This is a genomic window from Calidithermus timidus DSM 17022, assembly GCF_000373205.1.
In the GTDB taxonomy this organism is placed as follows: domain Bacteria; phylum Deinococcota; class Deinococci; order Deinococcales; family Thermaceae; genus Calidithermus; species Calidithermus timidus.
The window spans coordinates 1-55918 of record NZ_KB890687.1 but is presented as its reverse complement, the minus strand read 5'-3'; the positions used below and the strand labels follow the sequence as shown (position 1 = coordinate 55918).

Here is a 55918-nt window from a genome sequence, read left to right as displayed (position 1 = left end):
GAACTCGCCGGGCGGGGTTTTTTGCGGCGGATTCCACCTACGGTAGCGAATTTTCCTGCACAGTACGCCTACCGGGGCGGGCAGTACTACGAAGTGCGCTTGCTGTATAACATCATCGCGGTCAACACCCAAAAGGTCTCCGAGCTCCCCCTGGCCTGGCGCGACCTTCCAAAGCCAGCGTATCGGGGTTTACTGGCCATGCCGGATCCCAACTTTTCGGGGGCTGCCCTGGCTACGCTGGGTACGCTATCTGGGCGCCTAGGGTTTGGCTACTTCGAGGGCTTGAAAGCCAACAGCCTGGCTGTGGAACAGTCCAATCCGGTGCTGCAGCAAAAGCTCTCCCGTGGCGAATACGGCCTGGCTATCACCACCGACTTTGGAGTGCGTCAGGAGATCGCCAAGGGAGCCCCGCTAAAGGTGGTCTATCCCAAAGATGGAGCCATACTGGTTCCCACCCCTATAGGCGTCACCTCCTGGAGCAAGAATCCGACCCTGGCTGCGCGCTTCTTAAACTTCCTGCTGTCGGCCAAGGCCCAAGCGCTCTTTGCTGCTCGAGGCTATTACCCGGTGGTATCCGGGGCTCCAAAGCCTACGGGGGCTCCCGATAAGGTCATCAACCTCAGGGCCCAACCCGCCGATGAAACCACGCTGGCCCGCTTCAACGCCCTTTTTGGTCTTAGGAAATGAGGAAGGTCGCAATGGGTCGTCTTGTATTTCACTGCGTCGTTGCCCTGAGCCTGGCCTGGGGGCTTGCCCTGGCGCAAAAAGACCAGCTCACCCTCTACGTAGCCGGTGCCCAGTTGCCCGACGTCGAGGCCCTGGTGCAGGGCTTCAACCGAAAGTACCCCGGCATTGTCGTGCAGGTGTTTCGCTCCGGCGCGGGCGAGGTGGTGGCCAAGCTGCGGGCCGAGCTCGAGGCCGGCAATCCCCAGCCTGACCTGGTGTGGCTGGTTGGAGAAGGCTTCTTCCGCGAGCTGAGCCAGAAAAACCTCCTGCGGCGCATACCCCCTACTTTCCCTGGCTTGCCTGCGCAGTATGTTTACGAAGGGGGCCGCTATTATGAGGTACGCCTTCTGCACACCATCATCGCGGTCAATACCCGCCGGGTGGGGGTGCTCCCGGCTTCGTGGGGGGATCTGCTGCGAGAGCCGTACAAGGGCCAGGTGGTGATGGCTGACCCCAATTTCTCCGGGCCAGCCCTGGTGGCGTTAGGGTTTCTCTCCGAGCGCTTAGGCTTTGGCTACTTCGAAAAGCTAAAGGCGAGTGGTCTGGCGATAGAACAATCCAACCCGGTGCTGCAGCAAAAGCTTTCCCGCGGCGAATACGGCCTGGCCATTACCAATGACTACGGGGTGCGCCAGGAGATCGCAAAAGGGGCGCCCCTTGCCATCGTGTACCCCCGGGACGGGGCCATCCTGGCCCCAACCCCTATCGGCATTCCCACCTGGAGCAAGCGGCCTGACCTGGCAGAAAAATTCCTTCGCTTCCTGCTGTCGGAAGAAGGCCAACGCATCTTCGTCGAACGCGGCTACTATCCGGTTTTGTCCGGGGCCGCTGCGCCAGCCGGAGCCCCTGCACAGCTGCCTAGCCTCCGCGGTCGGGAGGCTTCTGCTCAGACGCTAGATCGCTTCAACAGCCTGTTTGGTCTGCGGCGATGAGGATTGCTTGGCGCTTTGGCATAGCTACTGGAAGCTTGCTTGTGCTGGCCCCCCTTTGGGTGCTAGCCGTGCGGGGGATAGGACACTTCCTGGAAGGCTTCAAGGACTGGGATGTGGCTCTGAACAGCCTGCTGCTTGCGGGGGGCGGAACCCTGTTATGCCTATCGGTGGGGCTGGGCTTGGCGTACTTGGCGATGGTGGGGGGTGCGGGGCGGTGGCTAGAGGGCCTGCTCTTGCTCTCGTATCTGGTGCCTCCCTTTGTAACCGGGATTGGGCTTTTGTTCACCCTACAGGGACTCGGCCTCAGGGCCTATGGCGTTTGGGGGATTCTCCTGGCCTGGCTGCTCCACTACACCCCTCTAGCGTACTTGCTGCTCAAACCGCAGTTGCGCTCGGCGTGGCTATTGCTGCGGGCAGCCAGCGTGCATGGGGTTACGGGCTGGAGGCGGTTTAGGGTGTTTCTCCCGCCGCTGGCCCCAGCGCTGTTGGTGGCTGGGGGCACGGTGTACATCGCCTTGCTGGGCAATTTCGGGGTTCCAGCAGTGCTGGGGATTCCCGAGCGGGTCTATGTCCTTCCCACCTTGGCCTATGCCCGTCTGAGCAGTTCCCTCGCTTCAGACCCCCTGGGCCAGTCCGCGGCTTTGGCCCTGTGGCTGGGTGGGCTGGCCCTACCGGCTTTGCTGCTGAGCAGGCCCCCGGTGGTAGAAGCGGGGCTCGAGGAAGCCTGGCAGCCGCGTTTATGGGCCAAAGTGGGTTTGCTGGTGTACGGACTGGCCGCTTTAGGGCTCAGCACCTTGGGTTTGCTGCGGGAAGCCTTGCAAAACCCTTATTCTGGGGCCTGGGAACCGGCTTTCCGTGCTGCCTGGGCGCTGCCGCTAATCCGCCAAGGGTTGGTGAACTCTTTTTTCCTGGCCAGCTTGGCTACAGTGCTGCTGGTAGGCTCAGCCTTGTTGCTCAGGCCCTTTCCTGCTTTTATGCGCCGCCTTAGGGGGCTTTTGGATATCTACTACCTGCTCCCGGGCACCCTGTTGGGGATAGGGCTCATCTTGCTGCTGGCCCCCACCCCCCTGTACGGCACCCCGGGGATATTGCTGCTGGCCTACTTGCTGCACCTGGCACCGCTGGCCTTGAGGGCTTTGGAAAGCGGGATTAGGGTGGAAGGGTTAGTGTTTGCGGCACGTGCCCACGGGCTGAGCCCGGTACGGGGTTGGCTGCGTGTGGGCTACCCTCCCCTGTGGGGAGCAGCTTTCGCGGCAGGGTTTTTGATTTTCCCGCTGGCTTTTTCTGAACTTACCCTCTCGGCGCTGCTGTATGCCCCGGGGTCGGAAACCCTGGGGGTTGCGGTGCTGTCGGCGCTGAACGGCGGGCTCTATCGGGAGGCTGCGGCGATTGGGCTGGCTCTGCTGGGATTTTCCGCTATAGCCCTTGTGGGGAGGCGCTGATGCTGCGGCTGGTGGCGCTGAGCAAGCGCTTTAGCGGAGGGCAGGGGGTCTTGGGAGTGAACCTGGAGGTGTCCCAAGGGGAGGTGCTGGTGCTGTTGGGAGCTTCCGGGAGCGGTAAGAGCACCCTGCTCAACTTGGTGGCGGGCCTCTTGCCACCGGAAGAAGGTCAGGTGTGGATTGAAGGTCGGGAGGTCACCCGGCTTCCCCCCGAGCGGCGCGGGGTGGCTTACGTATTTCAAGACCTGCGCCTGTGGCCCCACCTAAGCGCCCTGGAGCACCTGCTCTTGGTCATGCCCCGGCCGGACCGGAAGCGGGCCCTGGGCCTTTTGGAGCGAACGGGCCTGCTCGAGCACGCCGCAAAACGTCCCGGTGAGCTCTCCGGCGGTCAGCGCCAGCGGGTGGCCCTGGCCCGGGCTTTGGCCCGCGACCCCCAGGTGATATTGCTGGATGAGCCGTATAGCGCTTTGGATCCGGTGCTGCGGGAGCGGCTGCGGCTCGAGGTGCGCACCCTGCTCAAGGATACCGGTGTAACCGCCTTGCATGTCACCCATGACCCCGAAGAAGCCATGCTCCTGGCCGACCGGGTGGGGGTGATGAGCAAAGGGCGCCTGGTGCAGGTGGGGAGCCCCGAGGAGGTCTACTGGAAGCCGAGCAGCCTGGAGAGCTTCCTGGCTTTTGGCCGGGCCAATATTCTGCAGCATAACGGAGAGGTTTTAGCCTTCCGGCAGGAATGGGTGCACGAAGGGGGAGAACTCGAGGGGGTAGTGCTCGAGCGGCGTAGCTTGCGGGGTGAGGTGATCTGCCAGGTTCAGCTTCCTTGGGGAGACGCTTGGGTGCGCATAGACTGCAACCCTGGAGACAGAGTCCGTTTGCAAATGCAGCCATTGTTGCGCTATCCCGCAGGGCGGTAGGTCCTTTAAACAAGCCAAGGCTCGAGTGCTTCGTCAAGATTCCGTCACCACCACCAGCGCCGCCACTCCTGCGCCAAACCGCTGGAAGCGGCCTGGGCTGAGGATGACAAAGCGTTCGGCCTTCGGTTTGATACCAGATTCGGTCAGTTCCCGAATGGGGACGCCGCCCTGCCAAGGCGGGGTGTGCTCTAGGATTCAAAAAGATAGCCTCTGGGTTTTGGTTTTGAAGAGTGTCTTTTTGAATCCGGTATCAATCGTCACAGCAGCAGGACGATAAGCAGGGCAGCTGCCAGAGTTCTGCATCGCTCCGACCCTGGGAAAAGGCCGGAGAAGGAGCCAAAGAAGCCTGGAGGGGAAGCCATCACCCCTGTGGTCTTCGATCTAGCTGATGCCCAACGCGCCCCACCTCCTGGCGCCCGAGGAAAAGCCCAATTCCCACCAACATAAGGAGGGCCGAAAAGAGGTAGGGATACTGCGGGTGAAGGCTGTATAACCCCGTTCCAACCAGCGGGCCCATCATCCGCCCCAGGGCCTGCACCGAGCTGGCCAGCCCGGCCACCACCCCCTGCTCATCGTCGGAGACGGCCAGCGATTGCGCCGCTGTTATCCCCGGCCCGGCAAAGGCCCCACCCGCACCCAGCAGCACCAGCGATCCTGTGAGCAGCCAGAATGTTTTGGCCACCACTAAGCCCAGGTACCCCAAGAGCGCCAGGGGCAGCCCTATCGCCAACAACGTGCGTGGTGGCCACTTCACCGCCCGTACCACGAATCCCTGAATAAAAACTGCGATCAGACCAAATGCCACCAGAGCAATGCCGACAGCCTGTGCGGTGCGCTCAGGGCTCAGTCCCAGGCGATCTTGGTAATAAAAAGACACCGTTTGCTCCATGGCCACCGAGGACAGGTTAACAATGAGCCCCAGCAGCAAGATGGGCCAAATGCGTGGGTCGGTAAAGCTCAACCGGGGTGGGGTGGCCGGGCGCTCTTCCCGCCTGCGGGACTCCGGCAGAGCGATGTGCACAAAGAGGGCGTTAAGCAGGGCCAGGGTAGCCGAGAAAATCACTGGAATCAGCAATCCCAGGCCGGCCAGGGCCGCCCCGATGGCCGGACCAAAGATGATCCCCAGGCCGAATGCCGCCCCCAGCAAGGCGAAGTTCTGGGTGCGCTGCTCTCTCGAGGTGATGTCGGCCAAGTAGGCCTGGGCTGTGGGCAGGGTCGCCGAGGAAAAAGCCCCGCCCAACAGGCGGCTGAGCAGCATCAAAGCAAAGAGTGGGATTCCGCTCAATACCCCTTCGAACCCCAGCCAACCGAACAGGGCAAAGAGAAAAAACCCCGCTGCAAACCCCAAAATGCCCCGTAGCAGGATCGGCTTGCGGCCCAGCACCTCGCTGCGGCGGCCCCAGTAGGGGGACAGTAGGAACTGCATCAGGGCGTAGCCGGTGGAAAACAGGCCGGTCTGAACTTCGCTGAAGTGTAATTCCCGGGCCAGTGGCCCAATGATGGGAAACAGGATCGAGAGGCCGAGAATGCTGTTGAACAGGGTCAGGAAGAGCAAGGGCAGGGGGTTCATCAAACTCCTTTCTCGAGTTCTTGCAACACACCCAACAGGTAGCGGTGCTCGGCTTCCATCCGGGCCAGAACCAGCCCCAAAGCATATCCCCCGCGTTCGTGGCCGTGGGTGGGGGCCGCCTGACGCAGGAGGGTGAGTTTTCCCTCCAGCTCCTCCAGTTGTTGCCGCAAGCAGCGGGCTGCCTGGGAGGGCTCGAGGGCCTCCAAAAACATCAATCCCGCCGCCCCAGGGCTATACCCAGCCTGGTAGCTGGAGAGCTGAAGTTGCAATAGGCGCAAGAACTCCTGCTCGCCCGCTGGTGTGACCGAGTACACCCGGCGTTCTGGCCGCTCCCCTTGACGCTCGCGCTGCTCCTGCACCAATCCCTCGCGCAGCAGTTGGCGCAGGAGGTGGTAGGCCGTGGGCCGTTTGAAATCAGCCAGGTAGCTTAGATCACGGTCTACGATCTCCCCCAGTTGGTAGCCGTGCATCCGTCGGAGGCGTAACAACCCCAGCAAGAGCAGCCGCCGTTGATCCATAGGCATTACAGTGCAGCTAAATCTCTAAATAGTCAAGTTTTTAGTATTAATGTTTTAGAGAAAAGAGGGGTGTGGGTGGATAGGGGGGAAGTCCCGATTAAAGATCCCAAAAAAGCAACGAAGCCATTACAGTGGCAAAAAGAAGCAGCACACCCTAAAGGGGCTCATCTCATACCGGATTCAAAAAGATAATCACCCAAAGCAAAGACCTTCAGAGGCTATCTTTTTGAATCCTAGAGCACNCCCCTCGCTGACGGTCGGCCGCCCCGCCAAGGCGGGGTGGCGTCCCCATTCGGGAACTGACCGAATCTGGTATCAGTTGTGCAGTTCCCGGAACACCGCGTACACCCGCCCCCCCTTAGGGTAGGCCTCGAGGCCATAGGGGGTGGGGTGCCCCGGCAGGGTGGCCTTGCCGCGGTAGGGCAGACCGGTCTCGAGCGCCACCGCCAGCGGGTGGTCGCGGTGGACGGCCGTCCCCCGGCTCACCCGGTCGAAGACGCGCTCGTGCTTGGCGCTGAAGAACACCCGCAGGGGCTTAGCCCCCGCCATCAGCACCAGCGAGGGGGTGGGGCCGCGCTCGGCCAGGGCGATGATCACCACCTCCTCCGAGACCTGGTGCCCCTCGGCGAGCTCGGGGATCAGGCGCGGACTCTGGCCCTTGCGGGCGATGGCGGCCTCCACCACCTCCCCGGGCAGCAGCATCTCGGCGGCGCCCAGGTTGCACAGCGCCTCGAGCTGCGCCTCGAGCTGCCCTCCCTCGAACTCCTCGTGCAGGTCGGAGAGGATGTCGGCGTCGCGGCGGATGAGGTGGTGCATGACCTCGTGGGCCAGGGTGAAGCGCTGGCGCTTGGGGGGGGAGTCCTCGTCGATGACGATGCGCTGCTGCTCCTCGATAAAGGCCCCGAACTTGCCCTCGGGTAGCTTGGCGTACGAGAGCGAGACCTCGATGCCCTGCACCAGCCGCTCGGCAGTCAGCGGAGCGTGGGCCTGGCGGTACTCCCGGGCCATGCGGATGATCCTCGAGCGCAGGTCCATAGGCAGCCCATTATCCCCTACGGGAGCCCGTACATCTCCTGCACCACGTTCCAGAAGCGCGTAGTAGCCCGCACCTTGAGCCTGGACTCGATGAAGGCGTTGGGCAAGACGTTGCGCACGTTCTTGTCCAGCCGCGAGAAAACCTCTCCTGGCCACGCCAGGACCACCTCGAGCTCCCTGTGCGGGGGCAGCGCCGCCGGCGCGGGCTCGCGCAGGAAGGTGATGAAGCGGCGGTGCGTGCCGCCGTCGGCCCCGAAGGGGTCGAGGCCGACGAGCTCGCGCAGGTGTTCCTCGGTCCGTACCATCACCGCCACGTCGCGGCAGCCTAAGGCGGGCATGAGCGCCTCGACCCGCCGGGCGACGGCCTCAGGGTCGGCCTCACCGCTCTGGAGCCAGACGTTACCGGTCTGAAGGTAGGTCCGGACGGCCTCGAACCCCTCCGCCCTCAGCAGTGCCCGCAGGTCCTCCATGCGGAAGCTGTTGAATTTGCCCGCGTTGACCGCACGCAAAAAGGTCGCGTAGCGCATGGCTCAGCGCACTCCCACGAAGATCGAGACCCGCTCGAGGTCCTCGTGAACCTCGTAGTCGTAGGCGTAAGCCCGCGCCGGGGCCCCCGGGCGGGCGAAGTACTCCCGGACCTCGGCCCAGGCCCGGGGAACGGCCTGCGCGGGCGAGCCCTCGGCGGTGAACATCAGGTAGCGCCCGCCCCGCACGTGCAGCCCGCTCAGGCCCGGGGGCGCGTCGTCGAGGCTGGGCACCTGGTAGCCCACCAGCACGGAGTACTCGCCCGCGGGGTCGGTGGCGTAGTCGAAGTAGACCGCGAAGGGCTTGCCCTTGGCCCGCAGCTTGGGGATCCGGTCCTCCAGCCCCTCCGTGTGGAAGCGCCGCCACAGGCCGGGGATGCGGGCGGTGGCGGGGTCGGCCTCGAGGGCGTCGGAGGTGCGGGCGCTGTAGCCCAGCACGTAGAAGTCCGACTCGGTGGTGGGGTATGGACGCTGCATGGCCCTATTCTCACTCGCCCCGGGGCGTTTGCGCCCTCCTGCGGCGCAGACCCCAAAATGCCAAACCCGAAGTTCGCCCTTGATAACGCCGGGTTGTGCTAGCCCTCGAGCACACGCTTGAGGTGCAGGAAGATCTCGTACCAGTCGCGCTTGGACTCCGGGCGCTTGCCGCGCAGCTCGATGCGCGCGAGGGTCTGCTGCCACTCGGGGGTGATCTCCTTGCCCAATGCGGGGTCGGCCAGCAGCTCGGCCAGACCTTTGGGTAAGGAGGCCTCGGTACGCTCGCCGTAGAAGTCCACGGGGGCCAGCAGGTCGTTGACGCTCACGCCATAGGAGCTCGCCAGGGTTTGCAGGGTATCGAGGCTGGGGTTGGTACGACCGCGCTCGAGGTCCGAGAGGTAAGGCACCGACAGGCCGCTCTTTTCCGATAAGTCCTTCAGGCGCCAGCCCTGCTGGTTACGTAGTTCACGCAGGCGTTCGGCTAGTGTCATATCAAGGTCACGGTAGCACAACTCCTCTTTACGGTCAAGCCGTAATGGGCGGCTTCAGGATATTGCACTAGCATACCTAGTTATGTTATATTCATAACCGGAGGCCACAGCTATGACTGCAAATGAAACCGTCTGGCGCTCGCTGGGGCAAGGCAAGGCCCACCCAAGCGATGTGCTCAACACCCTCATCGAGATCGACAATCGGCGTGGTCTGGTGGGACTGTGGGCCCTAGAAAGCGATCTACGCAAAGCGCTGCCCCGGCTGCGCCCCCAAGCCCAGGCCCTCGCCCAGGCCTGGCTCGAGGCCCTCTGCCTCTACCGGGCTAGCTACTACCCCGAGGGCCGGCTTTCCAAGCTCTTCAACCGCTTCCTCCAGAAGGAATCCCAGGCCGCACTGGCTCGAGCCAGCTAGGCAGCGCCTCCTGCCGCTCGAAACTGCCCCGCCGTGGACGAAGCTCGAGCGGCTTTTCAACGCGCCCTTATTCTGTTAACGACATAAGAGAGGCCCACTATGACGCAGACCACCGTCCAGGACAACCCCTCCCCCAGACCCTCCCCGCGCTTCTCGGCCTACGTCTTCGTCTCCTGCTACCAGCCCAGGCGGGTGCGCGAAGCCCTGCGGCAGCTCCCCGGCGTGACCAAGGCCGACGTACTGATGGGCAGCGGCGAGGTGGCCCTGGTCATCGAGGAGCACAGCTTCGCCTCGCTCCAGGTGCGCCTCAGCGAGGTGCAGGCCACACCCGGGGTCAAGCGGCTATCGGTCAAGCTCGCGGCGTGAGGAGGCGCATGTACGCCTGGGCCAAGGACAACGGCCTCGAGGCCGACGAATTCAAGCTCGACATCGGCTACACCGCCGACGCATCCGGGTCAAGCCCTGACGGCCCGCTCGAGAACCCCGATTCGCCCCCAACGCGGGGCCCCATTCCCCAAAACGCAGGAGGAGCGCTATGTGGAACAACCCAATCAGCATAGAGCTGGCATGGCTTCACTTCAAAGAGCGCACGCACAAGCTGCGCGAGGAGGCCAGGATCGAGAGAGCACTGCGCCAACGACACTCCGGCGGATCACGGCGGACCAGGGTGCTGGCTTACGTGTTCATCCGGGCCAAGCGTCCTTGCGAGGTGATCGAGCGGGTGCGGCGGATCAAGGGCGTGCTCAGGGCCGATACCCTGCAGGGCTCGGACGAGGCCATCGCGGTGGTGGAAGGGCGCGACCTGGAGGGGCTCGAGGCCCTGGTGGGCCGCATCAGGAATCTTCCCGGCGTCGTCGTGGCCAGGAGCAAACGGACGGCCTGAAGCGTAGAATAGAGCCACACCCCCCTCGCGCAGCACGCGTCGCTTTGGAGGAGGTCGCTCATGAGGTGGACCCTCGCACTCCTGGCCCTGGCCCCCCTGGCTTGCAACCAGCCCACTCCTGGAAGTCAGCACACCCCACCGGGGGCGATCGATCCCAGCAAACAGGGCTGTAACCGGGGGGCCTTGTGGGTGGAGTTCCGCCTCGAGCAGGGCACCTACCGCGTCACCCAGAGCGCACCCGGCCTCGAGCCCATCCTCTACGAGACCATGCCCGACGTGGTGGGCTACGGCACCCGCGTCGAGACCCCCCAGGCCGAATTCCGCTTCGAGCGCCTCGAGGACGGCCAGACCTGGAGCGCATCGGTGCCCTCTAACCCCTGCCTTTGAGGGTCGGGGTTGGGCTGAAAACCCGATAACCAACTTACGTTGGGGTGTTCATTCCCCCGCTGACAAAGTCACCCTGGAGACGCCTAATCAAAGCGCGCCAGGAAAGCCTGCATGAACGCGGGTAGGTCGTCGGCGTGCTGGGCGGTGACCAGGTGGCCCTCCACCACTACCCGCTCGTCGAGGTAGATGGCTCCGGCGTTCTCGAGGTCCTCGCGAATCGAGCTGAAGCCCGTGAGCCTGCGCCCCTCGACCACCCCCGCGCTGATGAGCGCCCAGCCCGCATGACAAATGACCCCCAGCGGCTTTTTCTGGGCATCAACCTCGGCGATGAGCCGGGTCATGGCCTTGTGGCGGCGCATGCGGTCGGGGGCGAAACCACCGGGCACGATCAGCCCCGCCAAGTCGCCGGCCCTGACCGCTTCAGCCGCGACCTTGGCCTCGAAGGTGAAGGGGGTCTTGCCGTGGAAGCTCCCCGGCCTGGGGCCGATCACCAGCGGGCTGAACCCGGCCTCCTGCACCCGGTAGTAGGGATAGATCACTTCGCGCTCGTCGAAGTAATCCTCCAGCAAAATCCCAATCGTGTTCACAGCCGCACCTCCTTGATGCGCTCCAAAAAGTCGTGGACGATGTTGCCGGTCACGCCCCAGATGTCGTAGCCCCGCCAGGGGTAGTGCCAGACCAGGCGCTTAAAGCCGCCCCCCGGCTGCACCCGCCCCACGTCCTCGGGGTCTAGGGGCGGCTGGTTGAGGCGGGTCACCACCCGCTCCTCGGCATAGGCGGGGGCTTCGATGAGTTCCTGGATGGGTACCCACAGCAGCTCGCTCACCTCCTCGGGGTTGGGGGTGAGGCGGGGTTCGCGGCTGACGTAGCCCAGCAGGGGAAATACCCGGTAGCCAAAGGGCGAGAGCGTGGGGTTGAGCTGGCCCAGGATCTCGACCGTCTCGGGCTCGAGGCCCACCTCTTCCCAGGCCTCGCGCAAAGCGGCCTGTTCGGCGGTCTCTCCGTCATCGAAGCGGCCACCGGGAAAGCTGACCTGGGCGGCGTGGTGCGGCAGGTGGGCGCTGCGCACGGTGAAAAGCAGCTGCCCCTCCCACACCGGCAGCAGCACCGCGGCATCCACGAAGCCCTTGGGCAGGAGCAGGGGTTGGGGCGGCTTACTGACTAGGGCTTTGAGCAATTCTGATCGCATTTCTCCCGAAGCAGGATTTCCGGATTCACCTTCTCCCGGCGACACAGGGCCACCATCCGCCATAGTGCCTCGGCGAGGTCGCCTTCTTCGAGGGCCGAGATCACATCGCGGGGGCTAGCCGGGGGGACCCCCAGCTTCTTCTGGATCTCGGCGGCCCGCGCCAGTGCTCCCAGGCTGCGCGGCACCTCGTCGCACACCGAGGCCCTGCCCTTGCCCTCCGCCGCCTTAATCATCCGCCAGTTGGCGCTGACTTCCTCGGGGGTATCGGCTTTTACGCTGCCGAAGACGTGGGGGTGGCGGCGGATGAGCTTGTCCACGATGTGCCCCTCAACCTGAGGGTAGCTGAAGGTGCCCTCTTGCTCGGCGATCACGCTGTGGAAAGCTACCTGCAAGAGCACATCACCCAGCTCCTCGGCCAGCTCCTGGGGGTCGCCCTTGCTCATGGCGTCTACCGCCTCGGCGGCCTCCTCGAGCATGTAGGGGCGCAGGCTCAGGTGGGTCTGTTCCTTGTCCCAGGGGCAGCCGTCGGGAGCCCGCAGGCGGCGCATCACCTCCAACAACCTCTCCATACCCTCCAAGCTACCCCAAGGCGCTCAGGAGGATTGGGGGCTGGCGACCGAGGCCCGCCACATCAGCCCCAGTGCGCCCAGCGTGGCCCCCACCATCAGCAGGCCCAGCAGGTCCAAGCCGGCCCGCTCCCCCCACTGCCAGCCCAGGGGCCCGGGGGTAGGCAGGCCCGTCAGGCGCGTGAGCAAGAAGGCCAGCAACAGCGGCAGGGCCAGGTAAACCCCCACCCGCGCCAGCGTCCGCTGAGAAGCGGGGGTGGGCTCGAGCAACCTCGACAACAACAGCACCCCACCGTAGGCCAGTTGCTCGGCCAGCAACAGCATGAACAAAAGCGCGTACCAGAACCCCGCAGGCTGCTGATCCAGCGGTAAATCCCGTCCCTCGACCAGCGACCCGCACAACCCCCCACCCAGGAAAGTCTGGCCAAAACCCAGCAGTTGCAGGAAAAAGGGCAGCATCAGCAATGCCGCCGCCCAGGTAAGCCGCTTCGTCACACTGCCAGTTTAGGGCAAAAGCGGGCTGTCCTCTGTAGCCTTGCGATTGGGTGGCCGGGAGCCAAGGGCCTCCGGCGTGACATTCATCCTCATGAATGCGCCTTATCTTGGTGAGTGCTATGACCCGACGCATCGCCGGACTCGCGCTGTTTATCGGCCTACCCATCCTGCTGGCCGTGCTCACTTATACCCGGCTCAACCGCTACCAGCCCTACGGCACCCCCCTGCTCACCCCGCGCCCCGCCGCCGAATTCACGCTCGCCAGCGCTGGCAACCCCAGCTACAAGCTCTCCGACCTGCGGGGTAAGGCGGTGTTCATCTTCTTCGGCTTCCTCAACTGTCCCGACGTATGCCCCACCACCCTGCAAGACCTCAAGCGGGTCTACGCCAGACTCACCCCTGAAGAGCAAGCCAGGGTGCAGGTGCTGTTCATCAGCGTGGACCCCGAGCGCGACACGCCCGAAGCCCTAGGCAGATACGTGCAGTTCTTCGATCCCCACTTCGTCGGCTTAAGCGGCACCCCCGAAGCCACCGCCCAAGTCGCCAAGGACTACGGCGTCTTCTACCAGAAGTCGCAGATCAAGTCGGCTCAGGTGTACAGCGTCGATCACACCGCCAGCGTTTTCCTGATCGACCCCCAGGGTCAGCTGCGCTTGATCTACGGTCAGGGCAAGCTGCAACAGGATCCCGACAGGGTGGTACAAGACGTGCGCTGGCTGCTCAAGGGGAGCTAAGCCTCCAGCTCCACCCGCCGGCGACCCAACAGATCGCCCGCTGCGAAAAGGCTAGTCCTCGAGGTAGGTGTACCCCACCAGCTCGCGGGCGTACTGCTCCATGAAGGCGCCCTTTTCCGCCGGGGTGAGCCGGGAAGAGCGCACCAATTTCTCCACCGCCTCGGCCAGCTCGCCCTCCTCGTAGCCCATCTTCTCGATCACCCGCCGGGCCTTCTCGCCCACCACGAAGCGCTCGATCTCGTAGCCGTCGGCATCCACCCGCACGTGGGCCTCGCCGATGCGACCAAAGAGGTTGTGGTTCATGCCTAGCACGTCCTGATAGGCCCCGGTGAGGAATACCCCCAGGTAGTAGGGCTCACCCGGACGGATCTCGTGGACGGGTAGGGTGTTGCGCACGTCGTGCAGGTCGATGAAGCGGTCGAACTTGCCGTCGGAGTCGCAGGTGATGTCCACCAGCGTGGCCTCTCGGGTGGGGCGCTCGTCGAGGCGTGAGAGAGGGACGATGGGGAAAAGCTGCTTGATGGCCCAGGAATCCGGCAGGCTCTGGAAGAGCGAGAAGTTGCACACCAGCTTGTCGGCCAGCATTTTTTGCAAGTCCTCGAGCTCGTCGGCGGGGTAGTCGAGCTCGAGGGCGAACTTGAGGGTCTTGCGGGCGATCTGGTAGAAGAGGCTTTCGGCCAGGGCGCGGTCGCGCAAGGAGATCAGACCCAGGTCGTAGAGGTTCTGCAGGGTGTCCTTGTTGGAGAAGGCGTCGTGGTAGACCTCGCGGTAGTTCTTGGCCGAGATACTCCTCGCCAGGTCGAACATGTCCTTGACGACGGGGTGGACGTCCTCGGGCTCTTCGACCTTATCCTCGCCGGGAGGCTTGATGGTGTCGACGACCTCGAGCACCAGCACGCTGTGGTAGGCGGTGATGGCCCGCCCGCTCTCGGTGACCAGGGTGGGGTGGGGTTCGCCGTGGCCGTCGCAGATTTCCTTGGTGACGTAGACCAGGTCCTCGGCGTACTCGGAGAGGGAGTAGTTGGCCGAGGCGTAGAAGGCGGTCTTGGAGCCGTCGTAGTCCACCGCCAGCCCGCCACCGAGGTTGAGGTAGCGCACCGGGGCGCCCAGCTTGCGCAGTTGCACGTAGGTCTGGGCGATCTCGCGCACGGCCTGCTTGATGCGACGGATGTCGGTGACCTGCGAGCCGATGTGCGAGTGCAGCATGCTGATGGTACCCAGCATCCCGGCCTCGGCCAGCAGGTCCACGGTTTTCATGATCTCGGGGGTGGTCAGGCCAAACTTGGCCGCCTCGCCGCCCGATTCCTCCCACTGCCCGCTGCCCTTGGTCTTGAGCTTGTAGCGGATGCCGATGGCAGGCTCGACGCCCAGCTCCCTGGCGATGCGCATCACCCGGCCCAGCTCGGCGAACTTCTCCAGGGTGATGACGACGTTCTTGCCCAGCTTCTTGCCCATCAGGGCCAGCCGGATGAAGTCGTCGTCTTTGAAGCCGTTGCAGGCGATGAGCGCGTCCTTGTGCAAATCCTGGGCCAGGATCAGCGCGAGCTCGGCCTTGGAGCCGGCCTCGAGGCCGTGGAGGTAGGGCTTCCCGGCTTGGGCGATGGTCTCGACCACCATGCGCCGCTGATTGACCTTGACCGGGAAGAGGCCCTGGTAGTTGCCGCGGTAGCCGTACTTATGGATGGCCCGGCGGAAGGCCTCGTTGAGTTCGACCACGCGGGCCTCGAGGATCTGGGGAAAGCGCAACATCACCGGCAGAGGGCGGCCTTCGTCGCGCAGATCGGTGACGATCTCGTACAGCGACGCACTCGGTCCGCCGTTGCCCTCCGGGGTAACCTCGAGGTGCCCGTCCTCGCCCACACGAAAAAACCCGGCGGCCCAATGGGGCACCAGGTAGGTTTCTTCAGCATCTTTGGCGGTGTAGCGCTTGAGTTTCTCCAACGGTGCTCTTAGCCTCCTGCGCTGGCTCGTGGGCACGGCTTGGCACCGCTCCGCGTCCTAGCACAAAAAGAAGTGTAAAGCCAAGCCCCCTCAGATGCTAGGGCGCCCGCACCAGCCACATCTGGGTGGCGGTGTTCTCGGCACTGTCGCTGAGCCTGAGGCGGCCCGGAGCATGGGCCCGCGGTGTGGCTCGAGCGCTTCACCCAGGCCGGGATTCCGGTGACGCCGGTAAACAACCTGGCCCAGGCCCGGGGGATGATTCAGCAGGTCGAACCCCCCACCCTGGGCTCCATTCCCCTAATCGGCTCGCCGCTGGCCCAGACCCCGGCCCATCCGCCGCTGCTGGGCGAACGCACCGGGGCCGTGCTGAGCGAGGTGCTGGGCTATACGCCGGAGCAAATTCGGGAGTCGGTGGCGACGGGGGTGGGGTTTGAGCAGAGCCAGGGGGCCTCGGATACTGGGGGCTTGAGCACAGCCCGCGAGCGCCTTACGGAACGATATCGAACTCCACACTGGTGCTGGCTTGCACCCCCATCTCCGAAGTGGGCAGCACCGGCCCGCTAAAGCTAGCCTTGCCGTCGTTGACGGCGTACAAATAGAGGAAGGCTTTTCCGGTGGTGGGAACCACCACCTGATCGGCTGGGATGGTGTGGCTGCGGTCGGCGCCAGGGATATTGGTCACGACATAGTTCAGCGGTCCATTACCCAGGAGTTGCAGATAAAAGCGGTCGGGGTCGGAACCGGTGTAGTTCCAGGTGACGGTGAGGGGCTGGCCGGCGGGGATGGAGGCACTAGCGGTTGGGAAGGTGAGGGTGGGCGCTTCGGGAATGGCCGCCGCCCCGGTGATGGTGCCCTCCGGCACGGTGATGCTCAGGTTGAGCACGGTGCCTGCGGTAGCGCCGGGGATGCTGGGCGCACGGTAGGAACCCGGTGGATTTTGATAGGCGAGGGTTGTACCGTTTATGCTCACGGTGGCTGCGCTGAAATTCACACCCGTATCGGTAGAGAGGTACAGGTTGGGGTTGCTGGCCCCCAACCAGTAGCCCCGTACCCGGTACTTGGTGGAAGCTCCCGCAGGGGTTTCCACCTCGGCCGAGGTGGCCCACTCGCCCTGGAGGGTGGCGTTCACCGCCCGGATGCGGTAGGTGTAGCGGGTGCTGGGCAGGAGGCCGGTGTCGGTGTACCTCTGCCCAGGAGGGCCGCCCACCTCGTGGGGAACGCTGACCAGGGGGGCGAAGCTGCCGCTGCCCACCTTGCGCTCAATCTGGTAATCGGTAGCGCCCTCCACCTTGCGCCAGGACAGCCCGATGGAGGTGCTCGAGCCCACCGTGGCAACAAAATCGGCAGGTTTGCCTAAAGTGGGTGGGGGTGGATTGTTGGGACAAGCGGTCAGGAGGCCCAGGATCGGAAGGTAAAGCCACAGGTGCGGTTTCATGGGCATTCCTCCTACTTGCGGCAGTCCAGCCGTACCCGGAAGCTGGGGTCGGCCACGCTGTAGCGAACCGGGAGGGTGGTCAGCATCTTCTTGGGCTCGAGCAGCAACAGCAGCTTGGTGGGCGTGCGGTCGGTCTCCTTGGAGTAGAACACCGCCTCCTGCACCATGCCGGTCCCCTGGGCAAAGGGCTTATCGCGCATCTGGACGTAGCCCGACTCGATGGTGTTGCCGTTGTCCAGGGCCAAGAGCAGGCCCTGCCAGCCGGTACCAGCCAGGGCCACACCGTTGACGTTGGTGCCGTTGCGCAGCTCCACCTTGGCCTTCCAGCCCTCCCGCCCTCCGGGGGGCAAGGGCTCTACGGCGAGCACCCGGAAACGCCAGATGCCGTTGAAGAGCCACTCGTTCAGGCAACCCTCCAAGGCCGCCACCTGGTTGGCCCCGCCCTGGGCCTGCGGAGCACCGGGCAGGGTGAGGCTCAGGGTGGTGCCCGAAAGGCTGGCCCGTACCCCGGCGGCCTTGAGCGCCTCGAGCGAAACGTAGGTCTTGCCCCCCACCACCACCGCCTGCCCCTCGGCGGCCTTGCCGTTGATGATGAGGCGGTAGGTTCGTTGCACCGCCTGGGCCAGTACCAGGGCACATAGGGCAATTCCAAGCACAACCAAGAGTTTCTTCATACGACCCCCTTTCGCAGGTACCTTGAGTGTGCGAGATGATGGCTCGAGGTTGAGTCACCTGCTGAAGTGATGGAAGGCTTTTAGGGCCCTCCATCACATTCCAAACCTCGATTTAGCAAACGGTTCTGACCCGCACCAGCCGCGTCCGGGTGGCGGTGTTCCCGGCGCTGTCGGTGACCCTAAGGGTGATGAGGTGATCCACGGTGCCAAAGTGGGGCTCAGCACAGGTAGTGTAGAGCCGAACATTCGTGACCGTGGTACCCATGCCCAGGGTCTGGTCGCCCGTGGAGGGCCCACCGGGCTGGACGTCGGCGCGGTTGGTGGTCCAGACGAGGGAAGCACCGCTGAGTGTACCGTCTTCGGGGTCAGAGGCGGTGCCCTGCAGGGTGAGCTGGTAGTAATAACCGTTGGCGTCGAAAGTCGAGGGGGTCACGTCGAGGTCGGTGGCGGGGCTGGTGATGGTGGCGGTGGGCGGGTTGTTGGTACAGGTTTGCACGTTGATATTCAGCGTATCTGTGTCCGAGAGGGTGTGGGGGGCCGGGGCGTCGTCGGTGGCCTGGACGCTTACGGTGTAGCTGCCGGGGGTGGTAAAGGTGCGGCTGGCCGAGAGGCCGCTTCCAAAACTGGTGCTACCGACGCGCCAGACAACGTTGCTGCTGGGGAAGGGGTGCGCGCCAAAGTTGTTGGGGTCGCTCACGGTGGCCCGGAAATCAATGGGGGTGTTGGTGCAAAGCGTACTGCCGCTTATGGGTTCTACGATCTGCACATTGGGCGGGTCGTTGCGGACGGTGATGTTCACGCTGGCGCTGGCGCTTTGGCCGCCGGAGCTGGCCGTGGCGGTGATGCGGTGGTTGCCGAGGCGTAGACTTTCCACACTCGTCCGGTTGCCACTGCCCAAGCTGCCCTCCAGGTTGCTGCTCCAGTTCACGCTGGGGGTGCCGGGGGTGTCGGGGTCGTAAGTGTAGGCCTCCAGCAGAACGGGGAAGCGCCAGGAGCGCACGAAGCCCTCGGTAGGGCTATCGATACGCACAAAGGGAGGCACGTTGCCCAAGGCCCGGCTCACCGCGCCATAGGCGTTAACCCGCCGCTGGTGCCCGCCTTCGCCATGAACGCCGCCATTGTGGGCGGTTTCGTACAAAATCAGCTCAACCTGCTGGGGGAGCAGCCCAGGGTTCGCCGCCCAGATGAGCGCCGCCACCCCAGCCACAAACGGCGTAGCAAAGCTGGTGCCGTTGATGCGGCGCACTTCTTCGCTATCGGGGTCTGGGCCGCCCCAGAGGGTGTAGGGGCCATAGATGTCCACGGAGAAAAAATCCCGGTCGCTGCCAAAGTTAGAGCCTCCAGCCCTGGCTGTGCTATCCCAAGCCATCCCGCCCACGCAGATCATCCCGAGTAGCTCGCAGGGTACCCAGAGATCCTCCTCCCAGCAGATACCCAAGAAGCAGTCCTCGGCATCCACATTGCGCCCATCGTTCCCGGCGGCGGCAAAGAGGATGGGGCGGAGCGGGCTAGTTTCAATAGCAAGCAGTAGAGGTGTGAGGGTGGCGTCCAAAAGCGCCCCCGGCACGGCGGGTATGGCGCCGGCGCCGCTCATATTGATGATGCGGGGACGTTCCACCACCGCGCCCGCCAAGGTGGTCACCACAAAGCGTAAGAACTCGAAAAAGTCCCCAGGCACCTGGATGGCCATCAGTTCCGCCACCGGTCCGGCCGGCCCGGCAACACCCCGGCGGTTGTCGGGCAGACCCATGGCGGCCTGGGCCACCTGGGTTCCGTGCCAGGGGCAGGGGCGCCCACCGCAGTCAAAGGGGTTGCGGACGCCCCAGCCTGCGCCGCCGTAAATGCTGCGGCCGGCCGGATAGTCGACGTGGTCGCGGGCAAACCCCCCATCAACGATGGCGATCTTTACCCGGTTAGAGAGCCGCCCGCCCGCCTGTAGCAGCCGCCAGGCCTCGCCTACGCCGATGTCCTGCGCACTGCCCCGGTTCATGTAGGGCCAGTTAAAAGCGTTTTGGTCGTATTGTGCGCGCTCGGAAACGGGAACCGTATCGGAGCTGGCTTCGAAGCTTGTGCTCTCTGCGATGCCCTGCGGCATCAGAACAAAGTTCAGCGAGACCTTGAGGTTCTGGCTCACCCCTTCACGGGCAGCAGTGGCCAGCAGGTTGAGCCCCTCCTGGCTGGAGAACTCGAGGTCGCTGCGGGCTCCGGGCACCAGGGCTCGCAAGTCCTGGGCAAGCTGGGCCTCGACCGCGGGGCTGGCGTTAACCTGCACCAGGTGCAGCTTAGGGGCGCCCTCGAGGGCAATCGTCCGCAGAATTCGCCCCCCGTAGCGGGCCGCTAAGGCCTCCACCTTTGCCGTGTCGTCGCTGCTGACCATCAGTTCGTTGAGTACAAACTCGCTCTGGATACCGCTTTTGCCGCGCATAGCCCCCACCGGTCGCGGGGCTCCTCCATCGGGGTCGGGAATGGTGGCCACCCGTGGAGCAAGGGACGGCTCGATGCGGAAGGTGGATATGGGAAGTTGGCCGGGGTTGGTACTACGTCCGCAGGCCGCCAACAAGAGCAGCGAGATGGCCAGAAAGGCAGCCTGGACGCGTAAACGGACAAGTTTGCTTTTCACGGTTTTCCTCCTCGATTCTTCGGGTTTTCCCAAAGCTGTCCCAAAGGTAGAGGCGAGGGGCGGGATATTGGCATAAAGATCTATGGCAACCTGTGGAAGAGCGGCAACCCCGCCGGGGCCGGGTAGAAGACGATAGCGTTGGCGTAGCCCAGGTTGCCACCCTCGATGACCCGCTCGGGAACCGTAGGGCTTCCCGGAGAGCTACCCATGGCGAGCTGGCTTGGGGAGAGGCGGGCAAACTTGCCGGCGGAGTAGCTAATCCACAGCCCACCCCCCTCGTCGAAGGCCATGCCCTCGAGCAGCGCCGATACCGGAACACTCACCTGAATGGCCGGGGTGAGGGTCTTGCTGCCGTTGCCGCTCTGGTCGCTGCTGCTCAGCCTGTATAGGACATTGCCGCCAAAATCCACGACCCACAAGTTCCCCGAGGCGTCGAAGGCCAGCAGAGTGGCGTCCAGGGTGCCAATCACCGGGCCCGGAGTTTTGGACTCGATGGTGAGGTCGGGGCCGCTGGTGCTGGCGCCCAGGCGGCTGGCATTGAACTTGACCACCCGTTTCGCGCCCGCGTTGGCAATCCACAGGTTGCCCGAGCCATCAAAGGCCAGCCCCTCAGGCCCATCAAGTCCCGTGATCTCAACCCCTGGCGTGACCGAACCCGAGGCCTCGAGCTGGGCGGCGCCGACGCGTACCACCTTGTCGGCGCAGGGAACGCTGACCCAAAGATTGCCACCGCCATCGAAGGCCAGCCGGGCAGGGCCAGGCGAGCAGCTAATGCCATTGATGTTGATGCTGCGGTCGCGGGTTTTGCTGCCCGAAGTGCCCAGCCCACCGGCCGGGTAGCGGGCCAGGTTGGGGTCCACGGTGGTGCCTCCGATCACCCACAGGTTGCCGTCGGCGTCAAAGGTCAGGTCGCGCGATGACACCGTGCCCGCCCCCACGGTCTCGGCCACCGTGCCCGAGGCAAGCAGGCTAACCCCAGCGTAGCCATGGGTAGGAGGGTCGCCGGCGCTCTTGGGGGGACGGTTGTTGGTCCAAAGCTTGCTGCTGCTGGGGATTTGGCTGTAGGTCACCGTCACTTGGGCGGTCTCGTTGTTGCGCACGCAGACCTGGGACCGGTCGCTGGTCCCGGCGTAGGCGGTGCGCACCACGGTGGAGGCGTCCACCGGGCTGGTGGTCTTCTTCACCGCTATGGTGTAGCTGCCACCCCCCAGCGAGAGGCTTTGGCTGGCGGTGAGCACCTGGCTGAAACCCGGCCCGCTCACCCCGACCCGGGCGCTTACCCCAGGGGGCAAGCCGCCGATACTCACCTGCAGGGTGCCCTGGCCCACTGGGTCACAGCTTCCAGCGCCCGGCCCGTTGCCCCCGGAACACGCGCTGAAGAGCACCAGGGACGCTAGCCCCACCCCGTAAAGAAACCCCTTCACCCTAATCACCTCCTGAAACACCGCCCCGAACCGGATATAGACCAGCGGGGCTGGAGCGTTGGCCCACCCTGCGGGCGCTCCTCGTCTCCAGATGCAGGCTAGAGGCTAGGGCGTGGCAAAAGCGTTGCAAGGGGGCTGGTCTCTACCGCAACCCCTTGGAGCGGCCCCTCTTTGGATGGCGGACCTTCTCGGCCTCGAGGGACTCTTCCACGTAGCGGCCGAGGGTATTCCAATCGCTAAAACGGACGACCTCGGGGCCCTTGAGCTCAATCAAGAGCTGGCCCTGTTCATCTCGCCTCACCCGCAAAAGGTATAGGCCGTGTTCCACACCGGGAGCATAGGGCGTAAGCGTGGCAAAAACGTTGCAAGGGGAGGACCCGGCGCTTTAGGCCAAGAGCTGGTCCTGCAGGCGGTGGAAGGCCTCGAGGCTTTCCCTGTACTCGCTGGGGGCAGCGGCCAGTTGGGCCTCCCGCAAGGCACAAAGCTCCTGCGCTACCCCCTCTTCTTCTGCCTTTAGCGCCCGACTCACTGCCAAAAGGGCCAGGAGTAAAAGGTCCGGAAGAAAGCCGCTGTAGCCCTTCAAACCCCCATAGGCTTGGCGGGCCCATCCGTGGGCCTCCGCCACTTGGCCCTGCTTAAGAAGGGCCAGGGCCAACCAAGCAGCCTCGCTGCTCCCCGGTGTCCGCTGGGCCTCCAGAACCCGGCGTAAAAGGCCCTCTGCTTCGCCCACCCGACCCTGCAGGAAAAGGCAAACGGCCAAATCGGTGGTGGCCTCCCGGGCAGTCTGGGCCAGAGCCGCCCCTTCGGCCAAAGCCCAACCCTCACGAAACAGACCCTCCGCCTCGGCCAACCTTCCCTGCCACAAGGCGGCCTGCCCCAGCACCAACAAGGCTTCAACGCTCCCGCGAGGCTCCTCCATCTTGCGGAAGGTGTTCAGGGCCGCCCTACCTACCATCTCCGCTTCCGCGAAGGCCCCTAGGCGCAGGAGAAGCCCGGCCCAGTTGATCCTTACCCCCGCTTGAAAGTGGAGGCGGCCTAGCTCGGCGAAAGACGCTTCCGCTCTCTGGTAGGCTTTCAGGGCCTCGGAAAGCCGCCCCAGGCGAGCCAAGGCCATACCAAGGAAGTTCTGAAAAACCCCCAGGGCCTCCCGGTAGCCCAGGGCTTCTGCCTTAGCCAAGGCTTCCTCAGCGGTAGCCACCACCCGTTGCAGGTCTCCTTGGCCCAAAGCCCGGGCGCAAACGAACTGCTGCAAGCGCACCTCGGCAAGGCCAGGGCTTCCCAAGTGGGCCAGGTGCCCAAGCCACTGGGCCAGGCCCTTCTCGTCTTCCCCCAAAACGGCAAGCTTGGCTAGGAGGTAAGCAGCCTCAGCGCGCAGGGCCCAGTCCCTCGTTCCCTCCCACACCGCTAAGGCTTCCTCCAAGGCCCCAGGCCGGCCCAGGTTGGCCAGGGCGTCGGCCCGGTAGAGGCGGGTACGGGGGTGGTCGCGAAGGGCCAGGAGCTCCTCCGCCAAAGCCAGCACCTCCACCCACCGCCCCTGCATGGCCAGGAAGCGCACCTGGCGAAAGCCCACCTCAGCCTGCTGGGCGGGGGGTAAATGAGGCTGCAACGCCTGAAGGCGCTCCAGCAAAGAGGCCTGCTCCGGAATGCGGGAGAGCACCATGAGCGTTTGCTCCAAGCCTAAAAGAAGCTCCCCCTCTTCCTCCCTTGTTCCCGGGGCTTGTGGGAAGCTATCGAGCGCCCGGCGCCACAAGGTCTCGGCCTGCGCGAAGGCCTGGCGCACCAAGGCTTCCTGGGCCCTTTTTGCCGCCAAGCGCCAGGCCTCGCTGTGGCGGCCCGCGGCCTCCAGGTGAAAAAGGGCATCGCCCCCGTGGGCCAGGGCCTGGTCGGCCAGCAGCCCGTGCAAGGCCTGGGCCCGCGCTGCGGAAAGGCCCTTGAGCACCGCCTGGCGGAAGAGGTCGTGCCGGAAGCGGTAGCCCTGGTGGGTAGCTTCCAGCAGGCCAGCGGCCTCTAGCCTTGCCAGCAGGGCCGCCAGACCCAAAAGTTCACCCCCCAACACCGCCCTTAGCCCTTCTAGGCTCATTGGCCGGCCACTTACCGCGAGGACCTCGGCCACCGCCGTGGCCTCGAGGCCCTGCAACCGCCGCCACACCTCGGCCTGAATGCTCTCGGGTAGGGGAAGTTCCCGGTAATCCCCGGTGTCCTCATCGTAAGGGGTGTGCCAAGCCCCTTCGTCGGCCCATAAGAGCCCCTCCTGAAAAAGGTGCTCTAGAGTTCTCAGGAGGAAAAGGGGGTTGCCCCCTGTGGCCTCGTGGAGGCGCCGAGCGAAAAGTACGCCCCCTGTGACCATGCCGGAGAGGTTCCGCACCAGTGTCAGAACCCCTGGCCCGCTTAGGTTTTCTAGCGCAATGGTCTGAGCCAGCCCTTCCTGCTCCAGGCTGGCTACAACCCCAAACAAGAGCGCATCCGGAAGGAAGGCCTCGGGCCTGCTGGTGGCCAGAACCCGAAGCCCCGCCGCCGCTGCCCGGCGTACCAGGTAGGGCAAGAGCTCCAGGGTAGCCCGGTCGGCGTAGTGCAGATCTTCCCAGAGGAGCCAACCCCCTACGGGAAGGCCATGGAAAAGCGTGCGGCAAAGGCCTTCTCGGAAGGTGGCCAGCGCCGCTTGGGCCTCGGGGCCGCTGTGGCGGGGTGGGGGNACGGAGCTAAGCTCGGGGACCAAACGGGCGGCTTCCTGCAGCCAACGCGCTTCCAAGCCGATAAACTTTTCCCCCTCCTCCCACAGCCGCCGTAAGCTGGCGGCGAGGCCGCCGTAGGCGAAGCGACTGTCTTGGGATTCGTGAAAGAGGGCGCGAAAGCCCGCCTGGGTGCCGAGAAACTCTCTAGCAAGCCGGCTTTTGCCGGTGCCAGCCTCGCCTAAAAGGAGAACCATGGTGGCTCGGGACTGAGCCAAGGCTGCCCATGGCGCTTCTCGCTCCACCAAAGGAGGGCGGTCCAGGGTAAACCGCAGGGCCGGCTGGGGGAGGGGCTGACCCTTGGCGATGGCTTCGGCCAAGGACCGCAGCGCCTCGGGGGGTTCCAGGCCCATCTCCCGTTTGAGGAGGTCAGCATAGGAGCGGTAGTGCGCCAGGGCCCTTCCCGGTTGTTGGGTGCTGGCGTAGAGCCTCAAGGCGGCTTCTTGGGCCGGCTCTAGGAGGGGGTTGCGCCGCAGGAGCTCCTCCAGAAACCCGAGGGCTTGGGCATATCCCCCCACGGCCTCCAGCTCCAGCGCCCGCTTCAGGAGGGCCTCCTCGTAGTGCTCGGCCAGGCGGGCACGGGTCAGTTCCAACCACTCCTCAAAAAGCGGCGCATCGCTTAGGTAGAGGCCCCCTAGAANCTCCCCCCGCCACAGGCTCAAGGCTTCGGCGTAGTGCCTGGCAGTACAGAGGTTCAGAAAGTGAACCACGTCTACCTGGAGTTCAGGGAGAACTAGCCTCGAGCCCTCGGTAGCCAGGGAAAGGCCGGCTTGGCGTAAGCGGACCAGCTCCCGACGCAGGTTAGCCCTGCCACCTTCGCTCTCCCAAAGGAGGGCGGCCAGGCGCTCCCGGTCTTGGGCCCCCTCGAGGGCCAGGTAGGCCAAGAGACCCCAGAGCTTGCGGGTGGGCAAGGGGCGGCACTCCCCTCCAACCCACAGCTCTGGAGCCCCCAAAAGCACGAGACGGTTCGTCGCGCTGGACACCTACTACCCCGCCCACTATTGAGGCCCAGTATATCAGCGCCCCGGGGCAACTCCTGCGCATATGAACAGCCCCGGGATAGGTCACCGAGGTGGGGTTCAGTCGAGCCACTCCTGGAAAACGCCAGCACCAGCCGCGTGGTTGTCCCCGAAGCCGACCGGGGCCGCCCGACGAACCGGTTCCTGGACTTGGGAACCTTGAGCGCTTTCCTCTCCGCTGCCGTGGGGTGCCCGGCCCCACCCCGGTATACTCCGGGTTTAAACTGGTAAGGATGCGCCAGAACATCGATGTTGAAGAGGCCCTCGAGTCCATCCTCAACCAGGCCCAGCCCATTGCCGAGAGCGAGACGGTCCCACTGAACCAGGCTTACCAGCGGGTCTTGGCCCAGGATCTGCCCTCCCGGGTCTTTCACCCCGACGCCGACGACAGCGCGGTGGATGGCTACGCCGTGCGGGGGGAGGAGACCGTCACCGCCTCCGTAGCCACCCCGGTGAGGCTCGAGGTCATCGGGGAGGCCCCGGCAGGCCGGCCTTTCGCCGGCGAGGTGCAGCGGGGGCAGGCGGTGGCGATCTATACCGGCGCACCCATTCCCAAGGGGGCCAACGCGGTGGTACGTCTCGAGGACACCGTGCGCGATGGCTCAGGGGTCTGGCTGCTCAAGCCGGCCAACCCCACCGACATCCGCCGCCGGGGCGACGACCTGCGCCAGGGGGAGGTCTACCTACACCGGGGCACCTGGCTGAACGCGGCACGGGTGGCCCTGGCCGCCGCCATGGGCTACCCCAGCCTGCCGGTGGTGCGCCGTCCCAGGGTGGGTATCCTCTCCACGGGCGACGAGGTGGTAGAACCGGGCCAACCCCTGCCCTATGGCGGGGTCTACAACTCCAACAGCTACGCGCTGGTAGGCCAGGTGCAAGACGCTGGAGGCGAGGCGGTAGTGTTGGGCAAAGTCCCCGACAGCCTCGAGGCGCTGGGGCGCAGCCTGGCGGGGGTGGGCCCACTCGACGCGCTGCTGACTTCGGGCGGGGTTTCGCTGGGCAAGTACGACCTGGTGCGGCAGATGCTGGAGAAAGATGGCCGCATCCACTTCTGGAAGGTCAAGCTCCAGCCCGGCGGGCCGGTGCTCTTCGCCGAGTACCGGGGCCTGCCGGTACTGGGGCTGCCGGGCAATCCGGTCTCGAGCATGGTGGTGTTCCACCTGTTCGGGCGGGCCCTGCTCTTCAAGTTGCTGGGCCGCAACGACCCACCATACGCCGGGGTGCAGGCCACCGCCACCACCGCCTTTGACGCCAACCCCTCCAAACGGGCCTACCGCCGGGGTATCCTGCGCTGGACCCCAGAAGGCTTCAGCGTGGAGAGCACCGGCAGCCAGTCCAGCGGGGTGCTGCGCTCGATGGTCGAGGGTAACGCGCTGGTGATGCTCGAGCCCGGCGAGAGCGCCAAGGCGGGCGACCGCGTGACGGTGATCCCGCTGGGGTTCACGGTGTGACAGCGGATTGGGTCAGGTCCACCACCACGCGCCCGCGCACCCGCCCAGCCAGGATCTGCTGAGCCAGCTCGGGCACGGCGGCCAAGTTCACGGTTTGCACGCTGGCTTCCAGCAGCTTCGGGGGTAGGTCGTGGGCCAGCCGCTCCCACGCCCGCAGGCGGCGCTCGCGCGGGCACATCACCGAGTCCACGCCCAAGAGGCTCACCCCGCGCAGGATAAAGGGGAAGACCGTGGTCTCGAGCCTCGCCCCACCCGCGTTGCCGCAGGCCGCCACGCTGCCGCCGTAGGCGATGCGCGGCAGCACCCCTCCCAACACCGCCCCGCCCACCGTATCCACCGCTGCGGCGAAGCGCTCGGACTCCAGGGGCTTGGCGGGAGCGGTGAGCACGTTGCGCTCGAGGATTTCTGCCGCGCCGAGGGACTCGAGGTAGGGCCGCTCCTGAGGCCTCCCGGTGGAGGCCACCACCCGGTAACCCAGCCCGGCCAGCAGCGCCACGGCAATGCTGCCCACCCCACCGGCGGCCCCCGTGACCAGCACCTCGCGCCCATCTGGCCTTAGCCCCCGATCTTCCAGGGCCATCACGCACAGCATGGCGGTAAAGCCCGCCGTGCCGATGCCCATGGCCTGGTGCAGGCTCAGGCCCTGGGGCTTGGGCACCAACCACTCCGCCCTAACCCGCGCCATCTGACTCAGGCCGCCCCAGTGACGCTCGCCCACTCCCCAGCCGGTGAGCACTACTTCGTCGCCGGGCCGGTAGTCGGGCGAGGCCGACTCCACCACGACCCCGGCGAAGTCGATGCCGGGGACCATGGGAAAGCTGCGAACCACCTTAGCCGCACCCGTGATGGCCAGGCCGTCCTTGTAGTTGAGGCTGGAGTAGGCCACCCGCACCAGCACCTCGCCGGGGGGCAAGTCGTCTAGGGAAAGCTCGCGCAGCCGCGTGGTATAGGGGTCACCGGATTCAACCACCAGGGCCTTGAAGGTTGACATGGCTCAATGCTATCGCCTGAACACGGCGACGATGAAGCCTTCAGCCCCGCACCCGGTTCTTGCCCTGCCGCTTGGCCCGATAGAGCGCGTCGTCGGCGTGGTTGAGCAGCTCGTCAAGGCCCTGATGAGGGCTGCGTTGGGTGGCCAGCCCCAGGCTGATGGTCACGGGAATGAAAAAACCCCCCGCCTCGATGGGACGCTCGGCCACCGTTTGCCGCAGGCGCTCGGCCACCTCGAGCGCTTCGCGGTAGTCGGCATCGGGCAGCAACACCACGAATTCCTCGCCCCCGTAGCGGGCAAACACACCCTCGCGGCGCAGGCGCAGGGCGCAGCGGCGGCAAACCTCGGCCAGCACCGCATCCCCGATGAGGTGGCCATAGCGGTCGTTGACCGCCTTGAAGTCGTCGAGGTCGAAGATGAGGATGGAGGAGCCCTTCCCCCCGCGGGCCTGAGCCAGGCAATGCTCGGCGACTTGCATGAAGTAGCGGCGGTTGTAGGTCTGGGTCAGCTCGTCGGTGATGGACAGCCGGTGCAGTTCCTCGCGGGTGCGCTCGAGCTGCTGTATGAGCCTAAGCTGCTGCGAGCTGAACAGCGGAGCCACGATGCAGGGCACCAGAATGGCGATGCGCACACCCGTGGAATCCACGCTACCCCCGTTGAACATCAGGGTGACCAGCACCGACACCAGCACCGAAGCCAGGGTGAGTAGGGCCACCGTAGGCCACAGTCCGAATCGTTTGAGGAAGGCGCGAAGCATGGGATATCGCCCTGGCAGCTACGAAGCTAAGTACCCCACGGGGAGCTTCAGCGCTCAACACCTGCTAAATCCTCTGCCAGCGCGTTCACAAACGCTTCCCGTGGGGGCCCCAGATGAGGGAAAAACATCCGGGTGGGCACTTGATGCCACTTTAGCGCAATCGCTCGAGGCTTCGGGGTAATTTGGCCGAAGGGGGGCGAGGAGGGGCTCTGGTGGGGCCGTCGGGCGTTACCCAGCCAGCCCACGCCGGGCCTCCCCGGCGTGGATGTGCGCCTGGCGCAGGGGCTCGGGGAGGCGGGTCTTGCCCAGCAGCGAGCGAACGAACTCGAGGCTCTCCTCCATCCCCACCCGATGCCCTGGCGAGACGACGAGGGGCCGGACGCCGTCCCTCGAGCGCAGCAGCCAGCCCACCTGCCCCTCCGACCCCAGCAGCCGTACCGCGCTCCCGGCCTCCTGGGGCAGCTCGGCCTCGGGCCTGCCGTAGAGTAGGGTCTTCCCCACCCCGATGCTGGGCAGGTCGAGGTGCACCCCCAGGTGCGCGGCGATGCCGAAAGCCCTGGGGTGAGCAATGCCCATGCCATCGACCAGCAGCATTTCCGGCGCCCGGCTGAGCCGGCTGAGGGCGGTCAGGTAGCCGGGGGCCTCGCGAAAGGAGAGGAAGCCGGGCACATAGGGGAAGAGCTCCTCTTCGGGCACGCTGGCGCTGGCGGCCTCCACCACCCGCCCCTCCGCGCGGTCCCATAGCACCGCCGCCGCCACCGAAGGTCCCCGCACCCGCGAGAAGCGCGTGGGGTGCGAGGCGTCGAGGGCAGCCAGGTAGCGCACCCCACCGAGGTCGCCTCGCAGGATTACCCGCCCACGCAGGGCCCTTTGGATCTCGGCGGCCTCGCGCACGTCGGCGGGGTGGGGGAAGGGCAGCATGAGCAAGCTTCAGGTGACCTCACGCAGGCGCTCGAGCACTTCCCAGTCGCCCGGCTCCACCCCGTAGAGCAGCGCCACGTAGTAGCTGGCCCAGGCGATGCGGTACCAGTAGCACATGGCCTTGGCCAGCGTGCCCTCGGCCTCGGGCTCGGGCAACTCGATGAGGGTATCGACGCGGCTCTCGAGGATCTCCTGGCTCACCCGCTTGCGCTCGTCGTCGCCCAGCAACACCGCCGCCAGGGGGTCGCCCTGCTCGTGGCGGGCTTCCAGCCCGGTGAGGAAGAACTCCAGCCCCGAAGGCGGCGGGGTGATGGAGAGGCTCTTGCCGATGCGGGCGTAGATCTGCTGCATGGCCTGGGCCAGCCCCGCATAGCGCTCGGGAACTACCCACAGCGGGGTGCGCTCGAGCAGCGAGTAAGCCAGGAACTTGGCCGGGTTCTTCTCCAACCCCACCTCCGGGCGCAGGCGCTCGCGCTCGAGCAAAAGCCCCCGGTCAACGCGGCCGAGCTCGGCTTCCTGTCCCGTCGCCAGCAGCAGGAAGCGCAGGTAGTGGTAGGTAGACAAGGGGTGGGCCAGCACCTGCACCTCGACCTCCTCGCGGTAGCCCAGCCGCACGATCTCGGTCTCGGCTCCGGCGTAGAGGCCAGCGCTCAGGGCCTGGCCCAGGTCGTAGCCCCCCTCGAGCACGAACTGGGTTCCCCGCTCGGTGAACTCCACACCGATCCAGTCTCTCGCCAGCCGCGCCGCCCACCAGGCCTCGCCGTAGCCCACCACCCCGTAGGGAGGGGCATAGCTGGCCTGAGGAACGGGACCGCTGCCCACCAGGTCGCGCAGTTCGAAGGCCAGGCCCATGCGGTCGGCTAGGTAAGTCTCCTGTGCATCCAGGTCGCGCATCAATTCAGTGTACAAAGCGCCGCGTGAGCCTGGGCCAGACCTAGTGGTGAACGCCATGCTTCAGGCGGCACTATGCGGGCGTAGTTCCCGCAGCTCCCGGCGCAGCAGCTCGAGCAGCTGGGGTGCGGGGGTATAGCGGAAGCGGGTGGAAAGGCGCGGGTCGTATTCCTGCACGAAGACCTGCACCGGCTCGAGGCCCCGCAGGTAGGGGGCGTGCTTGCGAATGGCCGTGTCCATGCGCTCACCGCTCATGACGCTCAGGGAGCGCCGGGGATGGTTTTTGATTTCGATCACGAGGCGTTTCATAGGGGTCTAGTGGGCTCAAAACGGCAGATCTGCCGCCTCCCTGGGCCAGATGCTCTCGCGCACCCGGCGCTCGAGTTCGCGCTCGAGGGCCCGGTGCATCTGCCAGCCCAGCTCGCGCTCCTGGAGCCTGGAGGGGGCCTCGAGCAGCCAGATTTCCAGCGCCCGGTAGATCACCCGCAGCTCGAGCATGCTGGCCCCGGCGGCAAAGAATGCCATCGCGGGCACCTCCTCGGTGGCTTCGGAGGCTGGCGGCTCGAGTGCCACCCGGTCCTTTGAACCTTCCCCGGTAGCGCAGTGCCGAGTTCCCCATTCACTCTCATTCACGGCAGCCTCCTTCATTCACCACCACCTAAATGACCCATGATATTTAGTTTACAGCATAACAAATAAACTTCAATACGCCTTAAACATCATCTTGGGTCGGGATCCATTATGGTATAGACATACCAGTCGTTATGTTATAAACTAAATAACGAGGTTCAACCACAGACTATTACGTAGAACCTCGACGGAGGGCAACCCCAGGATCTACCGACCGCTACGCAATGAACGACCACTCGAGTCCCTCACAGCACAGGCACTCAAGCACACAGGACAGGAACGGAAAGACCATGACCAAACTCGAGATCCTCCTACACCCCAAGCTGGAAAAGATCCTCGGCTACCCCGGCCTCGCCCCCCGCGTGGTGTTCTACTTCGATCCCGGCAGCGAAGCGCTGATGTACGACGACGGGCACACTTCGGGCTCGGGCAACTCCTGGGCTTACCTGATCTGGGCCTCCCACCCCTCGGTAAAGCCCCACCTGCTGCGGCTGGAGGGTAGCTTGCTCCTGCTGGACCGTCGTGAGCGCAAGCTCTATGCTGCCACCCGCGACGAAGCCCTCGCCGCCTTGAGGGAGGGCAGCGCTGCCCGGCACGGGCTCGAGCGCCTCCCCGCCGGCGACGGCGGCAGGAGCTGGAACGAGGCCCAGCAGATGCTGGCCGACTTCGTGAGCTGGCTGGGCAGCAACGTCACCCGCAAGGCGGCGTAGCCGTGCCGGTGGCTTCGCGCTACCGGATGCAATCCCACAAGACCGCAACGCATCGCACCGGCGAAAGAGGACCCAAACATGATCCAAGGACTCAACACCCGCACCCGTTACGTCCGTATCGGGAAGTTCAAGATTGGCATGAAGGAAACCGTCGAGCGGGGAAGCCGCAAGATCGAGAAACCCGTCGCGCTCGAGCACTTCCGCATCGAAGGCAGCGCCCAACCCGTGCAGGCGATCTACGGCGAGAAGCCCGCCCAGGTGCTGGTCTACCTCCCCGACAACCTCTCCGAGGCCACCTGGGACCCCTACTACAAGCGCTACGCCCGCTCGGGCCTGATGTGCCGCGGCGACGGCATCGTGGGGCAGGAGGTGCAGGAGGGCGGCGACCTCAAGCAGCGCGACTGCGCCCTGCGGGGCTGCCCCTTCGCCCAGCCCCGCAAGACAGGCGATAAGCTCGAGGCCCCCCAGTGCCGCCCCATCGGCATCCTCAGCTTCAAGGTCGTGGGGGTGCCCAGCGCCGGGGTCTACCAGATCGACCTCAAGGGCATGAGCGCGGTGAGCCGGGCCGAGGGCTACCTGCGCCAGCTCCAACAGGCCGCGGGTGGCGACCTCACCGGCGTGCCCTTCCTGCTCACGGTGAGCGTCTCCAAGGGCAAGGACGGCTTCCCCACCAGCCGCATCGAGCTGCGCGACGCCCCCGAGACCCTCCAGGCCCTCAAGGACCCCTGGAAGCGCCACGCCGCCGGGGCCGCCACCCAGCAGGTGCGGGGCTTCGTGATCACCGACGGGGAGGGCAGGGTCATCGCCTCGCCCGAGCTTCCCGTGGAGGAAAACATCGAGGTGCGTGCCCGCTACGCCTTGCTGCTGAACGAGGCCATCGAGAAGCGCTACATCCTGGGCGACTCGGTGGAGAAGTACTACCAGGTACTGCGCACCCTCGAGCGCATGAGCGAGGCCGAGGCCAGCGAGGCCTACGGGCGGCTCAAGGACTACGTGGATGAGCTCGAGGCCACCCAGAACGACCCCGTGGCCCTACACGGCGAGGTCGATCAGCGCTACGCGGGCTTCGCCTTCAAGCACCTCAAGCCCGCCGACTACCAGGCGCTGGGCATCGAGCAACCCGATGAGCCCGGAAGCCTCACCCGCCTCGAGGCCCGCAGGGCGGTGGCCTACCTCTACGAGCAGCGCAAGAAGCGGGAAGCCGCGTGAGTGGACGATCCGCACAACCCACCCAGAGCCAGGAGGGATGACATGGGAGCCAACTTGGTACTCGCAAGCGGCGTGCTCAGCCGGCGCGAGCTGCGTTACACCCCTAAGGGCACGCCTTTTCTGGAGATCGCCCTGGTGGGCAAGAGGCCCATCAAGGAAAACTTCGTCTTCACCCGCATAGACCTCACCTTCTACGGCAAGCAGGCAGAGGCCTGGGCCCAGATCCTGGTGGAAGGTGCCGCCTACCAGGCCAGCGGGCGGCTGGAGTACGAGCGCTGGGAGGTGGACGGGCGCAAGGGCTCGAGGCTGCGGGTGGTGGGCGAGGAGTTGCACCGCCTGGAGGGCGCCGATGTGCGTGAGGAGGAGAAGGGGCCCATCCTCTACGGGGCCGACAACCGCGTCTTCCTCATCGGCGGCCTCACCGCCGACCCCGAGCTACGCCAGACCTCGATGAAGACCCCCATTGCCAAGGCCCAGCTCGGCTTCTCGAGCTGGGACGGCCAGGTCAGCAAGAGCCACTACGTCGAACTCGAGGCCTGGGGCGAGCTGGCCGAGCCCTTCAAAAGCCTGAAGAAGGGCAGCCAGGTGATGGTCGAGGGGGCGCTCAAGACCGAGGTGTGGGAAGAGCGCGAGAGCAAGGCCAAGCGCTACAAGCGGCTGGTGGAGGTGAGCAAGGTCACCGCGCTCGAGCGCCTGAGTACCGATGCCAAGGTAGCCTGAGCCTCACATTCGTACCCCGCCTCCTGTGCTAGCCTTAGGAACAGGAGGTAGCCATGGTTCCCAATGTGGGCATCACCGACCGACGCGTGCGGTACCTGCTGGCGTTGGTGTTCTTTCTCATCGCTTTCTTCGGCGCAACCGGAGTCTGGCAGTGGGTGTTCGGCTTACTCGGGGTGATCATGGTGGTGACCGCCAGCCTCAGCTTTTGCCCCATCTGGGCCGCGCTGAAGATCAACACCCGCCGTAAAAGCGCCTGAGCACTCCGCCTACCTCCCGCGCGAGGCCAACCCCAAAACCCCCGACACGAAAAGGGCAGGCCCAAGGCCTGCCCTCGGCCTTGGAGCCCCGAACTCAATCCCTCAGCTTCTTCGTCGCCTCGATGAGCGCCGGGAGCACCTGGTGCACGTCGCCCACGATGCCGTAGTCGGCGATCTTGAAGATGGGGGCCTCGGCGTCCTTGTTCACCGCGACGATGTACTTGCTCTTGTTCATGCCCGCCTGGTGCTGCACCGCACCGGAGACGGCCAGGGCGATGTAGACGCCCGGCTGCACGGTCTTGCCGGTCTGGCCCACCTGCTCGCCGTAGGGGCGCCAGCCCGCATCCACCACAGCACGGGTCGCGCCCACCGCGCCGCCCAGGAGGTCGGCGAGTTCCTCCACGCCCGCGAAGGCCTCGGGGGAGCCCAGGCCGCGCCCACCCGTCACCACTACGGTAGCCTCGGTGAGCGAGACGCCCTTCTTCTGCTCCGTCACCCGCTCGAGCACCTCCACCTGCGCGGGGGGCAACTCGACGCTGAGGTCCTCTACGCTGCCCTCACCCTGGGGCTCGGCCAGAGGGGTGGTGTTGGGCTTGGCGGTGATCACCACCGGCAGGCTGGCGGCTTGCTTCTCGGTGACGCGGTTGAGGAAGCTGTAGCGGCTGGCGATGACCCTCGAGCCGTCGGTGGAGGTCTCGAGGGTGTCCTCCAACAGCCCCGCGCCCAGCCTGTAGGCCAGCCTGGGGGTCCAGGAACGGCTCTGGCGGCCCCCGCTGGCGATGACCACCTTAGCCCCGGCCTTTTGAGCCGCGGCATAGGCAGCAGCAGCCCATTTCTCTGCGGTATAAGCACCCACCTCGGCCACGTAGACCGTATCCACGTACCGTCTGGCCTCCTCGGCCACCGAGGTCAGGTTTTCACCGATCACCACACCGCTCACGCCACCCAGGGCGCTCAACTGGCGGGCCCGGGTGACGGCCTCGAGAGCGCCCTTGCGCAGGCGGGCTCCGTCGTGTTCAAGAACTACCAGGATCATTCACAACCTCCGAGAAGGACCTTCGAGCGTTGACGTATGGCTAAGTGCCCTTCGCTTGATTTTCCCCAGCGTTTGTCCGCACGCCGATGGGGCGCAAAGATTCGGGGTACTTAGATCACCTTGGCTTCCTCGTGCAGCAGCCGGATCAGTTCGCTGGCAGCGGCCTGTGGGTCTTTGGTGCCATCGAGGAGCTTGCCCAAGCGGGCACGCTCCTGGATGCTCTGCTCGAGCACTTCCACCTTGGACGCGGCAGCGGTGGGGGCTTTGCGGATCTCCTTCTTCTTGGCCTTCATGATGCCCGGCAGGGTGGGGTAGCGTGGCTCGTTGAGGCCTTGCTGGGTGGTGAAGACCGCGGGGAGGCTCAGGCGCACGACCTCGGCGCCCTCGTCGAGGTCGTGCCTGGCTTTGGCCCAGCCGTCCTCGATCTCGAGGGCGGTGGTCCAGGTGACCACCGGCCAGCCCAGCGCCTCGGCGATGGCCGGACCCAAAGCCTGGGAGTCCCAGTCGGCCTGCTGGCCGCCGGTGAGCACCACGTCGGGGGCTTCGGCCCGCAGGACCTCGGCCAGGGCTTCGGCTTGGGTGATGGGGTCGAGGTAGCCCTCCTGCACCAGGTGGATGGCCCGGTCGGCCCCCATCGCCAGCGCGGTGCGCACCGCTTCCTCGAAGCGCTCGGGCCCCAGGGCCACGATCACGCTCTCGCCGCCGTGCTTCTCCTGCAGCCGGATGACCTCCTCCACGGCGTACTCATCCATCTGGTCGAGGATGAGCGTGGCGCTGGAGAGGTCTACCCGGCCCGCATCGATCTTGAGCCTGGATTCACTGTCGGGGACTTGGCGGATGACTGCAACGAATTTCACGTGTGCCTCCACTTCGTTTCGGCGCGGATAGCCGATAGTCAATAGCTTAAGGTGGCTATCCGCTCAGGATGTGCCTCGCGATGATGAGCCGCTGGATTTCGTTGGTGCCCTCGTAGATCTGGTTGAGCTTCGCGTCGCGCAACAGCTTCTCGACGGGGTATTCGTGCATGTAGCCGTAACCCCCGTGGATCTGGATGGCCTGGTTGGCCGCCTCGAAAGCCATCTCCGAGGCGTAGGCCTTGGCGATTGCCGCGGCGTGGGCTTGGGGCAGGCCCTGGTCGGTGAGCCAGGCGGCGTAGTAGGTGTAGGCCCTGGCGGTCTCGATGCCCATGAGCATCTCGGCCAGCTTGAACTGGATGGCCTGGAACTCGGCGATCGGCCTGCCGAAGGCTTCGCGCTCCTTGGCGTATTTGGTCGCCTCCTCCAGCGCCCGCCGGGCGAGCCCTACTGAACCCGCAGCCACCGGGATGCGGGTCTTGTCCAGGGTGTTCATGGCGATCTTGAAGCCATCGCCCTCCTTGCCCAGCAGGTTGGCGGCGGGAACCCGGCAGTCCTCAAACACCAGCTCGTAGGTCCCGGAAGCCCGTTGCCCCATCTTGCCGTGCAGCTTGTTGGCCTTGAAGCCGGGGGTGCCCTTTTCCACCACCAAGGCGATGACGCCCTTGTGCCGGGCCTCGGGGTTGACGGTGGCGAACACCACCACGAGCTCGGCCTCCCCCCCGTTGGAGATCCAGGTTTTCGTCCCATTCAAGACGTAGTCATCGCCCTCCCGCACCGCCCGCGTGCGCAGGGCAGCCGCATCCGAGCCGTTGCCGGGCTCGGAGAGGGCGAAAGCGGCCAGCGCGGGTTTCTCGGTGAGCTTTTTGAAGAAGCGCTGCTTTTGCTCGTGGGAGCCGGCCAGCAGGATGGGGGTTATGCCCAGGTCGGAGGCCATGGGGATGGTGTAGATGCCCATGCAGCCCCAGGCCAGCTCCTCGCCGATGATGACCTCCTCGAGCATCCCCAGCCCCAATCCACCGTATTCCTCGGGAATGATGGCGTTGAGCAGGCCCACCCCGTGCAGCTTCTCGACGATGGGCCAGGGCACCTCCTCGCGGGCGTCGTACTCGGCGGCCACGGGGGCGATCTGCTCGCGGGCAAAGCGCCGAGCCAGCTTCTGCAACTCTTTTTGCTCGTCGGTCAGGCTGAAATCGATGGGCATGGCTGAAGGCCGAAGGCCGAGAACTCCAGGCCAAAAGCGGGGCGCTTGGTTTCAGGCATTCGGCTGTGCTTCACCTCCTCCACGAGTTTTGTCTCACGGCAACAGGGCTACTCCCACTTACTTTGACCGAGTATAAGTTTTTTGTACCCGCTGCGCAAGCACGGTTGCATATCGTATCATGCCGCAGGTGCAGGAAAAGCGTTATACACCCTACGCCGGGTTCTTCCCCACGGGGTGCGGACCTTTCGCCTGACCAACCAGGCTACGCGCCCGCAGCCTGGAAGGCAGCGCTCACGACTTCCCTAGCCTCCCGCATAACCCGCTCGAGGTGCTCTGTCCCCCGGAAGCTCTCGGCGTAGATCTTGTACACGTCTTCGGTGCCCGAGGGGCGGGCGGCGAACCAGGCGTTCTGGGTGACCACCTTGAGGCCGCCGATGGGCTCGCCGTTGCCAGGGGCGCGGGTGAGCTTGGCCAAGATGGGCTCTGCGGCCAGCTCGGTAGCGCTGACCATCTCGGGCGAGAGGTTGGCCAGCGCCTTCTTCTGGGCCGGGGTGGCGGGAGCGTCCATGCGGCTGTAGGCCGAAGCGCCGAAGCGCGCCTCGAGCCCGCGGTAGTGCTCGCTGGGCGACTTGCCGGTCTTGGCCAGAATTTCCGCCGCCAGAAGCCCCAGGATGATCCCGTCTTTGTCGGTGCTCCAGGCCGAGCCGTCCATGCGCACGAAGCTTGCCCCAGCACTCTCCTCTCCGCCAAAGCCGAGGGTCCCGCTGAGTAGCCCGTCCACGAAGTACTTGAAGCCCACCGGCACCTCGACGAGGGGACGACCCAGCGCCTGGGCCACCCGGTCGATCATGCTGCTGGATACCAGGGTCTTGCCGATGCCCATGCTGGCAGGCCACCGCGGGCGGTTCTGATAGAGGTAGTCAATGGCGACGGCGAGGTAGTGGTTGGGGTTCATCAGACCGTCGCGGGTCACGATGCCGTGGCGGTCGGCGTCGGGGTCGTTGCCCACCGCCACGTCGAAGCGCTCCTTGAGGGAGATCAGCGAGGCCATGGCGTAGGGGCTCGAGCAGTCCATGCGGATCTTGCCGTCCTTGTCCACGCTCATGAAGGCGAAGGCAGGGTCGATGCGCTCGTTGACCACGGTGAGGTCGAGGCCGTAGCGCTCGGCAATGCGCTGCCAGGTCGCCAGCGAAGACCCCCCCAGCGGGTCCACCCCGATGCGCACACCCGCCGCCTTGATGGCCCCGATGTCGATGATCTGGTCCAGCTCGCTGACGTAAGGGGTGACGAAGTCGAACTCCTCGGCGGCTTGCAGGGCGCGCTCGAGCGGGACGCGCTTGACCCCCTTCAATCCCTCGGCCAAGAGGGCATTGGCCCGCTCCTGGATGGCCCTGGTCACGCCGGTATCGGCAGGACCGCCTGAGGGGGGGTTGTACTTGAAGCCCCCGTCCTGCGGTGGGTTGTGGCTGGGGGTGATCACGATGCCGTCGGCCAGGCCCTCGCTGCGGCCTTTGTTGTGGGAGAGGATGGCGTGCGAGACCAGGGGGGTGGGGGTATAGCCACGCCCCCGCTCAACCCGCACCCTCACCCCGTTGGCGGCGAGGACCTCGAGGGCGCTGATCCAGGCCGCCTCGCTGAGGGCGTGGCTGTCCATGCCCATGTACAGCGGCCCGCTGATGCCTTGCTGGGCACGGTACTCGGCTACAGCCTGGGCGATGGCCAGGATGTGGGCCTCGTTGAAGGTCCCGGCGAGGGCGCTGCCCCGATGCCCGCTGGTGCCGAAGGCCACCCGCTGCAAAGGGTCGGCGGGGTCGGGCCGGAGGGCGTAATAGCTGGCCACCAGGCGCGGAATATTGATCAGAATGCCGTGCGGTGCGGGTTTGCCGGCCAGAGGGTGTACAGACATGTCGCCTCCTGTCCTTCGGATTCTAATACCAAGAGCAGAAGTCAAGCTCCCGGCCAGTGCCCGGCCTTAGGGGACTTCAGTCGGCTTCATCGCCTTCTGCTAGCGCTGAGCATCCCTTCGGTGTTGCCTTTGTCACACGGGCCATCCCCGGCTCCAAAGGCAATCTACACTGGGAGTAATTTGGCAAGAGGCTCAAGGGTTCTGCCGAGGCTCGAGAAGTGGTATGCCCCTCGTATACAAACCACACATGCAAACTTCTTGACTCAGCCGAAGACATAAAGCTATAGGGCTAGTTCGCGGTCATATCTCACAGGTCCTCTTTGGGAAAGTTGTCTATCATCTTGGCTGTAGTGCTTAACCCATCAGCGAAGAGGAGGAAAAGATGAACAAGAAAGGCTTTACCTTGGTTGAGCTGGCCATAGTGATCGTGATTATTGGCATCCTGGCAGCCATCGCTGTGCCGAGGTTCGTAGACATGAGCACCGAAGCCCGCCGGGCCCAGCGCGAGTCCACAGGCTCTAGTATCCGCTCGGCCTACGCTATCTACCTGGTTAAAAACAGCGGCACCGCTCCCACCTGGAACCAGCTCATCAGCTACATGGATGCACCCACGCAGCTCAAGCTGGGAACAGGTGGGGCGTACTATATGGACTACAACAACAACAACGCTGTAGATGTGGGCGAACGCATCGGCTTTGTCTACTCCAACGACACCTGCACGACCGCCGCAGCCAACGCCACAACCGTCATACGCTGCGTAAGGATCAACCTCAACTGATGTCCCTTCCCCAGCACGCTCAGCAGGCTGAAGAGAGGCCTGGCTCGAGCGGCACATGAGCGGTGATTATGTGGAGCAAGGGCAGCGTCCTTCTGTATGTCCTGGTAGCCTTGCTGGTTTTAGCCACCCTGGCCCTACCTACTGCCCTGCTCCACTCATCAAATACCGAACGGCATCGCTACGAGCTTGCTCAGCTCCAAGCTCGTTATCTTGCAGAAAGCGCCGTTTTTCGTGCGACCAAGGAAAACGGTCTTTTTCCTAACACCTGGCACTTGGTAGAGGTAGGAGGCCAACCTCTAGGCCGATACCGTTACTCAGCCCCCCAGTTGGTTCTTGGCGGCATCCGTTACGTGGGCGAGGGGGAAACAGCGGAGAGCCCCTTGAACTACGGGCTTCGTGTGCGCTGGAAGCTAGCAGCCACGTTCTTCTTAGGTCACGTAGTAGCCTGGGAAGAAGCGCCTTAGACCCCAGCGCCTGAACACCGAAAGGATCCCTGTGCGAAAAGGCTTTACCCTTCTTGAGGTTGTTCTAGCCCTCCTATTTCTCTCCTTGTTGGCCTTGTTCGTGCTGAGACCCTTCACCGAAGTGCTTCTGACCCAGCAGGAAACAGCCCCCCTGGAAGCAGCCCTTATCAAAGCTCAGGACATCTTAGAAGGCTACCGCGCTACCCCCCCAATCCCTGTAGGTTGCAGCTCCCTCGAGGCCCTTGAAGGCGGCCTCTCTTACCAGGTGTGCACGCTTAGCGAGGGAAGCTTGGTAAGGTATGAAGTGCGAGTTTACCGAGGAAGCGAGCTGATCACCGCCTGGGTAACCCACCAATGACAACCTCCCCCCTTAAGGAGGAAGAATGCTGCAAGAAATCCCATCCACTCGCTGGCAAAAAGGTGTAACCCTTGTAGAGATGGCCATGGGATTGGCCTTTTTGGGTATCTTGGCCTTGACCCTCTCTGCTCTTTTCAGCCAGATGGTGGAAGGAAGCCTCAAAGCCCAGGAAGATGCCCAGCTTTGGGCTGACTTGCAGGAGGTGCGGTCCAGGTTGATGAAAGATGTTCATCCCAGCATTGCCTTATCCTGTCCGAATCCACAACAAGCAAGTCTTACCCTTTCCTCGGGGCCAGTCATTTACCGGCTTCAGGGGGGAAAGCTCTGGCGAGATGGCTTGGAAATCACCCATCTTTCCGGATACGGAGGCAGTTTTACCTGCAATGGGCGCACCCTTTTGTTGCACCTGAGCTGGCAGGGAAAGGACTTGACCACCTTGCGTGTGGTTCGGAGGATTGGACTGCATGGCGAGGGCTTGCGGCAAGATTCACCAACCTAAAGCGAGAGGATACTGGCTGGAAATAACGAGTCATGCTAAGAGCAACAGTATGGCGCCCCAAAGCCCAGCTAAGCAAAATTCTTCAGCCTCACCGTCTGGCATTCAGACTCCCTAAAACCCCCTATGTTGCTTCTAACCACCCGCCATCGCTTGTTTTACCTGTACAAGGGTAGGTTGGAAGCCTACTCTGCTGAGGGTCTCCTAGACAGCGAAGGCAGGCCCAGCTACCAACGTCTCCAGCAAGCCTTGGAGAAGGTGGGTCGAAACGGTTATCTCGGCCTGGGCTCTGAATTTGCCTTGCTTCGGTTGCAGTCCTTTCCAAACCCGCAGGGCTTCTCCCTGAAGGAGGCGGTTCTGGCTGAGGCGGAGCGAAGCCCCCTCTTCGCCGGGGAGGAGCTTGTCACCGATTACTTCTTGACGGGGCCAGAAGACGAGCATCGCATGCAGGTGCTCTACACCAGCATGCCCAAGAAGGGTGCAGCCCTTCTCGGGCGCTTGCGTCCCAGACGGGTAGAGCCACTCCCCTTGATACTTTGGCGCTACGCCCTAGCTAGGAGCAAAGGAGATAGTCTGTTGGTGGTAGAGAACCTGACCCACAGTATAGCCCTCTTTGCGGGGGGAAGCCTGCGGGGCTTTCGCTATCTCACCCTCCCCGCAGATGAGGGCACCCTCGAGCTAACCGAGGAAATCACCCGCTCCCTAGCCCTATTTGGACAGACGGCGCCCGTGGATGAAGCCTGGCTTTTGGGCCTTCCCGAACCCCCCCGCCTACCCCCCGAGCTTTCCGCAAAGCGGGTAGAACAAGCCGTGCCCTTGAACCTTGAGGCCTTCCTCACAACCCCAGGGCCCCTCCTAGATCTCCGCCTGCGGCGGCAGCCCCTGGGAAATGAGCTTCCCAAGGAGGCTCAGCTCAGTATCTTCCTAGCATCCTTTCTCTTTAGCCTGGGTCTTCTGGGAAGCGTTTTCCTAAACCAGAAGGCTGAACAGGAAGGGCGCCGGGTCAGGGTCTTACGTCAGGAGGCAGAGCTTTTACGGCAACAAGCCTTCCAACCCGTAAGCCCCCAAGGTCTGGGTCCAGAGGAGGTTCTCAAGGTGGCTGCTGAGCGACCTAATACCCTTTGGCTTACCCGCCTCGAGGCTGAGAAAGGACGCCTTTTCCTAGAGGGTAACGCCCTAGATCCTTATGCTCCCCTCCTTCTGGCCCAAAAACTTGGGGGGAAGGTGGGTCCTCTACAACGGAGCACCCTGGAAGGGAAAACCATTTATACCTGGGAGGTAGAGGTTGTCCAGACCCAAGCTCGGTGAACTCCTCCTCCACCTGGGATACATCACGGAGGCACAGCTCCAAGCGGCCTTGGAGGAGCAGGCCCTCACGGGAGATTTCCTAGGCCAGGTACTCCTGAGGCGAGGTTACCTGAAAGAGGATGATCTAGTACAGGCCTTGGCGAACCAACAGCGCGCCCCTCTGATCCGTCTTTCCGAGGCGAGCCCTGACTCCCAGGCCCTGCGCCTTCTGGACCACCGCTTCGCCCGAGAAAAGCGGGTCTTCCCCTTTAGGGTGGAGGGAAGCCGGCTGCACGTAGCCATGGCCCACCCCTCGGACCTAGCGCTTCTGGACGAGCTCCGCTTCCTCACCGGCAAGGAGATCGTCCCCTATCTAGCCCCCGACCGAGAGATCCTGGAAGCCCTAGACCATCTCCTGGCCGAGGATGCCCGTCCCAAGGAGGCAGCCCGACGCGAGGAGGTCGCCCAGGTGGACCTCACACTGGAGGCCGTGCCCACTGTGCGCCTGGCCCAGACCCTTTTGGAAAGGGCCATCGCCCTTACGGCCAGCGACCTCCATCTGGACCCGGAGGAAACCCACCTGGCCGTGCGGGCCCGCATCGACGGAGTCATTCAAGAGCTAGAGCGGCTGCCCAAGGACTTCGAGGCTCCCCTAGCCGCCCGCTACAAGGTCCTGGCGGGAATGGACATCGCCGAGCGACGCCGCCCCCAGGATGGACACTTCACCTTTACCTTTGAAGGTAAACGATACGAGGTGCGGGCCGCCTCCGTGGGCAGCCTCCACGGGGAAAAGCTCACCCTGCGCATCATCTACCCTACGGGAGTTCGGCTGGGACTTACAGAATTGGGCATGCTCCCCGAAGAACTGGCCCTCTTCCAAAAGCTTCTTAGGAAACCCCACGGCATCCTCTTCGTCACCGGCCCCACGGGAAGCGGCAAGACCACCACACTCTACGCCGCCTTGGACCGCCTGTACACTCGAGAAAAGACCTTTGTGACCATCGAGGACCCGGTGGAATTCCCCTTAGAGGGGGTAGTGCAGATCCCCGTACAACCCAAAATCAGCCTCACCTTCGCCGAGGCTCTGCGGAGCGTCCTCCGCCTGGACCCCGACGTGATCCTAGTGGGGGAGGTACGGGACACGGAAACTCTGGACACCGCCCTGAGGGCCGCCCTCACCGGCCACCTAGTCCTCGCCACCCTCCACGCCAACGACGCCATCGCCGCCGTGACCCGGCTTTTAGAAATGGGGGCAGAAAGACACCTTCTGGCCTCTACCCTCTTAGGCACCGTGGCCCAGCGCCTCGTGCGCCGGGTCTGCCCCCAGTGTGCCCGACCCCAACCTTTATCGGAGGAAACCCGCCTCTTTTTTGGGGAAGAGGTCCCCGAGGTGGAGACGCGGGGAGACGGGTGCCCCTTCTGTCGGGGCAGCGGGTATAGGGGACGGGTTGGCCTCTACGAGGTTTACGTACCCGACCGGGAAGCCCTTTATCGCCTGGGGCAGGGAGCGGGGGAAAGTGAGCTCTGGGAATGGGCCAGGGCGGCAGGCCACCGAAGCCTGCAGGCAGTGGGGATCGTTCAGGTCCGATCAGGGATCACCACGGGTAGCGAGCTTTTGAGGGCGCTCGGGCTTTGGGAGTAGGGCATGCGCTTTTCGTACGAGGCCACGGACGGGAAAGGGGAAAGGATCTACCGCGGGGTTCTAGAAGCGGAAAACCCCCAAGGGGCAAGGCGCCGCTTAAGGGAGATGGGGCTATACCCCTTGCGCCTGGAAAGGCTAAGGCGTCCTGCGAGGGGGCGCGTTCCCCTTCCCGAGCTGGTCCTCTTCATGGAGGAGTTCGCCACCTTGGTAGGGGCGGGCGTCCCCGTGGCCCAGGCCCTCCACACCCTTTCCCTGGAAAGTCGACACCCCCTTCTGAAGGAAGCCGCCCGGGGGGTGCGGGAGCGGGTAGAGGGGGGCGAAAGCCTGGCCCAAGCCATGGGCCACTATCCCAGGGTCTTCTCCCCTTTGGTGCGGGCCCTGGTGGGGGCAGCGGAGGTGGGAGGGGCTTTAGAAGTGGTGCTAAGGCGCATTGCCGAGTATCTGGACAAGAGCCACGACCTGCGGGAAAAGGTGCGCACCGCCCTCCTTTACCCCTCCTTCGTGGTGGCGGTTTTACTGCTGGTGGTCACGGTTCTCCTTCTCTTCGTCATCCCGGTCTTCGCCCGGCTCTACGGAGCAGCAGGAGCAGAGCTGCCCTGGCCCACCCGTTTCCTCATCGGCACTTCCCTCTTTGTACGACAAAACGGCTCTTGGCTCTTCCTCCTCCTTATCGCCCTCGGCTATTTCCTCAGGGCCTACCATAAGACCCCCGGGGGGGCAAAGCTCATGGACGGGCTCCTCCTGCGGCTTCCCCTGGTGGGGCTGGTCCTCCACAAAGCGGCCATGGCCCGCTTCGCTCGCACCCTAGCCACCCTCTACGAAGGTGGGGTGCTCATCACCCAGGCCCTCGAGGCCACCCGCAACACCCTGGGCAACGCCGCCTTAGCCGAGGCCTTGGACCGGGTCCTGGAGCGGGTGGTGCGGGGGGAGTCCCTGAGTGCCGCCATGGGTCGCGAACCGCTTTTCCTGCCCATCTTGGTGCGCCTAGCCCTGGTGGGAGAGGAGGCAGGAAGCCTAGACCGAATGCTTTACCAAGCAGCTTTTCACCTAGAGCGGGAGGTGGATTACGGGGTGAAGCGGCTATCCTCCAGCATTGAGCCCGCCCTCACCGTGGTTCTCGGGGGTATAATGCTCCTGGTCGCCTTAGCCCTATATTTGCCTCTCTTTGATCTCTCCCGAGTCCTGCGCCGATGAAGCTCCCCATTTGGCTTTGGCTTATCCTGCCCTTGGCGATACTCCTTTGGAGTACAAACAAGCTATTCTCCGCCTACCGGGACTACCACGAAGCCAGAGTGCAGGTCTTGACCCTAGAAAAAGAAGTGGAAATCCTTACCCAACGCCTCCCCAAGGCCCTAGCCAAGCCTCCCCTCCAGGAGGAAGCGCTCCCTTTGCTCTACCAAACCCTCTTCCATCTGGCAGAAGAAACGGGGCTGACGGTTGGTTCTCTGAATCCTGGTCAGGTAGAAGCCGTAGGAGAGGACGAGGCCTGGAAGCTGGTTTTGGAAGTCGAGGGTTCTTACTATGGAATCGTGACATATCTAAAGACTCTCTCCAGTCTAGATAAGCCCCTATGGGTAGAGAGATATGCCCTGACACCTCTACAGGCAACCCAGGGAAAACGCCTTCTGCTGAGCCTCACACTCAGGATTCGCGCTGCATCAGAGCAAGCTAAACCACCACTACCGTGATCACTCCCCTTCGCCTCTGAGGTGAGTCCGGGGGATTGTACCGGATTCTAAAAACCTTCAGAGGCTATCTTTTTGAATCCCAGAGCACTCCGTTCGGGAACGAACTGGCCGATAGCCCCCCTCTTCTCGATCGTGCTCTTCAGACGCGGCCTCCCCTCTCGTTCGCGGAGGCCTTTGGGTTCCGTGAATGCCCCGAGCTTAGCGCTGAAAGGGCGTGCGGGGCAGGCGGTGGTAGATCTGGGTATCGCCGTTGTCGTAGACCCGGTTGTCCAGCAACAGCAAGGGCAGGCGGAAGCGCCAGGCGCTGTTGTTGGCTTCCTGGGTGCTCGAGAACAGGGCGTGGGGGACTTCGGGGCTGTCCGGGTTGATGCTCAGGTTGTTGCCGCCCGGCAGGCCCAGGCCGTAGTTCATGTACCAAGCGTCGTTGAGGCGGGTGATGCGGCCTAGGTAGAGCAGGCTGTTTTCCTCGTACTGGGCCCAGGTGCGGATGGCCTGAAGCTCGGTATGGGTGTACTGCATCCACAAGTTGGAGATGTGGGGGTCGAGGGTGGCCTTGATCGCGCTCAAAAAGCCAAAGCCCGCCATCACCACCGCCACGATTAGGCGGCTTTTGGGCCCCACCAGCCGGGTCACGCCCAACACAAAGACCGGAGCAGCGAAGAGCACAAAGTAGACGTACATGCGCACCTGTAAGTTACTCCCGGCCTCGAGGCCTATGAGGTCGACGGGGATGGCCACGGCCAGTTGGAAGCCGAAAGCCCCGTACAGCGCCAGCAGGAACACACGGGTGAGTGGGGCCTTGGAGTTGCGGAAGATGGTAGGGGCCAGCAATAAGAGCCAGGTGAGGAAGGAGATGGCGAAGAGGATCCAGCGGAAGGAAGAGATCAGGCGGTAACCCAACACGCTGGCCCACGGATCGGCATCCTGGACATAGGGGTTGCTTTCCGGGGTGAAGCTGAGGAAGAGGGTGCTCAGCTTTTCAACGGCGGTCTTGAGCAGGTTGAAGTTTTCCCCGGCAGAAGGGTAGATGTACCACATCACGATGAGCACCAGCAGCCAGGAGGTGGCGATGCGCAGCGTCAGGCGCTCCAGGGGTCGGCGGATGATGCCCCACTGGGTGGGCCTGAAGCGCAGGAAGACCCAGGCCACGATCACGGTGAGGGTGGAGGCCACGATGAACGAGGAGCCAAAGAGCACGTTGAGCGAGGAGAGGGTGAAGGAAACGAGGTAGTAGACGGTGAGCCAGGAGGCGAAGAGCTTCCAGTTGCGCGCTTGGATCTCGAGGAAGCTCTTCAGCAGCGCCAGCGAGGCCAGCAGGGTTAGCGATACGGTGATCTTCTCGTGGTTGCCGCGGGAAACCGTGAAGACCATCTCGGGCACCAAGAACAGCACCGAGGCTGCCAGCAAGCCCAGGCGGTCGCTGCCCAGCCAGCGCCGGTAAGCGCAGAAGCCAAACATCGCCAGGAAGAGGTTGCCCACCATGGGCGTATACCAGCGCATCAGCTCGCCCACCGGCAGCCCGGTGAGGTAGGAGAGCGAGGCCATCCACACCGGAAAGGCATAGCCGTGGGGGTAGTTCTTGGGATTGATCTCCTGGCTGAAGCTGCCGTAGAGCTGCAGGTTGGAGGTAATGCCGCTGAAGGCCACCGAGTCGATCTCGGCCCACTGCCCGCTGTAGCGCAGGATGAAGTAGCCGCCAAAGGCCAGCCCGATCCAGAAGGCGTAGGTGAAGGAGGAGACCCGCAGAGGCTGCCGGGCGATGGCCCTGGGGGCCCAGAACAAATCCTGCACGCGCTGGGAAAGACGGGGCAGGTTCACGCGGCCTCCTTCCAGACCCGCAAGATGCCCAGCAAACCCAGCATCAGCACCAGCAGGGCGAAGGGCGCGGCCACGGGGTTGGGAGGGGGCGCGGTCATCCGTGGGGTATGGGCCACCTCGAGCCGCCCCACCTCGAGCTTGCGCTCACCCAGCATCAGCACAAATTCCCTGGTTCCCGTGAAGCGCGGAGCCCAGTGAATCTCCTTGCGCACGCTGCTCTGCCCCATCAGCTCCAGGCGCTCCCAGCGCTCGAGGGTCTCCTGTTCAACCTTGCCCCACTCGTTGGTGCGCAGCGCGACCAGCTCGGCGGGACCGCTCCAGCTGACCCCGCCCCGATTCTCCACTTCCAGCTCGAGCGCCGCTGGGTACAGCTCCCGGAGCGGGCGGCTCCTGATGCGCGCCACCAGGCGGGGCGGGGGGCTGGGCTCCACGCTCCAGCGGTCGTCGCGGGCGCTATAGCGCAGCACATAGACCCCAGCGGTCTCGGGGGCCAGAGGGCCCCGGCCCTGGCCCCGGCTTTGCAGCACCAGGCGCAGACCCTCGGGGGTGGACCACACCTCGCTCAGGCTCCCGCCGGGATCTTGTAGCAAGGCGCTGCCGCTCAGGTTACCCAGCCAGGTGTCCAGCCGCCGGGGATCGCGTCCCCCCTCGAGCTGAGGCAGTTGGCTGGCCCAAGGTTGCCAGCTTTCCCGTGCGGTGGGAACGGGCAGCTCGAGGCCATTTAGCTGCACTTCGCCCCGCCGCAGCACCACCCCCGCCGGACCCGAGTAGATCACGAAGCCGCGCAGGAAGTGCAGCCGCTCGAGGGGCTGGCCGTGCTCGGCGATGACCACCGGACCCTGTTGCAGCGGTACCTGCTCACGCACCCAGCTATCGATGTAGTCGTCGGGCTCGAGGTTGTAGCTGCGCAGCACTTGGCCCTTGCCCAGGTTCCAGATCCCAGCCTGAGCGCCTTTGAGGTGGACGCGCCGGTCGATGGGCGAAAAGTACAGCTCGGGCACGCGGTTGTAGGCCATGCTGTACTCACCACGAAAGCCCTCGGCCAGGCGCTGGGGGTGAATCTGAGGAAACTCGATGTAGGGCCGGTCATAGCCCGGGGGCGGCTCGTCGAGTTGGCCGTTGACCCAGTAGACCAGCTCAGGGTTGTCCTCCACCGAGAAGTCGTAGATGCCCTCCGATCCGCTCTCGCCCTGGGTGGCTTCCACCAAGGTCGCAGCCTTCCAGCTCTTGGTGGCCACCCAAGCCGGGTAATCCCAGTAGGGCACCGCCATCACCACCTGGTCGCCCACCCTCACCCGCGTGCGCATCTCGTGGTTGCCCGCGACCGTGAGGGAATAGCGCCAGTGGATGGGATCCTCACCCTTCCAGCTCAGGCGGAAGGCCGAGCGGGTGGTGCGGTAGACGTCGGGGCCGAAGAGGCTCTGCTGGGGCCAGTAGTCCGCCCGCACCACCAAGTCGGCGTACTTGCCGCTGGGGCCGCCTTCGCGAGCGGCATCAAAGCGGTACCAGGCAAAGGGGGACTCGAAGTCGGTGTAGGGCGGGAAGGACTTGGAGTTGAAGGCATAGACCCCTGCGCTCTGGAAACCGGCCCAGGTGGTGCGGAAGGCGTGGGTGTTGAGTTCATAGACCATGGGGCGGTCGTCGCCGAAGGGGTCGAAGCCCTGTACCACGCTCAGGTAAGGAAAGCTGGGCAGCAGGGGGTCGGCCAGCTTGAAGCGCACGCTGGGGTCGGAGCGCACCGCCGCGCCGAAGCGCGAGTAGCCCCGGTCGGCCCCGGCGTCGTTGATGATGCGGGTGGTGTGCCACAGCGGCTCGCCGGGACGCAGGGGGTTGCCTGCTACGCTGAGGCCGAAGATCAGCCCCTCCTGCTCGTCGCTGGGCACCAGGCCCTCGAGGTCGAAGTTGGGCAGCCCATTGCGGGTGAGCCAGTCCTCGTTCTCGTCGCGCGGCCACAGCTCGATGACCCGCTTGTGGCCTGCGGGGAGGATGTACTGCCCGGCCAGAACCCTGACCTCACCGCGCTCACGCTGGTCCACCACGTAGATGCGCACCCGGGGCCGATCCACCTTGAGGCCGAAGTCCAGAACCAGGTCGTAGCCGCCGGGGGCGAAGCCAAAGAGAAACACGTCGCTGTTGGTGCGGCCCCACTGCCACCAGGGCCTCTCCTGGCGCTCGGTCTCGGTGATGGCATGGCCCCGCGCCACCACCGCCACCCGCATCTGCAGCCCGTTCCACTCTCCCTCCCAGCGGGCCAGGTCGCCCTGGGCCCACGCCCACTGGAAGCAGGAAGCCAAGAGTCCCAGCCCGCAAGCGAAAACCCCCCCGCCCAGACCGAGATTTAAGCGGCGGCTGGCCCTCATGCTGGCACCGTGTCCAGTTGCAGTTTCTGCGCCCAGCCCTCCAGCAGCGCTAGGCTCCAGGCCCGGTAGGCCGCTTGGGTGGAGTCTAGCGTGAGTGGGGGAAGGCCCTGCCCCAGGCGCTGCTCGAGGGATCTGAGCTGGCTTTTGACCCACGGCTCGAGCGCTCCTCCCCGCCGCAGCCAGCCCAGCAGGGGGGCCTGGAAGTGGCGCTTGGGGCGGTAGAGCACCTCGCGGGGCAGCTCGCCGAAGCTCTGTTTCATCAAGCCCTTGAGCCCCCCGTCCATCAGCGCCTCGGCCCCCAGGCGCAACACGCAGTCGAGCAGATCGAGGTCTTGCAAGGGCACCCTGGCCTCCACGCTCGCGCTCATGCTGGCCCGGTCGAGGCGCTGGTTGTAGTGCTCGGGCACGTTGAACAACAGGTCCATGCGCGCGGCCAGTTCCACCGGGCGCAGGCGGCGGGCGGGGCTGGGCAGGCGCTCGACGCTCCGCCGCACGTCCTCGAGCAGCCCCCGGAGGATCTCGTCCACTTCAGAGGCCGCCAGCCCGGCCAGGTGGGCCGAGGCGGCTACGTCGAAGAGCACCGCCGAGCGCAAGGCGTAGCCCTCGAGGAAGGGCCGGCGCCACACGCTGGCCGCGCCCCGCAGGTTGTCGCGGGTGTGGCCGGAGAAGAAGGGCAGGCTCGAGGCCGCGCGCAGGGCCGGGCCCAGCAGGGGGATGCGGTCGTAGCGCTCCCCCTTCTCCACCGCCTGGTAGGTGGGATAGCCCATGAACACCTCGTCACCGCCGTGCCCGGTGAGCACCACGCTGATCCCAGCGGCCCGCGCAACCTGCGAGAGCAGCACCTCGCCGTGGAAATAGGGCTCGAGCACCGGCTCATCCATGCGGGCGAGCAGGTCGGCGGGATCCTGGGCGATTTCGGCGGGGTCGAAGGGGACTTCGTGGTGACGCAGGCCCAGCTTCCTGGCCTGCATGGCGGCGAGGTCGGCGTCGAGCTCGGCCTCGGGGTTGGAATCCACGGGCCGCAGGCTGAAGGAGCAGAGGCTTCCGCTCCGGGCGACGACGTGAGCGATGGCCGAAGAATCCACACCGCCGGAGAGGAAGATGCCCACCGGCACGTCGGAGATGAGCTGCCGCTGCACGGCTTTCTCGACCGCCACGCGCAAATCGCCCGGCTCGGCGCTACGCTCTTCCCGCCAGGCCTTGTAGTGGATGAACCAGCCGCCAGGCTGTCCTGAAAGGGATCGTCCGCGCGGGTCACGCCCGAAGACCCGCACCTCACCGGGGCGCAGCTTCCTCACGTCGTCGAGCAGCGAGAAGGGCGCGGGCACGAAGCCCAAGGAAGCGTAGAGCGCCACGCCCGCAGCCGAGAGCCGCCCCTGGCTGTAGGGCCGTAGGGCCTTGAGTTCGCTGGCAAAGTACAAGGCGCCGCCTCGCTCGAGGTATAAGAGCGGCTTGACCCCCAGCGGGTCGCGGGCCAGTGTCAGCTCCTGACGCTGTTTGTCCCAGATAGCCAGGGCGAACATGCCATTGAGGCGCTCGAGGGCAGCGCGCACGCCCCACTGTTCGCAGGCCTGGAGGATGGTCTCGGTGTCCGAGTGCCCCCGCCAGCCACCCCTGGGCGTGGCGAGTTCGGCCCGAAGGTCGGCGTGGTTGTAGATCTCCCCGTTGAACACCAGCGCGAAACGCTCGCCTTGCATGGGCTGGTTGCCCGCTTCGGAGAGGTCGAGGATGGCCAGGCGACGAAAGCCAAAGCCCAGCGGCCCCTCCTGGTAGGTCCCCCCGGAGTCGGGGCCGCGGTGCACAAGGAGTTGACTCCAAGTCGCCAAGTCGGGTCGAGGCTTTCCCTGGGGAATGAGGTATCCGATGAAGCCGCACATAGATCGTCCTCTAGGCCCGGCTGCCGATGGCCGCCGGAGGGTGCAAGCAGGCGTGGTACACCGCCTCGACCTCCGCGGCGGCCTTCTCCCAGGTTAAGGCCAGCATGGCCCTTCTGCCGTGAGCCCCGAGCTGCTGCCGCAGGATGGGGTTGTGGCTGAGGTCGCGCAGGGCGTTCTCCAAAGCCGCCTCATCGCCGGGCGGAACCAGCCTGCCGCTCCCCTGCACCACCTCCACCAGCCCGCCGACGCTCGAGGCCACCACCGGGCGCTCGCTGGCCAGGGCCTCGGCGGCCACCAAGCCGAAGGGCTCCCCCCACACCGAGGGCACCACCACCGCGTCGCAGGCCGCGTAGATGGCCGGCATCTCCCCCCCGCCCACCACCCCCAGCCAGTGCACCTGTCCCCGGGCCTCGGCGGCGGTGAGGGTTCGGCGCACCTCCAGCTCGTAGGCGGCCTGGGGGTCTTCGGTTTCGAAGCTCTGCCGCCACAGCGCGCTACCTCCGGCGATGACCAGGTGGGCCTGGGGGACGCGCTCGGCCAGGCGGGCGAAGGCCCGCGCCAGGTGCAGCACGCCCTTCTCCGGCACGATGGCCCCGGCGTAAAGCCACACCGGGTCCCCCGCCTTCACGCCCCAGCGCTCCCGCAGCTCGAGGCGCTCCCGCGCGTAGCGGGCCGGGTCGAAACGCGCGGTGTCCACGGCGTTGTACACCTGGAAGACCTGCCCCGTCCCATCCAGGCCCCGCTCGAGCCGCCGCGCCACGAACTTGCTCACCGCGATGAGGGCGTCGCAGTGCCGGACGATGAGCGGCAGCTCGGCCCCATCAGCGCCGTGCAGGGGATCGTGGTGCACGTGCACCACGCGGGCCCTGACCCTCAGAAAGCGCAGGTAGCTGTAGAGGTGGCCGTGGGCCACGTCGAAGCTCTCCCGCAGGCACAGCAGCACATAGGGCAGGTGGTTGCGGAAATCGAGCCCCCGCGTGCGGGCCCAGGGCAGGGGTTTGAGCTGAAGCAAGCGCACCCCCAGCCACTCCCGCCCCCAGGCCTCGGGGCCGATGCTCACCACCCAGGGTTGGTGCCCCGCCCTCGCCTGTGCGCGGGCGAGCTCGAGGGCCACCCGCACCGCCCCACTGGCCCGCTCCCGCTCGGGGTCTTTGGGTAGGAGCAGGTTGCCCACCAGGTGCAACACCCTCATGCCCCACCTCCGCCAGGTGCGGCGGGCGATTCCCCGGCGATTCGGCGCAGGTAGCCCAACCTCCACATGGCCCCGACGTAGGCCACCGCGGACAGGGCGATGCCCAGCAGCAGCCCCGGCGCACCAGGAAACAACCGCAAGCTCAGCAGGGGGGGCAAAAAGGCGCTCAGGAAGCCGATGAACAGCACCTGGGCGATCACGCCCCAGGGCAGCCCCACCCCGACCAGCCGCCGCACGATGAGGTACTTGAGCCCCGCGTAGGTCCCCTGCGCCACGGTATTGGCGATGGCAGCCCCCACCGCCCCGTGCTGCGGCACCAACCACACGCTCAGCCCAATTCCCAGCAGCGAGGCTCCAATCCCGATGGGGAAAACCGCCCAGGGGCGGTTGATGGCGTTGAGGGTCAGGCCGTAGAGGCCCACCAGACACATCGGCAGCATGCCGAGGAAGAGCACCTGGGCCGGGCGGGCGGCCTCGATCTTGTCCACCCCGAAGAGCAGGGCGATCAGCTCGGGCAAGGTGACCAGCCCCCCCAGAAACAGCGGGGTGGCATAGACCGCGCTCAAGAGCCCAGCCTGCCGGACCTTGTGGCGGATGGTCGTCCAGTCCCCCTGGCCGAAGCTGTGGGAGATAGCGGGGTAAAAGCTGTTGACCAGGGCCCAGCCAGTCATAAACAGCAGTTGGAAGATGGTATAGGCCAGGCTGTAAAAGCCGATCTCCGCCGTGGTGGAGTAGAACTCGAGAAACAACACCCCCGAGCGCTGGATCATCACCAACTCCAGCAGCCCCATCACCGCCAGCGGAAAGCTGAATTGCAGGTAGTAGCGCACGGTGGAACGGCTGGGCCACCAGCGGCGCATATCCCCTTCAGACTTGTCCGCGGAGGAGGTCAGCAGCAGGGCGATGCAGTTGGTCAGCGGCAGGGCCAGGGTCAGCAGCAAGTAGCCCGCCACCCCCCAACCCCGCCAATAGGCCACCAGCACCAGCGCCACCTGGAGCCCGGCGCCCAGCAGGTTGGCGATGGAGGTGACGCGGTAGTTCTCTCGGCTCCAGAACACCGAGGAGAGCAGCGAGGCCAGCACCCCCGGCAAGGGCGCAGCCGCCACCACCAGAAAGTAGTAACGCAAAGGAGGCTCGGCCCCCAAGGCGTAGATCAGCACGGCGATGCTCAGCAGCAGGCTCGAGCCCACCAGCACCAGCATCACCCCGCGCCCTAAGGCCCTGGCCTCCCCGACCTCTCCCCGCCCGCGCAGTTCCGCCGCCAGCTTGGTCAGGGCCGAACCAAAGGACTGGGCGTTCAGCAAGGCCACCAGGGTTCCCGAGAGCCAAGCGTAATAGCTGTAGACGCCAAATTGCGCCTCGCTCAGGCTGCGGGCCACGATGACCGAGGTGACGATGCCCGCCAATGCCACGAGCAGATTGGACGCGCCATTCCACAGCCCATTGCGCACGACACGGGCCAGGCGGGGAGGATTGGCGGGTGGGGAAATGTTGTGTTCCATGAAAACCTGCTGTTCGCACCCAAAACCTGGGCGGGGTTTGCTCGGGAAAGCTCAGGCGTGGCTGCGGCGGGTGCGGAAAGCCAGGTTCTCGGCCAGTTCCCACAGCCTCGAGCGGGTCCCGTGCGAAAGGGGCAGATTGGCGATGAAGCTAGCGATACGGATACCCAGGCTGGGATGAGCGTCGAGCTCCGCGGCTTTTCGCAAGAGCTGTTTGGCCTCCTCCTCCTCCTCGGCTCTGAGCAGGCGCTGGGCCAGAGCCAACATGCGGCTCCTGAGGTTAGCGATGCGCTCGGCCTCGAGTTCGCTCGGGCAGCTCTCGGCCGCGACCTCGAAAATGCGCATCTCCTCGCGCAGACGCGGGATGATGTTCTTGTCGATGGTGTGGGACTGGGGGTGTTCGCGGAAGTAGGCCAGCTTTTCGGGCAGGTAGTAGCCTATGGCCCCGCGGTTCATGATGTCCACCCACAACATGTAGTCGGGGGCGTAGTTGAAGCCCAGGCGGTAGAGGTTGGGGTAGGGCTTGTAGCGCTCAAAGAGCGAACGCCGCTGCAAGGCGGTCTGGGCGAAGATGTAGTTGTTGCGGTAGAGTTCCTTGAGCGCGCGGTGCTTGCCCGCGGGGGGCTGATAGGCGAAGAGATTCATGTATTCGAACAGCAACCGGCCCTCGGGGTCAACCTTGTACCCCCCGCAGTGCACGAAGGTCAGCTCAGGGTCGGCCTCGGCGATGCTCACCAGCCTGCGGAGTAGGCTGGGCTCCCACCAATCATCGGCGGGCAGGATGATGACGTACTGACTCTCGGGGTGCATGAGCTCATAGCAGCGGTTGTAGTTGGGGGTCATCCCAATGTTCTCGACATTGCGGCTGTACTTCACCCGCGGATCGGCCAGGTAGGGCGCCACCACCGCCTGGGTATCGTCGGTGGAAGCGTTGTCGCTGATGATCAGCTCGAGGTCTTCCAGCTCCTGTCCCAGCGCGCTCTCGATGGAATGCGCGATGAACTTGGCGTAGTTGTAGGTGGGCATCAGGATGCTCACCAGGGGTGCTTTGCCCATAAGCGCCACGACGCTCCTCTCAGCCTAGAGCCTAGCCCCTGGCGCGTTAAGCTGGCGTTACCTCAAAACGCGCACGTTAGGTGTGGCGCTCGAGGTCGCTGGTCGAGAGCGAGGCTGGAGACCCGGGGCGTTGGGCGTTTTGTCTATCAATTAGCTACTTTGGCCTTGGAGCTCAGCTCGGCCAGTCATTGGCCGCCGGCCCTCGGCATACCTCCACACCCTGCCCCTCCAACGACATGTCCCGGTAACGCCGGGCATAACGCAGCCCGGCGTTTTCTTTCGCCTTGTCCACCCCAGCACAAGACCGAAGGTCGACGAGAGCAAGGCTCGGGCAGGGAGCGCAGGTTGCACGCTTGAACCACATCAGGTCGGCTCAACTGCACCAGGGGCCACAAAGCAAAACCCCCACCAACTTCGTGGTGGGGGTAACAAGGAGGGGGGATGGTGTGGAGCGGGAGACGAGACTCGAACTCGCGACCCCAACCTTGGCAAGGTTGTGCTCTACCAACTGAGCTACTCCCGCGCGGGCAGTGCCTCGCACTGCACACCGCATTCAGTTTACAGCCGATAGTTGGCTTCCGGCCATCGCTTAAAAACTAAAACCTCTGCGCTGCCCTACTCTCCCAGGCCCCTTCGAGCCAAGTACCATCGGCGCAGGTGCGTTTCACTTCCGTGTTCGGAATGGGTACGGGTGGGACCACACCGCTATGAGCACAGAGGCTTCCCTTTTTT

At 64.9% G+C, this 55918-nt stretch carries 54 protein-coding genes, 1 tRNA gene and 1 rRNA gene (1 of these 56 cut by a window edge); 22 read left to right on the top strand and 34 right to left on the bottom strand.

Annotated elements, in window-relative coordinates; all coding sequences use genetic code 11:
* The 4 genes in view from B047_RS0100280 to B047_RS0100265 are tightly spaced (at most 41 nt apart) and all read left to right on the top strand, a layout consistent with a single transcriptional unit that may run on beyond the window.
* Positions 1 to 687 carry the 3' portion of an ABC transporter substrate-binding protein gene (locus tag B047_RS0100280; protein ID WP_040778720.1) on the top strand. Its footprint begins 261 nt before the window's first position, so the window shows 687 of its 948 coding nt (coding positions 262-948); the start codon falls outside the window, past its left edge; it ends in the stop codon at positions 685 to 687.
* A gap of 11 nt (positions 688 to 698) precedes the next feature.
* Positions 699 to 1658 (top strand): ABC transporter substrate-binding protein, encoded by a 960-nt coding sequence (locus tag B047_RS0100275; RefSeq protein ID WP_018464958.1) that lies wholly within the window; start codon positions 699 to 701, stop codon positions 1656 to 1658.
* A 41-nt stretch (positions 1659 to 1699) separates the two neighbouring features.
* Positions 1700 to 3100 carry an ABC transporter permease family protein gene (locus B047_RS0100270; RefSeq protein WP_018464957.1) on the top strand — a complete coding sequence of 467 codons (1401 nt, stop codon included), beginning with the start codon at positions 1700 to 1702 and terminating at the stop codon, positions 3098 to 3100.
* Positions 3100 to 4011, top strand: a complete 912-nt coding sequence (locus B047_RS0100265) for an ABC transporter ATP-binding protein (RefSeq protein WP_018464956.1) — start codon at positions 3100 to 3102, stop codon at positions 4009 to 4011. The genes B047_RS0100270 and B047_RS0100265 overlap by 1 nt, the downstream gene beginning before the upstream one ends.
* Positions 4012 to 4372: 361 nt before the next feature.
* Here the strand turns inward: B047_RS0100265 and B047_RS15920 are convergent, their stop codons facing one another.
* The 6 genes from B047_RS15920 to B047_RS0100235 all read right to left on the bottom strand — a co-directional run bounded on the left by B047_RS15920 (position 4373) and on the right by B047_RS0100235 (position 8626).
* Entirely contained in the window at positions 4373 to 5581 is a 1209-nt protein-coding gene (locus B047_RS15920) for an MFS transporter (protein ID WP_018464955.1), read from the bottom strand.
* Positions 5581 to 6099: a PadR family transcriptional regulator gene (locus B047_RS15915; RefSeq protein ID WP_040778716.1), complete on the bottom strand. Its 519-nt coding sequence runs from the start codon at positions 6097 to 6099 to the stop codon at positions 5581 to 5583. Before B047_RS15915 ends, B047_RS15920 begins: the two co-directional genes overlap by 1 nt.
* Before the next feature lie 315 nt (positions 6100 to 6414).
* Complete coding sequence (locus B047_RS0100250) at positions 6415 to 7134, bottom strand: ImmA/IrrE family metallo-endopeptidase (protein WP_018464953.1); 720 nt, start codon at positions 7132 to 7134, stop codon at positions 6415 to 6417.
* Positions 7135 to 7151: 17 nt separating this feature from the next.
* The gene (locus tag B047_RS17095; RefSeq protein WP_018464952.1) at positions 7152 to 7661 is read right to left on the bottom strand and encodes a DUF1697 domain-containing protein; all 510 of its coding nucleotides are present in this window, start codon (positions 7659 to 7661) and stop codon (positions 7152 to 7154) included.
* A 3-nt stretch (positions 7662 to 7664) separates the two neighbouring features.
* Positions 7665 to 8135, bottom strand: coding sequence for a GyrI-like domain-containing protein (locus B047_RS0100240; protein WP_018464951.1), 471 nt, complete (start codon positions 8133 to 8135; stop codon positions 7665 to 7667).
* 98 nt (positions 8136 to 8233) lie between these two features.
* Complete coding sequence (locus B047_RS0100235; RefSeq protein ID WP_018464950.1) at positions 8234 to 8626, bottom strand: helix-turn-helix domain-containing protein; 393 nt, start codon at positions 8624 to 8626, stop codon at positions 8234 to 8236.
* A 112-nt stretch (positions 8627 to 8738) separates the two neighbouring features.
* On the opposite strand from B047_RS0100235, the gene B047_RS0100230 reads away from it, so the two are divergent.
* The 5 genes from B047_RS0100230 (at position 8739) to B047_RS0100215 (ending at position 10308) form a co-directional block, all read left to right on the top strand.
* Positions 8739 to 9038, top strand: coding sequence for a hypothetical protein (locus B047_RS0100230; RefSeq protein ID WP_018464949.1), 300 nt, complete (start codon positions 8739 to 8741; stop codon positions 9036 to 9038).
* A gap of 99 nt (positions 9039 to 9137) precedes the next feature.
* On the top strand, positions 9138 to 9404 hold the full coding sequence (locus tag B047_RS15905; protein WP_018464948.1) for a hypothetical protein: 267 nt from the start codon (positions 9138 to 9140) through the stop codon (positions 9402 to 9404).
* Positions 9401 to 9598: a hypothetical protein gene (locus B047_RS17775; RefSeq protein ID WP_157205765.1), complete on the top strand. Its 198-nt coding sequence runs from the start codon at positions 9401 to 9403 to the stop codon at positions 9596 to 9598. Before B047_RS15905 ends, B047_RS17775 begins: the two co-directional genes overlap by 4 nt.
* Positions 9574 to 9921 carry an Lrp/AsnC ligand binding domain-containing protein gene (locus tag B047_RS0100220; RefSeq protein ID WP_018464947.1) on the top strand — a complete coding sequence of 116 codons (348 nt, stop codon included), beginning with the start codon at positions 9574 to 9576 and terminating at the stop codon, positions 9919 to 9921. Before B047_RS17775 ends, B047_RS0100220 begins: the two co-directional genes overlap by 25 nt.
* Positions 9922 to 9981: 60 nt before the next feature.
* Entirely contained in the window at positions 9982 to 10308 is a 327-nt protein-coding gene (locus tag B047_RS0100215) for a hypothetical protein (protein ID WP_018464946.1), read from the top strand.
* Between the two features lie 83 nt (positions 10309 to 10391).
* On the opposite strand, the gene B047_RS0100210 is transcribed toward B047_RS0100215, so the two are convergent.
* Genes B047_RS0100210 through B047_RS0100195 form a run of 4 tightly spaced genes read right to left on the bottom strand, consistent with a single transcriptional unit; the run spans position 10392 to position 12558 of the window.
* A complete protein-coding gene (locus B047_RS0100210) occupies positions 10392 to 10895 on the bottom strand; it encodes a type 1 glutamine amidotransferase domain-containing protein (RefSeq protein ID WP_018464945.1) in 504 nt (167 codons plus the stop codon).
* On the bottom strand, positions 10892 to 11497 hold the full coding sequence (locus B047_RS0100205; RefSeq protein ID WP_026234435.1) for an NUDIX hydrolase: 606 nt from the start codon (positions 11495 to 11497) through the stop codon (positions 10892 to 10894). Before B047_RS0100205 ends, B047_RS0100210 begins: the two co-directional genes overlap by 4 nt.
* On the bottom strand, positions 11470 to 12066 hold the full coding sequence (locus B047_RS0100200; protein WP_018464943.1) for a MazG family protein: 597 nt from the start codon (positions 12064 to 12066) through the stop codon (positions 11470 to 11472). The genes B047_RS0100205 and B047_RS0100200 overlap by 28 nt, the downstream gene beginning before the upstream one ends.
* Positions 12067 to 12090: 24 nt before the next feature.
* Entirely contained in the window at positions 12091 to 12558 is a 468-nt protein-coding gene (locus tag B047_RS0100195; RefSeq protein ID WP_018464942.1) for a hypothetical protein, read from the bottom strand.
* Between the two features lie 119 nt (positions 12559 to 12677).
* Here B047_RS0100195 and B047_RS0100190 point away from each other — a divergent pair, with 119 nt between their 5' ends.
* Positions 12678 to 13292, top strand: a complete 615-nt coding sequence (locus B047_RS0100190) for an SCO family protein (RefSeq protein ID WP_018464941.1) — start codon at positions 12678 to 12680, stop codon at positions 13290 to 13292.
* Positions 13293 to 13343: 51 nt separating this feature from the next.
* Here the strand turns inward: B047_RS0100190 and speA are convergent, their stop codons facing one another.
* Positions 13344 to 15233, bottom strand: a complete 1890-nt coding sequence (gene speA, locus B047_RS0100185) for a biosynthetic arginine decarboxylase (RefSeq protein ID WP_018464940.1) — start codon at positions 15231 to 15233, stop codon at positions 13344 to 13346.
* Between the two features lie 183 nt (positions 15234 to 15416).
* Between speA and B047_RS18240 the strand changes: the two genes are divergently transcribed.
* Entirely contained in the window at positions 15417 to 15797 is a 381-nt protein-coding gene (locus B047_RS18240) for a hypothetical protein (protein ID WP_245533661.1), read from the top strand.
* Here the strand turns inward: B047_RS18240 and B047_RS0100180 are convergent.
* From B047_RS0100180 to B047_RS17085, 5 genes are all read right to left on the bottom strand, one after another.
* Positions 15721 to 16668 carry a fibronectin type III domain-containing protein gene (locus tag B047_RS0100180; protein WP_018464939.1) on the bottom strand — a complete coding sequence of 316 codons (948 nt, stop codon included), beginning with the start codon at positions 16666 to 16668 and terminating at the stop codon, positions 15721 to 15723. The genes B047_RS18240 and B047_RS0100180 overlap by 77 nt on opposite strands.
* An 11-nt stretch (positions 16669 to 16679) precedes the next feature.
* Positions 16680 to 17342 (bottom strand): hypothetical protein, encoded by a 663-nt coding sequence (locus tag B047_RS17090; RefSeq protein ID WP_018464938.1) that lies wholly within the window; start codon positions 17340 to 17342, stop codon positions 16680 to 16682.
* Positions 17343 to 17454: 112 nt separating this feature from the next.
* A complete protein-coding gene (locus tag B047_RS15890) occupies positions 17455 to 19962 on the bottom strand; it encodes a S8 family serine peptidase (protein ID WP_018464937.1) in 2508 nt (835 codons plus the stop codon).
* Between the two features lie 80 nt (positions 19963 to 20042).
* Entirely contained in the window at positions 20043 to 21386 is a 1344-nt protein-coding gene (locus B047_RS0100165) for a Vgb family protein (protein WP_245533660.1), read from the bottom strand.
* Between the two features lie 385 nt (positions 21387 to 21771).
* Positions 21772 to 24825, bottom strand: a complete 3054-nt coding sequence (locus tag B047_RS17085) for an ATP-binding protein (protein WP_476695743.1) — start codon at positions 24823 to 24825, stop codon at positions 21772 to 21774.
* A 542-nt stretch (positions 24826 to 25367) separates the two neighbouring features.
* On the opposite strand from B047_RS17085, the gene B047_RS0100150 reads away from it, so the two are divergent.
* On the top strand, positions 25368 to 26585 hold the full coding sequence (locus B047_RS0100150; protein ID WP_018464933.1) for a molybdopterin molybdotransferase MoeA: 1218 nt from the start codon (positions 25368 to 25370) through the stop codon (positions 26583 to 26585).
* On the opposite strand, the gene acuI is transcribed toward B047_RS0100150, so the two are convergent.
* From acuI to B047_RS0100120, 6 genes are all read right to left on the bottom strand, one after another.
* Positions 26575 to 27576 carry an acrylyl-CoA reductase (NADPH) gene (gene acuI, locus B047_RS0100145; protein ID WP_018464932.1) on the bottom strand — a complete coding sequence of 334 codons (1002 nt, stop codon included), beginning with the start codon at positions 27574 to 27576 and terminating at the stop codon, positions 26575 to 26577. The two genes, B047_RS0100150 and acuI, sit on opposite strands and share 11 nt — an antisense overlap.
* Before the next feature lie 40 nt (positions 27577 to 27616).
* Positions 27617 to 28291, bottom strand: a complete 675-nt coding sequence (locus B047_RS15880) for a GGDEF domain-containing protein (RefSeq protein ID WP_169336580.1) — start codon at positions 28289 to 28291, stop codon at positions 27617 to 27619.
* Positions 28292 to 28561: 270 nt separating this feature from the next.
* On the bottom strand, positions 28562 to 29254 hold the full coding sequence (locus B047_RS0100135) for an endonuclease V (RefSeq protein WP_018464930.1): 693 nt from the start codon (positions 29252 to 29254) through the stop codon (positions 28562 to 28564).
* A 9-nt stretch (positions 29255 to 29263) separates the two neighbouring features.
* Positions 29264 to 30148: an SIS domain-containing protein gene (locus tag B047_RS0100130; protein ID WP_018464929.1), complete on the bottom strand. Its 885-nt coding sequence runs from the start codon at positions 30146 to 30148 to the stop codon at positions 29264 to 29266.
* Between the two features lie 60 nt (positions 30149 to 30208).
* On the bottom strand, positions 30209 to 30454 hold the full coding sequence (locus B047_RS0100125; RefSeq protein WP_018464928.1) for a hypothetical protein: 246 nt from the start codon (positions 30452 to 30454) through the stop codon (positions 30209 to 30211).
* Between the two features lie 15 nt (positions 30455 to 30469).
* Positions 30470 to 30778, bottom strand: coding sequence for a hypothetical protein (locus tag B047_RS0100120; protein ID WP_157205764.1), 309 nt, complete (start codon positions 30776 to 30778; stop codon positions 30470 to 30472).
* A gap of 287 nt (positions 30779 to 31065) precedes the next feature.
* Between B047_RS0100120 and B047_RS0100115 the strand changes: the two genes are divergently transcribed.
* The 4 genes from B047_RS0100115 to B047_RS0100100 all read left to right on the top strand — a co-directional run bounded on the left by B047_RS0100115 (position 31066) and on the right by B047_RS0100100 (position 33671).
* Positions 31066 to 31485, top strand: a complete 420-nt coding sequence (locus B047_RS0100115; RefSeq protein WP_018464926.1) for a hypothetical protein — start codon at positions 31066 to 31068, stop codon at positions 31483 to 31485.
* Between the two features lie 78 nt (positions 31486 to 31563).
* A complete protein-coding gene (locus B047_RS17765; protein WP_018464925.1) occupies positions 31564 to 32694 on the top strand; it encodes a recombination directionality factor in 1131 nt (376 codons plus the stop codon).
* A 42-nt stretch (positions 32695 to 32736) separates the two neighbouring features.
* Positions 32737 to 33414 carry a single-stranded DNA-binding protein gene (gene ssb, locus B047_RS0100105; RefSeq protein ID WP_018464924.1) on the top strand — a complete coding sequence of 226 codons (678 nt, stop codon included), beginning with the start codon at positions 32737 to 32739 and terminating at the stop codon, positions 33412 to 33414.
* Positions 33415 to 33467: 53 nt separating this feature from the next.
* Entirely contained in the window at positions 33468 to 33671 is a 204-nt protein-coding gene (locus B047_RS0100100; RefSeq protein ID WP_018464923.1) for a YgaP family membrane protein, read from the top strand.
* A 94-nt stretch (positions 33672 to 33765) separates the two neighbouring features.
* Here the strand turns inward: B047_RS0100100 and B047_RS0100095 are convergent, their stop codons facing one another.
* The 4 genes from B047_RS0100095 to pgm form a co-directional block, all read right to left on the bottom strand.
* Positions 33766 to 34707, bottom strand: a complete 942-nt coding sequence (locus tag B047_RS0100095) for an electron transfer flavoprotein subunit alpha/FixB family protein (RefSeq protein WP_018464922.1) — start codon at positions 34705 to 34707, stop codon at positions 33766 to 33768.
* Between the two features lie 110 nt (positions 34708 to 34817).
* On the bottom strand, positions 34818 to 35564 hold the full coding sequence (locus B047_RS0100090; RefSeq protein WP_026234434.1) for an electron transfer flavoprotein subunit beta/FixA family protein: 747 nt from the start codon (positions 35562 to 35564) through the stop codon (positions 34818 to 34820).
* Positions 35565 to 35619: 55 nt separating this feature from the next.
* A complete protein-coding gene (locus B047_RS0100085) occupies positions 35620 to 36765 on the bottom strand; it encodes an acyl-CoA dehydrogenase family protein (protein WP_018464920.1) in 1146 nt (381 codons plus the stop codon).
* A gap of 262 nt (positions 36766 to 37027) precedes the next feature.
* Positions 37028 to 38671 (bottom strand): phosphoglucomutase (alpha-D-glucose-1,6-bisphosphate-dependent), encoded by a 1644-nt coding sequence (gene pgm, locus B047_RS0100080; RefSeq protein ID WP_018464919.1) that lies wholly within the window; start codon positions 38669 to 38671, stop codon positions 37028 to 37030.
* Between the two features lie 382 nt (positions 38672 to 39053).
* Between pgm and B047_RS0100075 the strand changes: the two genes are divergently transcribed.
* The 6 genes from B047_RS0100075 to pilO all read left to right on the top strand — a co-directional run bounded on the left by B047_RS0100075 (position 39054) and on the right by pilO (position 45384).
* Positions 39054 to 39449, top strand: a complete 396-nt coding sequence (locus B047_RS0100075) for a type II secretion system protein (RefSeq protein WP_018464918.1) — start codon at positions 39054 to 39056, stop codon at positions 39447 to 39449.
* Positions 39450 to 39944: 495 nt separating this feature from the next.
* Positions 39945 to 40271 (top strand): prepilin-type N-terminal cleavage/methylation domain-containing protein, encoded by a 327-nt coding sequence (locus B047_RS0100070; RefSeq protein ID WP_052605976.1) that lies wholly within the window; start codon positions 39945 to 39947, stop codon positions 40269 to 40271.
* A gap of 25 nt (positions 40272 to 40296) precedes the next feature.
* A complete protein-coding gene (locus B047_RS15870; protein ID WP_157205763.1) occupies positions 40297 to 40770 on the top strand; it encodes a PulJ/GspJ family protein in 474 nt (157 codons plus the stop codon).
* Between the two features lie 1282 nt (positions 40771 to 42052).
* Positions 42053 to 43696 carry a GspE/PulE family protein gene (locus tag B047_RS0100055; protein WP_018464914.1) on the top strand — a complete coding sequence of 548 codons (1644 nt, stop codon included), beginning with the start codon at positions 42053 to 42055 and terminating at the stop codon, positions 43694 to 43696.
* Positions 43697 to 43699: 3 nt separating this feature from the next.
* Complete coding sequence (locus tag B047_RS0100050; RefSeq protein WP_026234433.1) at positions 43700 to 44890, top strand: type II secretion system F family protein; 1191 nt, start codon at positions 43700 to 43702, stop codon at positions 44888 to 44890.
* On the top strand, positions 44887 to 45384 hold the full coding sequence (gene pilO, locus B047_RS0100045; RefSeq protein ID WP_018464912.1) for a type 4a pilus biogenesis protein PilO: 498 nt from the start codon (positions 44887 to 44889) through the stop codon (positions 45382 to 45384). The genes B047_RS0100050 and pilO overlap by 4 nt, the downstream gene beginning before the upstream one ends.
* A 198-nt stretch (positions 45385 to 45582) precedes the next feature.
* Here the strand turns inward: pilO and B047_RS0100040 are convergent, their stop codons facing one another.
* The 8 genes from B047_RS0100040 to rrf form a co-directional block, all read right to left on the bottom strand.
* Entirely contained in the window at positions 45583 to 47202 is a 1620-nt protein-coding gene (locus B047_RS0100040; protein WP_018464911.1) for a hypothetical protein, read from the bottom strand.
* Complete coding sequence (locus B047_RS0100035; RefSeq protein WP_018464910.1) at positions 47199 to 49562, bottom strand: hypothetical protein; 2364 nt, start codon at positions 49560 to 49562, stop codon at positions 47199 to 47201. Before B047_RS0100035 ends, B047_RS0100040 begins: the two co-directional genes overlap by 4 nt.
* On the bottom strand, positions 49559 to 51439 hold the full coding sequence (gene asnB / locus B047_RS0100030; protein WP_084784895.1) for an asparagine synthase (glutamine-hydrolyzing): 1881 nt from the start codon (positions 51437 to 51439) through the stop codon (positions 49559 to 49561). The genes B047_RS0100035 and asnB overlap by 4 nt, the downstream gene beginning before the upstream one ends.
* Before the next feature lie 10 nt (positions 51440 to 51449).
* The gene (locus tag B047_RS17080) at positions 51450 to 52631 is read right to left on the bottom strand and encodes a glycosyltransferase family 4 protein (protein WP_018464908.1); all 1182 of its coding nucleotides are present in this window, start codon (positions 52629 to 52631) and stop codon (positions 51450 to 51452) included.
* A complete protein-coding gene (locus B047_RS15860; RefSeq protein WP_084784894.1) occupies positions 52628 to 54133 on the bottom strand; it encodes a flippase in 1506 nt (501 codons plus the stop codon). The genes B047_RS17080 and B047_RS15860 overlap by 4 nt, the downstream gene beginning before the upstream one ends.
* Before the next feature lie 51 nt (positions 54134 to 54184).
* Positions 54185 to 55186, bottom strand: a complete 1002-nt coding sequence (locus B047_RS17075) for a glycosyltransferase family 2 protein (RefSeq protein WP_018464906.1) — start codon at positions 55184 to 55186, stop codon at positions 54185 to 54187.
* 447 nt (positions 55187 to 55633) lie between these two features.
* Positions 55634 to 55709, bottom strand: a tRNA-Gly gene (locus B047_RS0100010).
* Positions 55710 to 55788: 79 nt separating this feature from the next.
* Positions 55789 to 55905: ribosomal RNA gene (gene rrf / locus B047_RS0100005) — 5S ribosomal RNA — on the bottom strand.
* Between the last annotated feature and the right edge of the window lie 13 nt (positions 55906 to 55918).

Bases quoted from the DNA above. Each gene is read 5' to 3' on its own strand.
- B047_RS0100035 (WP_018464910.1), bottom strand. From the start codon at position 49,562: ATGAGGGCCAGCCGCCGCTTAAATCTCGGTCTGGGCGGGGGGGTTTTC.
- B047_RS17095 (WP_018464952.1), bottom strand. From the start codon at position 7,661: ATGCGCTACGCGACCTTTTTGCGTGCGGTCAACGCGGGCAAATTCAAC.
- B047_RS0100250 (WP_018464953.1), bottom strand. From the start codon at position 7,134: ATGGACCTGCGCTCGAGGATCATCCGCATGGCCCGGGAGTACCGCCAG.
- B047_RS0100085 (WP_018464920.1), bottom strand. From the start codon at position 36,765: ATGCCCATCGATTTCAGCCTGACCGACGAGCAAAAAGAGTTGCAGAAG.
- B047_RS0100230 (WP_018464949.1), top strand. From the start codon at position 8,739: ATGACTGCAAATGAAACCGTCTGGCGCTCGCTGGGGCAAGGCAAGGCC.
- pilO (WP_018464912.1), top strand. From the start codon at position 44,887: ATGAAGCTCCCCATTTGGCTTTGGCTTATCCTGCCCTTGGCGATACTC.
- B047_RS0100125 (WP_018464928.1), bottom strand. From the start codon at position 30,454: ATGAAACGCCTCGTGATCGAAATCAAAAACCATCCCCGGCGCTCCCTG.
- B047_RS15915 (WP_040778716.1), bottom strand. From the start codon at position 6,099: ATGGATCAACGGCGGCTGCTCTTGCTGGGGTTGTTACGCCTCCGACGG.
- asnB (WP_084784895.1), bottom strand. From the start codon at position 51,439: ATGTGCGGCTTCATCGGATACCTCATTCCCCAGGGAAAGCCTCGACCC.
- pgm (WP_018464919.1), bottom strand. From the start codon at position 38,671: ATGTCTGTACACCCTCTGGCCGGCAAACCCGCACCGCACGGCATTCTG.
- B047_RS0100190 (WP_018464941.1), top strand. From the start codon at position 12,678: ATGACCCGACGCATCGCCGGACTCGCGCTGTTTATCGGCCTACCCATC.
- B047_RS0100135 (WP_018464930.1), bottom strand. From the start codon at position 29,254: ATGCTGCCCTTCCCCCACCCCGCCGACGTGCGCGAGGCCGCCGAGATC.
- B047_RS0100265 (WP_018464956.1), top strand. From the start codon at position 3,100: ATGCTGCGGCTGGTGGCGCTGAGCAAGCGCTTTAGCGGAGGGCAGGGG.
- B047_RS0100200 (WP_018464943.1), bottom strand. From the start codon at position 12,066: ATGGAGAGGTTGTTGGAGGTGATGCGCCGCCTGCGGGCTCCCGACGGC.
- B047_RS0100075 (WP_018464918.1), top strand. From the start codon at position 39,054: ATGAACAAGAAAGGCTTTACCTTGGTTGAGCTGGCCATAGTGATCGTG.
- B047_RS0100215 (WP_018464946.1), top strand. From the start codon at position 9,982: ATGAGGTGGACCCTCGCACTCCTGGCCCTGGCCCCCCTGGCTTGCAAC.
- B047_RS0100180 (WP_018464939.1), bottom strand. From the start codon at position 16,668: ATGAAACCGCACCTGTGGCTTTACCTTCCGATCCTGGGCCTCCTGACC.
- ssb (WP_018464924.1), top strand. From the start codon at position 32,737: ATGGGAGCCAACTTGGTACTCGCAAGCGGCGTGCTCAGCCGGCGCGAG.
- B047_RS0100240 (WP_018464951.1), bottom strand. From the start codon at position 8,135: ATGCAGCGTCCATACCCCACCACCGAGTCGGACTTCTACGTGCTGGGC.
- B047_RS15905 (WP_018464948.1), top strand. From the start codon at position 9,138: ATGACGCAGACCACCGTCCAGGACAACCCCTCCCCCAGACCCTCCCCG.
- B047_RS17075 (WP_018464906.1), bottom strand. From the start codon at position 55,186: ATGGGCAAAGCACCCCTGGTGAGCATCCTGATGCCCACCTACAACTAC.
- B047_RS0100100 (WP_018464923.1), top strand. From the start codon at position 33,468: ATGGTTCCCAATGTGGGCATCACCGACCGACGCGTGCGGTACCTGCTG.
- B047_RS0100275 (WP_018464958.1), top strand. From the start codon at position 699: ATGGGTCGTCTTGTATTTCACTGCGTCGTTGCCCTGAGCCTGGCCTGG.
- B047_RS0100130 (WP_018464929.1), bottom strand. From the start codon at position 30,148: ATGCGCGACCTGGATGCACAGGAGACTTACCTAGCCGACCGCATGGGC.
- B047_RS0100095 (WP_018464922.1), bottom strand. From the start codon at position 34,707: ATGATCCTGGTAGTTCTTGAACACGACGGAGCCCGCCTGCGCAAGGGC.
- B047_RS15860 (WP_084784894.1), bottom strand. From the start codon at position 54,133: ATGGAACACAACATTTCCCCACCCGCCAATCCTCCCCGCCTGGCCCGT.
- B047_RS0100050 (WP_026234433.1), top strand. From the start codon at position 43,700: ATGCGCTTTTCGTACGAGGCCACGGACGGGAAAGGGGAAAGGATCTAC.
- acuI (WP_018464932.1), bottom strand. From the start codon at position 27,576: ATGTCAACCTTCAAGGCCCTGGTGGTTGAATCCGGTGACCCCTATACC.
- B047_RS17080 (WP_018464908.1), bottom strand. From the start codon at position 52,631: ATGAGGGTGTTGCACCTGGTGGGCAACCTGCTCCTACCCAAAGACCCC.
- B047_RS0100205 (WP_026234435.1), bottom strand. From the start codon at position 11,497: ATGCGATCAGAATTGCTCAAAGCCCTAGTCAGTAAGCCGCCCCAACCC.
- B047_RS0100235 (WP_018464950.1), bottom strand. From the start codon at position 8,626: ATGACACTAGCCGAACGCCTGCGTGAACTACGTAACCAGCAGGGCTGG.
- B047_RS15920 (WP_018464955.1), bottom strand. From the start codon at position 5,581: ATGAACCCCCTGCCCTTGCTCTTCCTGACCCTGTTCAACAGCATTCTC.
- B047_RS0100220 (WP_018464947.1), top strand. From the start codon at position 9,574: ATGTGGAACAACCCAATCAGCATAGAGCTGGCATGGCTTCACTTCAAA.
- B047_RS15870 (WP_157205763.1), top strand. From the start codon at position 40,297: ATGCTGCAAGAAATCCCATCCACTCGCTGGCAAAAAGGTGTAACCCTT.
- B047_RS0100115 (WP_018464926.1), top strand. From the start codon at position 31,066: ATGACCAAACTCGAGATCCTCCTACACCCCAAGCTGGAAAAGATCCTC.
- B047_RS17765 (WP_018464925.1), top strand. From the start codon at position 31,564: ATGATCCAAGGACTCAACACCCGCACCCGTTACGTCCGTATCGGGAAG.
- B047_RS0100150 (WP_018464933.1), top strand. From the start codon at position 25,368: ATGCGCCAGAACATCGATGTTGAAGAGGCCCTCGAGTCCATCCTCAAC.
- B047_RS17090 (WP_018464938.1), bottom strand. From the start codon at position 17,342: ATGAAGAAACTCTTGGTTGTGCTTGGAATTGCCCTATGTGCCCTGGTA.